Raw genomic sequence first — 57,671 nt, forward strand, 5'->3', positions numbered from 1 at the left:
AGACCTCGGGAAGGAGCGGCTTCCACACCACGTTCAGATGACCGCCGCTGGTCCGCTGCACCCACACCTTGGTGGGCGCCTTCGCGGCCTTGTGGATCGCGAGCGCGTCCTCGTAGCCGTCGCCGGGCTGTCCGGTGAGGAACAGCGAGGTGCGCGGCGGGTGCGCGGCGTGCGTGAGGATCCACAGCGGGTTGGTCTCGCGGCGCAGCAGCTTGTCGTGCGCCGCGATCGAATCGGTCTCGGCGGCCGGGTCGTTGTAGCCGGAGAGTGCGACCCCGGCGCGGTAGCGGTCGGGGTGCTCGATGGCGAGTTTGGCGGCGCAGTGGGCGCCCGCCGAGATCCCCGCGACGGCCCAGCCGTCGGCGCCGGTCTCGGCCCGGAAGTTGTCGGTGACCATCCTGCGCACGTCCACGCTGAGCCAGGTGTCGGCGTTGACGACGCCCGGCACATTGGCGCAGCCGGTGTCCTGCCCGGCCAGCAGCGAGGTGCGCGGCGCGACCAGGATGAACGGCTTGACCTGGCGCTTCTCGATCAGGTGGCGGAGCTGGCCGACCACGTCGAGGTTGGTGAACCAGTCCTTGGCCGATCCGGGGTAGCCGGGCAGCACCTCCACGACGGGGAAGTCCTTGGCCTTGTACGCCGCGTGGGAGTACTGCGGCGGCAGCCAGACGTACACCTCACCCTCCGCGCCGGACACCCGGCCCGTCAGGTGCGTGACCTGGACGCCCGCGCCCATGGCGGGGTCGTCGACCGGCGTGAACGCCTGCTTTATCCGCGGCCCGCCGGCGGTGTTCCGCCCGCCGGTCCCGTCGACGCCGAGGTCGGGGGCGGCGAAGACATGGCTCTCGGTGCCGAGCAGATCACCCCAGTTGTCGTAGAGCCCGTTCGCGTTGTTGACGGCGACGAACACGACGACGACCGCGGCGGCCTGCGCGACGAGCACCATGGCGAGCTGCGCGGCGCCACGCACCACGGCGGGCCCGCGGACCTTGTGCCAGAGGACCAGTGGCACCAGAACGGCGAGCGCGGCCACCAGGATCGCGGTCACGAAGAAGGGGGTTCCGGTCAGGCTCATCACGACAGGCAAGAGTGGCACGAGAGCATCCGGGTTGCCGGTTTTGCCATGGTTTTACACGGGTAAAGCCGTGGCGCCCACCCTCCCCGACCGGGGACACGGCCGGGGACACGGCGCGGCCGGGGAAGTACCGGACAGCCGCCCGCCCCGCCCGCCCGCGCCGCCCGCGCCGCCCGCGCCGCCCGCGCCGCCCGCGCCGCCCGCCGGATCAGAGCACGCGCCGCATCCAGCCGTGCTCGTCCTCCGCGCGGCCGTACTGGATGTCCAGTACGTGCCCCCGCAGGGCCGCCGTCCGCTCGCCGGGCTCTCCGTTGCCGAGGGTGAATTCGTAGCCGTCGCCCTTGAAGCCCACGATCGGTGTGATGACCGCGGCCGTACCGGCGGCGAAGGCCTCGGTGATGCTGCCGTCGGTGGCCCCGGCGCGCAGTTCCTCCAGGCTGACCTGCCGCTCCACCGGGGTCAGGCCGTGGTCGGCGGCCAGGGCGAGGACGGTGGCCCGGGTGACGCCGTCCAGGATGGTCCCGAGCGCGGGTGTGACGAGTTGACCGTCCGAGGTGACCAGGCAGAGGTTCATCGTGCCCGACTCCTCCAGATTGCCCTGACCGGCGCCGTCCAGGTACATCACCTGGTCACAGCCCTGCTCGCGGGCCTCCCGCTGCGCGACGAGGCTCGCCGCGTAGTTGCCGCCGCACTTGGCCGCACCGGTGCCGCCCTCGGCCGCGCGGGTGTACGTACTGCTCACCCACAGCGTGACGCCGGTCATGCCGGAGGCGAAGTACGGGCCCGCGGGGCTCGCGATGACGGAGTAGACGACCTCCGCCGCAGGCCGCACCCCGAGGAACGCCTCGGACGCGAACATGAACGGCCGCAGATAGAGGCTCTCCTCACCGGCCGACGCCGGGACCCACTGCTCGTCGGCGCGGACCAGCGCCTCCACACCGGCCAGGAAGTCCTCCTCCGGCAGCTCCGGCAGCGCCAGCCGCCGGGCCGAGCGGGCGAAGCGCCGGGCGTTGGCCTCCGGGCGGAACAGCCAGACGCTGCCGTCGGCGTGCCGGTACGCCTTGAGGCCCTCGAAGATCTCCTGCCCGTAGTGCAGCACGGCGGAGCTGGGATGCAGCGTGAACGGCTCCAGCGGGCCGACCTTGTGGCCGTGCCAGCCGGCGTCCTCCGTCCACACGGCCGACGCCATGTGATCGGTGAAGTACCGCCCGAATCCTGGCGCGTCGAGTATCGCCCGGCGTTCCTCGTCGGGCAGGGCCTTCGTCGTACGGGTCAGCGGGAAGCCAGCGCTCATGGCCGAATCCTTACGTCAACACGGATGCGGGTGAGAACAGTTGATACCCGCCGGGACACACCCGCCATGTTAACGACCGTTGACCGCACGGGGGTTACCGCGTGCGGTCGGCCCCGAGCACCGGAAAGCGCGGCGATCACTCGATTCCGTGGCCCGCCCCGTACGTGGCGTCGAGGACGAGCGCGAGCAGCCTGCCCGGCTACCCCTCGTCGTGGCCTCCGGCCGGGACACGTCCGACCAGGCATGGCCGCCCGCCACTTCACGGAACCGCCGGCGCCGGAGTGGCCCGACGCCGGGATTCGAAAACCCGTTAGCACGGACCGCCAGGCCGTAAGCGGCTGCTGACTTTCCCTCCCGGCTGGGTAAGTGGAACATCGAGGTCCCCACGAACCACCAGGAGGCGGTGCACATGCTGCACGGCATCGATGTCAGCACGTACCAGTCGTCGTTCAGCACCAGCGGTCTCGACTTCGTGTTCATCAAAGCCACCGAGGGCCATACCTACGTCAACCCCCGGCTGGCATCCCAGACCAAACTCGCACGGGACGCCGGATGCGTCGTCGGCTTCTACCACTTCCTGTGGCCGGGGAACATCACCGCGCAGGCCGAGTACTTCGTGAGCAAAACACCCGAGAAGAGCGGGGATCTGCTCGCGGTGGACTGGGAGACCACCGGCGAGCACACCCGTGCGAGCAACGCGGAGAAGGACAGCTTCATCCGCGCGGTGAAGAAACTGCGGCCCACGTACCGGGTGCTGCTCTACACCAACCGGAACTTCTGGCTGACCGTCGACACCACCTCGTACGCCGGGGACGGACTGTGGATCGCGGACTACACGACTGCGGGAAAGCCCCGGATCAAGGCGAGTTGGACCTTCCACCAGTACACCGACAACCCGCTCGACAAGGACGTGGCCCACTCCAGGTTCGCGAGCAGGAGCGCCCTCAAGGACTGGGCCACGCCGTAGACCTGCCGATCGCAGCCACCCCCACGCCCGCACCCCCGCGCGCGGTTCCCCGGCCGTCCCGGTCCGTCCCGGTCCGGCGCAGGTCAGGCCCGGAACGCCGCCGGGCGCTCGCGCGAGGCCTCGGCGAGCGCCTTGGCGACCCCGTCCGCGTCGGTCGAGAGACCGTAGACAGGGGTGTCGGGCTGCTGGCGCCAGGAGTCGTCGAGCCCGCCCGCGTCGACCGTGTCGAAGCCGATCTCGTCGATCAGGTCCCGTACGACCTGCTTGGCGGCCTCGTCGTCACCGGCGACCGGGAGGGCGAACCGGCCGGCTGCGCCCCGGGGCCGCGCCTCGTCGAGGATGTTGTGGGCGTAGATGCCGTTGAACGCCTTGATCACCGGGTGGCCGATCTGCCGCTCGGTCCAGCGGCTCTCCGTGAGGCCGTCCTCGATGGCGTCGATCCGGCCGTCGCGCTGCTGCGGGTAGTAGTTGCCGGTGTCGATCACCGCGACGCCGTCCGCCGCTCCGTCGAGCAGCCCGGACGGCAGGTTGAGCACGGCGTGGACCGGGATGGCGATCACGAGGACCCGGGCGCCCCGGGCGGCCTCGGCCGCCGTGACGGGGGTCGCGCCGGTCTCCTCGGCGAGCGCGCCCAGCGTCTGCGGTCCGCGTGAGTTGGCCACGGACACGTCGTGCCCGAGGGCCGTGAGCCGCCGGGTGAGATTGCCGCCGATCTGACCTGCGCCGATGATGCCGATCTTCATGACTGACCTCCGGAGTGACGGTGTCGAGCGATGTCGCAGTGCACCAACCCCCGGACCGTCGGGGCTATTCCGGAGTACGGCCGAATGCGTCGCGAAGGACGGAGATTTCCGTCAAGCACCCTTTCCTGTCTTCGAGTTGTGAAGGATAAGAGATAGTGAGAGCGCTCTCAGGCACAGGTCTTGACCTGCCTTCCCGGCTCTCGCAACAGTAGGTCCGTCCACCCCCGAGAGCACCCAGAGCACCCGTCCACCTCCCAGTGCGTCCCTCCACCGCCAAGAGCACCACAGAAGGCGCCTCCACCGCGTGAGCGCCTGCCGCACTCCGCCCCCCACAGACCACAGGAGACCGTGCGTGATTTCCCGCAGACTGTTCCTGACCGGCGCCACCGCCGCCGCCACCGCGCTCACCCGGCCCGCCTGGGCAGGCGCGCCCTCCCCACACGCCTCCGCCGCTGCGGCCACCTGCGAACTGGCCCTGGAGAACACGTCGTTGTCCGGCAGCGTCAACGCGTACGTCACCGGCCACGAACAGGGCACCGGCCAGTGGGTACTGCTGCGCGCCGACGGCAGCGTCTACCATCCGGAGTCCCCCTCGGCCCCGCAGACCCCCCTGCCGGTGGACTGCGCCATCCCGCTCAAGGCCGCGGGAGCCGGTCCCGTCACCCTGACGCTGCCTCAGATGTACGGTGCGCGCGTCTACTTCGTACGCGACGGCAAGCTGGACTTCTTCCTCAACCCGGGGCCCGCCCTGGTCGAACCGGCATTCGCCACCTCCACCGATCCGAACTACGGCCGTACCTGGTCGTTCTGCGAGTTCACCTTCAACCCGGACCAGCTGTACGCGAACATCTCCTACGTCGACCTGGTCACCTCGCTGCCCATCGGGCTCACGCTCGAAGGCGCCACGAAGCACACGGTCGCCCCGCTGCCCGACGGCGCCGTCGACAGGATCGCCGCGGACCTCACCGCGCAGGCCGCCAAGGACGGTCAGCCCTGGGACCAGCTGGTCACCCACGGGTCGGACGGCCGGGTCCTGCGGGTGATCTCGCCGCAGAATCTGATGGCGCCCTTCTTCGACCGGCCGGACCAGATGCCGTTCCGCGATCTGTGGACCGGCTACATCGACCAGGTCTGGGACAAGTACCGCTCCACCGATCTCACCATCGACCTCCAGGGCGGCCGGGGGGTGTTCACCGGGCGGGTCAGTGGCGACACCCTCACGTTCAACGGCGGGCACTCCTTCAGCAAGCCCGACTCGAAGTCCGTGTTCACCTGCAACCACGGCCCCTTCGCCAACAATCCGGGCGACCCCGACGACAAGAAGGGCCTGCTCGCCCGGATCGCCGCCGGATTCAACCGCTCGCTCATGCTCACCCACCCGCAGCAGCCGAACGGCACCACGGCGGCCGACTACTACCAGGGCGATGTGACGAACCACTGGGCGCGGGTGGTGCACGCCAACTCGCCGATCGGATACGCCTTCCCGTACGACGACGTGATCCCCGACGGCCAGCCGGACGTCTCGGGCGCCGCCAACGACGGCAACCCGGTCCGCTTCACGGTGTCCGTCGGATCCTGACCGGCCGGCAGTGGAGTACGGGGTGGGGGTGCGGCGCGAGGGCCCGCATCCCCGGCCCGGATCACCCCGACTCCGTTACGTCCAGCACCAGTTGGCGTTCCACCACGGCCCGCGCCACGTCCGTCAGCTTCAGTCTGTTCGAGCGGGCGTGGCCGCGCAGCACCGCGAAGGCCCCGTCCATGTCCAGCCGCAGCTGTTCCGCGAGCACACCCTTGGCCTGCTCGATGACGATCCGGCTGTCCAGCGCCCGGCTCAGCTGCTCGGCCGTCTCGCGCTGTCTTCGCAGTTCGTCGCCCTGCGTCAGGAGCGCGACGGCCAGATCACCCAGCCACTGGGCGGATTCGACCTCAGTTTCCGACAACTGCCGCTCCTTGCTCAGCAGTTGGAGCACGGCGCAGGGACGGGCGGCGGTGCCGCGCAGCGGCAGCAGGGTCACCGCCGTATGGCCGCCCGCCCGTGCCCGCGCGGTGAACTCCGGCCAGCGCCGGGCTTCTTCCCGCAGGTCGAGGTTGGTCAGCGCGCGGTCGTCGCGGAGGCACTCGGAACCCGGCCCGCCCTCCTGGGAACCGGCCGCCCCTGCCCGTATCACGGCGGCACCCGAGAGGTGCAGCAACTCCACGCAGTAATTGCACAGGTGACGCATGAGCTGAGGCGCACGTGCTTCGTCGGCCGCGACGGCCGCAAGGCCGAAGGCGCTGCGCATCCACTGCTGTTCCTGCTCCATGTCGGGCCAGATTACCCAGCCCGCGGCGTCCTGGGTGCCGTACGCCCGGTAAGCACGAATCGGGTACGGAACCGACGCACGGCTCGGGTACGGAACCGACGGCGGCCGTTCCTGGCCACCGCCGGTCCGCCGCCCCGCTACTTGTCGAGCGAGGCCCAGAACTCGTCGAAGGAGAGCTTTCCGTCGCCGTTGGCGTCCTTGGACCTGATGATGGACTGAGCCACGGTCTCGGTCACGTGGAAGTCACCGAGCTGCGCCATGACGCTCTTGTACTCACTCGCCGTGATCCGGCCGTCGCCGTCCACATCGAGACGCCCGAACGCCTTGCGGGCCTCTTCTATGTCCGCCACTGGGTCCACCCCTTCTTGGTACGTGTCTGACGGAAGTCAGATTAACGGGCAGGGTGCGGGGACTCCGCGGAGGTTCGCCCCTGGCGGGCGGGGACCCGGGCCGGTGCAGGATAGGCGTATGAGAACGGACAGCGCGGCGCCCGCGAGGGGCACACTGGCGGAGATCCTGGCAGCTGCGGCGCGGGGAGTCTTCCCGCCGCCGGACGGCTCCACCACGGTGGTCGCCCAGCCGAACACCCGGGACGCCGGAGTACTGGCCTTCACCGCCCACTCGGTCGTCTTCCTGGACGAGGACCCGGAGTGGATACGGGCCACCCTGGCCGCGACGGACTGCGACCCGCTCGCCGCGACGATGAACCCCGGCTTCCTGGCCGCGCTGATGGCCCGTACCGGACGGCGGATGAACACCATCGACCTGCTGACGGCCGCCCCCGCGCTGCCGGGCCCGCCGCCGCTCGCGCTGCGGGAGATCGAGGACCCGGACCATCCGCGGGTCGTGCGGGCGAGGACGTTCCGGGACGGCGTACGGGTATGGGCGGCGGACGGCGGGGTGCTGATCCTCGGACAGGGCGTCGCGGGGCGCCCGGAGGCCGCTGTCGAGGTGGACGAGGCGGCGCGCGGCCGGGGCCTGGGTCCGCTGCTGGCGGTGGCCGCCCGGCACCTGGTCGACGGCGGGACGGTGTGGGCGCAGCAGTCGCCGGGGAACGCCCGCAGCGTGCGGGCGTTCCGGACGGCGGGGTACCGGCCGGTGGGCTCCGAGGCGCTGCTGGTGGCGGACCGGGCCCGGTAGCGCACTCCGGGGACACGGCCTACCGGAAGATCCCCGTGTGCCCGAGCGAGTACCGCCCCGGCTGCGGATACACCGCGAGTCCGTGCGGGCCGCTGCCCACGGGGATGCGGGCGAGCTGCTTCCCGGTGGTGGTGTCGATCGCGTACACCTCGGCGTTGTAACGGCCGGTCAGCCAGAGCACCTTCCCGTCGGCCGAGACCCCGCCCATGTCGGGGCTGCCGCCGCCGGGCAGGACCCACTTCTTGGTGAGCTTCTTCGCCGGGAAGTCGAAGATCGAGATGGTGCCCTCACCGCGGTTGGAGATGTACATCTCCTTGGAGTCGCGGCTGATGTAGAGACCGTGGCAGCCCTTGCCGGTGTGCAGCAGTTTCGGGGTGGTGAATGTGTCCCCGTCGAGCACCCACATGCCGTCGGCCATCATGTCGGCGATGTAGAAGGTCTTGCCGTCGGGCGAGATCTTGACGTCCTGCGGCATCGCGCCGTGGAAGGGCAGCTTCTGCTGGCCGATGACCTTCATCTTCTCGGTGTCGACCTTGAGCAGTTCGCCGGAGAACTCGCAGGAGACGATGAAGTACCGCCCGTCCGCCGAGAAGTCCGTGTGGTTGACGCCTGAGCAGGTGACGGGGAGGGTCTTGGCGATCTTCATGGTGTGCGGGTCGCGGAAGACCAGCTGGTGGTCCATCGAGGCCATGACGATGGCGTACTTGCCGTTGGGCGTGAAGTAGAGGTTGTACGGGTCGTGGACGCTGACCGGCTTGCCCGGCTTGCCCGTTCGCGGGTCGAGCGGGGTCAGGGTGTTGCCGCGGTCGTTGTTGACCCACAGCGTCTTCAGGTCCCAGGAGGGCACGACGTGCTGGGGCTGCACGCCGACCGGGATGGTCCCGGTGACCTTGTACGTCTTCGGGTCGATCACCGTGACCGTGTTGGAGTTGGTGTTCGGCACGTAGACGCGCGACGGGAAGTCCTTGACGACCGGCGACAGCTTGTTCGGGCGGTCCGCCACGTACAGGTCCTTGGGATCGAGGACCGGCGGCATCCCGGGCAGCCCGGTGGGGTCCGCCTTCTTCGCCGCGACGGCCGGCGGAGCCGCGCCCTCGGTGGTGCCCGTGTGCGGCGAACTCTTCTGTGCGGACGAGGCGCAGCCTGCCACCGCGGCGAGGAGGGCGGCGGTGAGGAGCGTGGCGGTGCGTTGCGTGATCATGAAGTCAGCAGCTCCGTGGTCGTCACCGCGTGCAGGCCGCGGCGGGCGAGTGCGTCGAGGACGGCGGGCAGCGCGGCGACCGTGTCCGCGTAGCCGAAGTGCAGGGACACGACCGATCCGTTGCGGACCGCGTCGGTGACGTTGCGGGTGACCGCCGCGGCACCGGGCGAGGTGTAGTCGCGGGAGTCGGTGTCGTACGAGAGGACGTGCGGATATCCGGCCCGCCCGGCGAGCTTCTGGACGAGCGGGGTCGCGTACGGGGTGCGCGAGGGGCGGAACCAGGTGCCTATGGAGCCGGTGAGCCGGCGCAGCCGGTCCGCGCAGCCGGTGATCTCGGCGAGTGCCTCCTCCTCGCCCATCGACGAGATGGAGGTGTGGTGGAGGGTGTGGTTGCCGAGGTCGTGGCCGCCGTCGAGGATCCGGCGGGCCATCTGCGGATACTCGTCCAGCCAGGTGCCGACGGCGAGGACGGTGACCCGTGCGCCGGCCCGTTCCACCTCGGCGAGCACGGCCTTGGCGACGGCCGGTTCGCCTTGGCCGTGGAAGGTGAGCGCAACGCGGGGGCGGTTGCGGGGGCCGTGCACGATCTGCGCCGGCTGCCCGGAGAAGGCGAGGGGGGCCGGGGCGCGGCGGGGCGCCGGGGAGGCTGCGGCACTGGCCGCGCCGGGCGGCGCGGATCCGGGCGGCGCGGATCCGGACGGCTCGGCTGCGGGTGCGCCGTCGGAACAGCCTGCGGCGAGGGCCCCGGCGACGGCCACGCCCGCTCCTGCGCGCAGTGCGCTGCGGCGGTCTATCTCAGTCACTCGACCAGTTAAAGGCGAAACACGGAGAAGATCCTGATTTGTCACCTCAGAGGCGTGACGACCGTACGACCACAAGGAGTAGCAACCCAGTGACTCGGTCCGCCATCCATGCGGCGCTTCCGGTATTTATTCATCGTTTACCAGGTGGGTGACTCAGTTCACCTACGATTCATTCGCGGAATGTCACAGTGTGGGCGATATACCCGATTGGCGACTTTGGCGGCACGGTCTCCCCTCTGTCATAGTCGGAGACACGATCCCCGTTGACCCGGGCCGGATCGCCGTAAGCCGCCGTGGATTCACCCCCCCTGATCCACGGCGCTCCACAGAAGCCCCCGCAGCGCCGTAACCCGGCTGACCGGGGGCTTCTGCAGTTCAGGACGGCTGACGGTCCGCGACCCGCATCTCGAACCAGGTGGTCTTGCCGCGCGGCAGCAGATCGACGCCCCAGCGGTCGGAGATCTTGTCGACGAGGAAGAGGCCGCGTCCGCTGATGTCCATGGCCTGCACCGGCATCAGACAGGGCAGCCCGCGGGACGGATCGCGGACCTCGATCCGGAGCCAGCCCCGGCGGCGCAGCATCCGCAGCCCGAAGGCGCGGGCGCCCGTGTGGCGCACCGCGTTGCCGACGAGCTCCGACACGAGTAACACCGCGTACTCCGCGGTCTGCGGGGAGAGTCCCCACTGGCGCAGCACCACGCACTGGGTGAGCCGGCGCGCGGTGGCCGCGGACTCGGGGCGGGACGGCAGCCGGACTTCACCCTCCGTGGGATTTCCGAACAACTCCAGCGCTTTCAGGGCCTGTTCGTCCTCGGCCGCAGGCGACCAGCGAACAGCCGTCGCCTCTGCGCGCTGTCGCGGCTGCTCCACACCCTCCAGGCCCGCCATGTCCTCCATCATGGCGGGCCCACGGAGCTTCCGGGGCCGTTCCCGGGGAATCCACAACCAGGAATCCGAGGGGGTGACCCGTCGGATTGGCATATGTCAACGGCATGAAAAGTGTCTCCATACCCCTGTTGACCTGCGAAGACACTCACCTGATGAACGAAAGTCAAGGACGGCGGGGACCGGCGTCAGAGGCCGCCCGCCGTCCCCGTCAATCCACCCAACCGGTGACCTCTCAGCGGAACTTGGCCTTGCCGGGGCCCTCGTCGACGAAGCTGCGCATGCCGATTTCGCGGTCCTCGGTCGCGAACAGACCGGCGAACCAGGTGCGTTCGATGGCGAGACCGGTGTCGATGTCGGTCTCCAGGCCCGCGTCGACGGCCTCCTTGGCGGCGCGCAGTGCGATGGCCGGCCCCTGGGCGAGCCGCGCCGCCCAGGCGTACGCCTGCTCGTACACCTCGGCCGCCGGGACGACCCGGTCGACGAGCCCCAGGGCGAGAGCCTCCGGAGCCTTCACCTGACGGCCGGTGAAGATCAGGTCCTTGGCCTTGGACGGGCCGATCAGCCGGGACAGCCGCTGGGTACCGCCCGCGCCGGGGATCAGCCCGAGCAGGATCTCGGGCTGGCCGAGCTTGGCGTTCTCCCCGGCCACCCGGAAGTCGGCGCAGAGCGCGAGTTCGCAGCCGCCGCCGAGCGCGTAGCCGGTGACCGCGGCGACGACCGGCTTGGGGATGCGGGCCACGGCGGTGAAGGAGTCCTGGAGCGCCCGGGAGCGTACGACCATCGCCGCGTGGTCCATGCCCTGCATCTCTTTGATGTCCGCGCCGGCCGCGAACACCTTCTCGCCGCCGTAGAGCACCACGGCGCGTACGTCGTCGCGCCGGGACGCCTCTTCGGCGAGTTCCCGCAGCCGGTCCTGGATCGCGACGTCCAGGGCGTTCATGGGCGGGCGGTCCAGCCGGATGGTGCCGACGCCTTCGGAGACTTCGAGGGTGACTGTCATGGCAGCAGGTTAGCGCTGGTTAACGGGGTACGGCCCTGGTGCACTTGGTCACAGTGCACCAGGGCCGTACCCCGCAAGCTGCGGCACATTCCGAGCCGGGGTTACTTCTTCCAGTCCGCCCAGGAGAGGTTCCAGCCGTTCAGGCCGTTGTCGGGCTGGATCGTCTTGTCGTGCGAGTTCTTGACGATCAGGACATCGCCGACGATCGACTGGTTGTAGTACCAGGCGGCCGGGGTCTCCTTGCTCCAGCCCCCGCGCACATCGTGCAGGCCGACGCAGCCGTGGCTCGTGTTGGCCGCGCCGAAGATGCTGTTCGCCGCCCAGTAGTTGCCGTGCACGAAGGTGCCCGAGTCGGAGAGGCGCATGGCGTGCGGGACGTCCTTGATGTCGTACTCACCGCCGAAGCCGACCGTGGCACCGTTCATCCGGGTCACCGCGTACTTCTCGCTGATGACCATCTGACCGTTGTACGTGGTGGTCGCCGGGGCGCCCGCGCTGATCGGGATGTTCCTGATCTGCTTGCCGTCCTTGACGACCTTCATGGTGTGCTTCGCGGCGTCCACGGTGGAGACCATGGAGCGTCCGATGGTGAACCGCACGGTCTTGGTCTGCTTGCCGTACACCCCGGGCCGGCCCTCGACCCCGTCGAGCGTCAGCTTCACGGTCACCTTGGTCCCGGCCGCCCAGTACTTCTCGGGGCGGATGTCGAGACGGTCGTTGCCGAACCAGTGGCCCGCGACCGGTACGGCGGGGTCCGCCGTCACCTTGATCGCGTTCGCCACGTCGTCGGGGTGGGTGATGCCACGGGTGAAGTGGATCGAGACCGGCATACCGACGCCGACCGTCGCACCGTCCTCCGGCGTGTACTGGCCGATGAAGGTGTTCTCCGGGACGAGCGTGGTGAACGAGGTGTCCTTCGCGGACTCCCGCCCCTTGGCGTCCTTGGCGACCGCGTGCACCTTGAACCGGGTCGCGGCGGGCAGGTGCTGGAGCGGCTCCCAACTGGCGCCGCCCGCAGCGATGGTGCCCCCGACCTCGTGGCCCTTGGTGTCCTTCACGACGACGGAGGTCAGCTTGCCGTTGTCCGCCGTGACCTTCAGCGCGCCGCTGGTGGCCACGGAGTCCGCGCCGTCCTTCGGTGCGACCGTCACGACGGCCTGGGAGGCGGCGGTGTCGTCGGCAGCCTTGCCGGACCCCAGTTTCGCCTTCCCCTCGCTGCCGCTGTCCGAGCCGCCACCGCAGGCCGTGACCAGCAGCAGCATCGCCCCCAGCAACAGGGCCAGCAGGCCGGGCCCGCCACGCCGCCCACGGCGCGACGGCCGTCTCCCGGTCGATCTGCCGGATATCGGTAGCCCGTTCAAGATGGTGGTCTCCCCTCGCGCACGGCCCGGCCCCGCCGAAGCACGTACCCCCACGCGCTGGTTCCGCGCGTCCGCTAAAGAATAATCACATCCCTGGCGCACGGGGCTCCCCCGTAATGTCACCGTTCCGTCCCAACCGGGCGGCGGCGGTGCAGGTCATACGGGTGGCGGGGCAGAAGCGTCAGCCGAGCGCGGACCCGGCCTTCCACCGGGTCCAGTTGAGGTTCCAGCCGCTGAGTCCGTTGTCCGGGGCGACCTGGCCGTCGTGCGAGTTGACCACCTCGATCACGTCGCCGATGAGCGACCCGTCGAAGAACTGCCCCGCCGGGGAGCGTGCGCTGCCACCGCGTGCGTCCCGCAGGCCGACGCAGCCGTGGCTGGTGTTGACCGCCCCGAACGTGCGGGCCGGGGCCCAGTAGTTGCCGTGCACGAAGGTGCCCGAGTCGGAGAGGCGCATGGCGTGCGGGACGTCCGGGATGTCGTACTCACCGCCGAAGCCGACCGTCCGCCCGTTCATCCGGGTCACGGCGAACTTCTCCATGACGACCATCCTGCCGTTGTACGTCGGGTGGGCGTCGGCGCCCGCGCTGACCGGCAGGGTGGTGACCGGCGCCCCGTCGCGGTGCACGGTGAGGGTGTGCGCCGCCGCGTCCACCACGGACGTCTGGGAGCGGCCCACCGTGAAGCCCACGGTCTTCTGCTGGAACCCGTACACCCCGGGCGCCGCCCGCACCCCGCGCAGCCGCAGCCCGACGGAGACCTGGGTGCCGGGCTTCCAGTACGTGCTCGGGCGGAAGTCGAGGCGGCTGTTGCCGAACCAGTGGCCCGCGACCGGCACCGCGGGCAGGGCGGTGACGTCGATCGCCTGCTCGATCGCCCGGCGGTCCTCGACGGGGCGGCTGAAGCGGAACGACACGATCATTCCGGTGCCGACGGTGGCCCGGTTCTCCGGGGTGAACCAGCCGATGAACCGGTGCTTGGGCACGGCCGTGGTGAAGGTGGTGTGGCGGGCCAGCCGGTGCCCCTGCCCGTCCGAGGCGGTCGCGTCGACCTTGTACGTGGCGGCGGGACCCAGCGGACCGTCCGGTCTCCAGCTCAGCCCGTCGCCCGAAACGCTCCCCGGTACGGCCTCCTCCCGCCCGTCCGCGATCCGCACGACCTTGACCGCTTCGATCCTGCTGCCGCTCGCGACCCGCACCTCGACCTTCTCACCGGCCCCGACGCCCTTCGCCCCGTCGTCGGGCACCACCCGGATCGCCTGTTCGGACGACCCCGCTTTGCCACTGGTTCCGTCGCCCCCGGCGCCGCATCCGGCCAGCCCGGCCATCAGTCCCGCCCATGTCAGCACGGCCATGATGCCCGCACCTGTCCGCTTTGTCAGTTCTCTCACGCCCCGCTCAACGACCACCCCCCTGCGGGGGAAACGTGACATCGACGGTTGTTGCGGGCAGAACAACGAGGAGGACCACGCGAGGGAAGCAACGGCCGGGACGCCGTGCGCCCTCGTGGCGCCGGTCCTGATGAGCCGCGGGAGGCCGACAGGTGTCGAGCGCAGCCGAGCAGGAGACCGTACGGGAAGCCGTGCCGGGAGCGGTGCCCGAGCGGGAGAGCCCTCACCTGCCGAACGGGCACGGGAGCGAGCAGCACAGCGAGCAGGAGGAGGACGCCGCACCACCGCTGACCGTGTGGCCGGGGGCGCCCATGCCGCTGGGGGCGCGCTACCGGGTGGGACCGGACGGGGTCGCGGGCACCAACTTCGCCCTCTGGGCGGGCGGCGCCGAGGCCGTGGAGCTGTGCCTCTTCGACGGGGAGGGCCACGAGGCCCGCTGCGAACTGACCGAGCTGACCCATGAGATCTGGCACGGCTTCCTGCCCGGGGTGCGCCCCGGTCAGCGGTACGGCTACCGCGTCCACGGGCGCTGGGACCCCTGGACGGGCGCCCGCTGGAACGCCTCGAAGCTGCTCCTCGATCCGTACGCGCGCGCCGTGGACGGGGACTTCACGCTGCCGCCCGAGGTGTACGGGCACGTACGCGACTGGCCGCAGCAGGAGATCGCGGACACCGTGCGCGACGAGCGGGACTCGGCGCCGTACGTACCGAAGGGTGTCGTCGTCCACGACGACACCCCCGGCGACGAGTGGGCGGACGACCTCCGGCCCAAGACGCCGTGGGCGGACACCGTGATCTACGAGCTCCATGTGCGCGGCTTCACCCGGCGCCATCCGGGGATCCCGGAGGAGCTGAGGGGCACCTACGCGGGGCTGGCGCATCCCGCGGCGATCGGGCATCTCGTACGGCTGGGCGTGACGGCGGTCGAGCTGCTGCCGGTGCACCAGTTCGCCCACGAGGACCATCTGCTGCGGCGCGGGTTGAAGAACTACTGGGGGTACAACTCCATCGGCTACTTCGCCCCGCACGCCGGCTATGCCGCGTCCGGGACCGGGGGCCAGCAGGTCGGGGAGTTCAAGCGGATGGTGCAGGCGCTGCACGCGGCCGGGATCGAGGTCATCCTGGACGTCGTCTACAACCACACGGCGGAGGCCGGTGAGCTGGGCCCGACGCTGTCGCTGCGCGGTGTCGACAACCGCGGCTACTACCGGCTGCAGGGCGATCCCCGCAGGTACGCGGATTACACGGGCTGCGGCAACACCCTGCACGTGGTGCAGCCGCACGTACTGCGGCTGATCACCGACTCGCTCCGCTACTGGGTCACCGAGATGGGCGTCGACGGGTTCCGCTTCGACCTGGCCGCCGCGCTGGCCCGGTCGTTCCACGACGTCGACATGCTCTCCCCCTTTCTCGCGGTCATCGCCCAGGACCCGGTGCTGCGGCGGGTGAAGCTGATCGCCGAGCCGTGGGACGTGGGCAACGGCGGCTACCAGGTCGGCTCCTTCCCGCCGCTGTGGACGGAGTGGAACGACCGCTACCGGGACGCCGTGCGGGACTTCTGGCGGGGTGCGCTGCCGGACGTACGCGATCTGGGGTACCGGCTCTCCGGTTCGAGCGACCTGTACGCCTGGGGCGGGCGCCGCCCGCAGGCCTCCGTCAACTTCATCACCGCGCACGACGGGCTGACCCTGCGCGACCTGGTCAGTTACGGGCACAAGCACAACGAGGACAACGGCGAGGACAACCGGGACGGCACCGACGACAACCGGTCGTGGAACTGCGGGGCCGAGGGCGAGACGGACGACCCGGACGTCAACGCGCTGCGCCGGCGCCAGCTGCGCTCCCTGCTGACGACGCTGCTGGTGTCGACCGGGGTGCCGATGCTGGTCGCGGGCGACGAGATGGGGCGGACCCAGGGCGGCAACAACAACGCGTACTGCCAGGACAACGAGGTGAGCTGGATCGACTGGTCGCTCCTGGACGAGCCGGGGCCGCGGATGCTGCTCGGTCTCACCTCCCGGCTGCTCGCGCTGCGCCACGCCCACCCGGTGCTGCGCCGCCGCGCCTTCTTCTCCGGGCGGGCACAGGCGACCGACGGGCTGCGGGATCTGGCGTGGTTCACCCCGCACGGCAGCGAGATGACGGAGCAGGACTGGTACGCACCGGCCGCCACGCTCGGTGTCTACCTCTCGGGACGCGACATCCCCGGCCGGGACGCCCGGGGCGCGGCGGTGACCGACGACAGCTTCCTGACGGTGCTCCACTCGGGGGCGCGGCCGGTGAGCTTCCTGCTTCCCGGGGCGCCGTGGGCGGACGGGTACGAACTGCTCGTCGACACCTCACGGGAGGACCAGGGCGCGGCGCCGGGCACCCTGCACCGGGGCGGCACGGCGGTCACCGTGCCCGCGCGGTCGGTGCTGCTGCTGAAGGTGCGGATGTGACGCGGAGCTCAGCCGAGGATCTTGCGGTCGTACGCCACCGCGACCGCGGCTGCCCGGTCCTTCACTTCCAACTTGCCGTAGATGTGGGTGAGATGGGTCTTGACCGTGGCCTCGCTGATGAACAGCTCACGGGCGATCTCCCGGTTGGACGTACCCCTGGCCACCAGCACCAGGACCTCGCGCTCACGGGCGCTCAGCGCGTCGCGGCCCGGCGGGACGGGGGCGCGGACCCGGGAGACCAGCCGGGAGGCGACCGCCGGGGAGAGGACCGTGCGGCCGTCGGCCGCCGCCCGTACCGCGGTGAAGAGTTCGTCGCGCGGGGCGTCCTTGAGCAGGTAGCCGGTGGCGCCCGCCTCGATGGCCGGGAGGGTGTCGGAGTCCGTGTCGTACGTGGTCAGCACCAGCACCTTGGCGCGGCTCCCCCGGCGGGTCAGCTCGGCGATGGCGTCCACACCGTTGCCGCCGGGCATCCGCAGGTCCATCAGGACCACGTCCGGGTCGAGGAGTCCGGCCAGTTCGACCCCGGCGACACCGTCGGCCGCCTCCCCGAGGACCTCGAAGCCGGGGGTGCCGGTGAACATGCCGCGCAGGCCGTCCCGGACGACGGGGTGGTCGTCGACTATCAGCAGGGTGATGACGTCAGATCTCATCGCGGACCAAAGGTACGCGAGCGGAGACCGCGGTCCCGTGTCCCGGTTCGGACTCGACCGTCACCGTGCCCGCGATCCGCTCGGCGCGGGCGCACATCCCGCCGAGTCCGAAGCCCCCGCCGGTGGAGCGCGGCGGAAGGGCGAGCGGGTCGAAGCCCCGGCCGTCGTCGCGTACGTCCAGCGCCATCTCGTCGTCCATGTACGAGAGGGTCACCCCGACCCGGGCGGCCCCGGAATGCCGTGCGGTGTTGGTGAGCGCCTCCTGGGCGATGCGGAGCAGGGTGGCCTCGACCTCGTCGTGCAGCGGCTCGACGGTGCCGGTGACGGTGAACTCGGCCCGTACGCCCGTCGACCGGGACCACTCCCCGACCAGCTTCTCCAGTGCTTCGGGCAGCGAGTCGTCGGCCAGCGCGACCGGGCTGAGGTTCTGCACGGAGCGACGGGCCTCGCCCAGGCTGTGGCGGGCCAGTTGCTGGGCGCGGGCCAGGTGTTCCCGGGCGGTCTCCGGGGTGCCGCCGGTCATGGTGACCACCTGGAGCTGGGTGATGATGCCCGTCAGCCCCTGCGCCAGGGTGTCGTGGATCTCGGCGGCGAGCCGGCGCCGCTCGTCGGCGACGCCCGCTTCCCGTGCCTGGACGAGGAGTTGGGCGTGCAGGGCGGTGTTCTCGTCGAGGGCCTGCTGGAGCCGGATGTTGGTCCGCTCCAGTTCACCGATGGTGACGACCTGGGCCCGCGCCAGCTCCTCCTCCCGGGAGGCGACGCGGCCGAAGACGGTGAGCAGGGTGAGGTTGATCCCGAGTACCACCCCGAAGATGACCCAGCCGACGGAACCGCGGGGCGGCAGCCCACCGGACTGGGATCCGGCGATCGTGACGGCGGAGGCGAACAGACCGGCCCGCAGCAGTCTGCGGGGCAGCACGCGCTCCGCGCCGATGTAGCCGGTGGACGCGTAGAAGGCGAAGAAGGGGTTGATCCAGGTGAGCACGAAGGCGATCGCCCAGCGCAGGAAGTAGTAGAGGGCGCCGAGCGTCCCGGGGCCCTGGCGGCTGGGCAGGGCCCGTCCCCACCAGAGCTGGAGGAGGACAGCGGCGACGATCAGGGTTCCGGCGACGTACAGCTCGCCGGTGGTCGTCCCCAGCGCGCCGATGGTCGCCGAGCCGACCACGGTGGAGAACGCGAGGAGACCGTACGGGCCCCAGCGCTGCAACGTCGCCCAGCGCTGCTCGACCAGCGAGGAGGCTGCCGCCGCCCGGACGGCTGCCTCCCTGACGCGCGCACGGTCCGGGTGAGCGGATACGGCCGGGGCGGTGGAGCCGGTCGGATCGGCCGGGATGACGGTCATCCGACCAGTCTGCCCGGTCCGGTCCGGCTCGGTGCCCGCTCGTGCGGCCATCCCCGTTCCCCTTCCCGCTCTCGTTCCCGCTCTCGTTCCTGCTCTCCTTCCCGCTCCTTTTCCCGCTGCCGCGTCCGCTCCTGTGGTCACTCCCAGCGGAACCAGCGGTTGGCCCCGGCCGACAGCAGGACGGCCCACAGGGCGAGCACACCCAGGTGGGTCCAGCCGGGCCAGTTGCCCGTGGCCGCCTGGCTGAGCGCCTGGGAGGCGGCGCCGAAGGGGGTGAGTTCGACGATGTGGGCGAGGGTGTCCGGCATGGTCTGGACCGGCAGCCAGACGCCCGCGCAGAACATCATCGGGAAGAAGACCGCCGAGCCGATCGCGTTGGCGGCCTTGGAGTTGCGCGACAGCGCGGAGACCAGCGCGCCCAGCGCCAGCGCGGTGAGGATCGCGAGCAGCAGCGCGAGAACGTATCCGAAGGCCTGGCGCGGCAGCGGCACGTCGAAGGCGATCCGGCCGACCGCGAGCGACAGCAGGGTGGAGATCAGCCCGGCAGCACCGTGCAGTCCCATCTGGGCCGCGAGCAGCGCGTGGGGGCGGACCGGGGTGGTGGACATCCGGCGCAGGATGCCGCGCTCCCGGTAGCCGGTGATCACCGGGGGCATGGCCTGGAGGCCGGCCAGGATCATGGCGAGCAGCACGGTGACGGGGACGTACGCGTCGACCAGCCGTCCGCCGCCGAGCGCGTCGGTGGGTTCCCGGAACGAGGGGATGGAGCCGAGGATCACCAGCAGCAGTGTGGGAAACACCATGACCCAGAACAGGGTGGCGGGCTCCCGGCGGAAGAGCCGGGCCTCGGTCCGCAGCACGGTGGCGGAGGCCCCGGCCCGCCGGGTCACCGTCGCGGGCGGGTTCGCGGTCGTGGTGCTCATGCTGCGGCCTCCGTGAGGTCGAGGAACGCGTCGTCCAGCGTGGCGTCGGTGACGCGGAGTTGGTGGGCGGTGATGCGGTTCCTGGCGAGCAGGGTGATGACGGCGTTGACGGTCTCGTCGGTACCGTCGATGACGAGCCCGCCGTCCCGCTCCTGCACGGCCGTGGCGCCGGGCAGACCTTCCAGTTCCCGTACGTCGAGCGGGGACGACGGGGTGAAGGTCATGACCGTCGAGCTGGACGAGCGGCGGATCAGCCCGGCCGGGGTGTCGAGAGCGACGACCCGGCCCTTGTCGATCACGGCGATCCGGTCGCAGAGGCGCTGGGCCTCCTCCATGAAGTGGGTGACGAGCAGAACGGTCACCCCGCTGTCGCGTACGTCCTCGATCAGCTTCCAGGTGTCCCGGCGGGCGCGCGGGTCGAGTCCGGTCGTCAGCTCGTCGAGCACGACCACCCGGGGGTTGCCGATCAGGGCGAGTGCGATGGACAGCCGCTGCTTCTGACCGCCGGAGAGCTTGGCGAAACGGTCGTCGAGCTTGGCTTCGAGGCCGAGGCGCTCGGCGAGCGGGCGCCAGTCGGCGGGGTGCGCGTAGAAGGAGGAGTAGAGCTCCAGTGCCTCACGCACGGTGATCTTCGGCTGGAGTTCGCTCTCCTGGAGCTGGGCGCCGAGGATCTTCGTCACCCGGTCGTGGTCGGCGACCGGATCGAATCCGGCCACCCGGACGGCGCCCGCGTCGGGCACCCTCAGCCCCACGACGCACTCCACCGTCGTGGTCTTGCCCGCGCCGTTCGGTCCCAGGATCCCGAAGATCTCCCCCACCTCGACGGCGAAGGACACCCCGTCCACGGCGGGTTGGGCGCCGTAGGCCTTCCGCAGTCCGTTCACTTCGATGATTGCCATGTTCAGAGGTTCGCCGGAACCGGCGTCCCGCGGCATCCGCCATCACGCTCGAACCGGCATCAGCCGATCGGTTGATACCGGCCTACGACCCGTGGCGGCCTTCCGCGTGAGCGGCCGGGAACGCCGCGAAACTCGGTGGGCACTGTCAGTGGCGAACCGTAGTCTCGCCACTGATGTCCGAACCACATGCAACGCCCCGTCCCCAGTCCGGCGTACGGTCACTCCTGCGGCTCCGGCCGTACGTACGGCCGGTGCGAAGACAGCTGGCCGGGGCGGCGTGCATCGCGATCGTCGCCTCGTGCCTGGGGCTGGTGTTCCCGCTCGTACTGAAGTGGATCGTCGACGGGCCGGTCGCCGGCCGGGACGCCCGCGGGGTCTGGCTCGGCGCTCTGATGCTGTTCGGGCTCGGAGTCGCGGAGGCCGTACTCTTCGGCGTCCGGCGCTGGCTGGTCGCCCGGCCGCTCGCCTCGGTCGAGGCGTCGATGCGGGCCGATCTCTACCGTCATCTGCAGCGGCTCCCGGTGGCCTTCCACGACCGGTGGCCGTCCGGGCAGTTGCTCTCGCGCGGCACGACGGATCTGATGATGGTGCGGATGTTCCTCTCCTTTCCGCTGACGTTCCTGGTGGTCAACGGGGTGACGATCGTGGTCGGGTTCGTCATTCTGCTGGTGCAGCAGTGGACGCTGGGACTGGTGCTGCTGGCCCCGGCGATCCCGCTGATGATCATGTGCAAGGTCTTCGAGACGAAGTACGCGCTGGTCGCCCGGGTCTCCCAGGACCAGGTCGGCGATCTGACGACGGTCGTCGAGGAGAGCGTGCTGGGCATCCGCATCATCAAGGGCTTCGGCAGGCACCGCAGCCAGGCCCTGGCCTTCCGTGAGCTGTCCCAGCGGCTGCGTGCCACGGAACTGGTCAAGGCACGTCTGCTGGCGGCCATCTGGACGCTCATCACCGCGATCCCCGAACTGGCCATCGGAGCCGCCCTGGTGGTCGGAACGGTCCAGGTCGCCGACGGCGGCCTGTCGGCGGGCACCCTGGTCGCGTTCCTCTCCACGGCGCTCGCGCTGCGCTGGCCGGTGGAGTCGATCGGCTTCCTGCTGGCGATCAGCCAGGACGCGGCAACGGCCACCCAGCGCTACTTCGAGGTGCTCGACGTGGCCGAGGAGACGGATGTGGCCGAGGAGGCAGGCCGGGCCGAGGAGGTGGACCGGGTCGAGGAGGTGGACCGGGCGACGTACGCCCCGGACGGCCGTGCCGCCGCCACGGCCGGGGGCGACGGGAGCGGACTGCGCTTCCACGGCGTCGAGTTCCGGTACCCCGACGCAGCCCCGGACGCCCCGCCCGTCCTGGAGCGGATCGATCTGCACATCCGGTCCGGGGAGACCCTGGCCGTCGTCGGCTCCACCGGCTCGGGCAAGACCACGCTCACCTCGCTCGTACCGAGGCTGCACGAGATCACCGGGGGCCGCATCACCCTCGACGGCCGGGACATCACCGCCATGCCGCGGGAGCGGCTGCGGGAGCTGGTCTCGGTGGCCTTCGAGGAGCCGACACTCTTCTCCGCGAGCGTCGGTGAGAACGTCCGGATGGGCCACGCGGAGGCGGACGAGGACGCGCTGCTGCACGCCCTGGACACCGCTCGGGCCGACTTCGTGCACGACCTGCCGCACGGCCCGCGCACCCAGGTCGGCGAGCAGGGCCTGAGCCTCTCCGGCGGGCAGCGCCAACGGCTCGCCCTGGCACGGGCGGTCGTCGGGCAGCCGCGCTTCCTGGTGCTGGACGATCCGCTGTCCGCGCTGGACGTGCACACCGAGGCGCTCGTCGAGGCGGCCCTGCGCCGGGTGCTCGCGGAGACGACGGCGCTCGTCATCGCGCACCGGCCGTCCACCGTGATGCTCGCCGACCGGGTCGCGCTGCTGTCCGAAGGGCGGATCGCGGCCGTCGGCACCCACCACGAACTCCTGCGCAGCAACGCCGAGTACGCCTGGCTGATGTCGGGCGCCGAAGGGGACGAGACCCGATGACCACCAACGTCGACGGCCGACGGGCCGCGGAGCCCGGCGCTGATCCGGACGCGGACGCGGGAACGGCGCCGGGCGCGCCGGAATCACCGGGAGCCGGCGCCGCGCCGCAGAAGGCCGGTGACGACCCGTACGACAAGGACGCGCTGCCCACCCCGCCCGGCGCGACCGGGGCCCTACTGCGCTCGCTCCTCGCACCGCACCGGACGCTCGCGGTGGTCTCCGCGCTGCTGATGCTCGTCCAACAGGCCGCGATCCAGGCGGGCCCGCTGCTCGTCGCGTACGCCATCGACCACGCGGTCCCCGCCTTCCGCGACCACGACCACGGCCCGCTGATCGCCGTCGGTGTCGGCTACCTCGGCTGCGCGCTGCTCTCCGGGGCCCTGCAGTACGCCTTCGTGCTGACGTCCGCGCACGTCAACCAGGGCGCTCTCCTCGATCTCCGCGGGCGGATCTTCCGGCACGCCCAGGCGCTGAGCGTCGACTTCCACGAGCGCTACACCTCGGGGCGTCTGATCGCCCGCTCCACCACCGATGTCGAGTCGCTGCGCGAACTGCTCAGCGACGGCCTCCAGGAGCTCATCGGGGTGGTCCTCTCGGTGGTCTACATCTGCGTGATGCTGCTCTTCCTGGACTGGCAGCTCGGCGCGGTCGCGGTGCTCTCCTTCGTACCGCTGTATCTACTGATCCGTCTCTACCGGCGCCGGGTCTCGGTGGTCTTCGCTCAGCGCTCGACCGCGGTGGCCGCCGTCATCGTGAAGTTCGCGGAGACCATGAACGGCATCCGCCCGGTGCAGGCGTTCCGCCGCGAGCGGGCCAACGACGCGGAGTTCGACGAGCTCAACCGGCGCCACGAGCGGGTCAACGGCGATGCGCTGCTGGAGATGGCCCGCTATGTGGCCGGCTCCCGGCTGATCGCCAACACCGCCGTGGCGGGCATCGTCCTGTGGGGCGCCTACCGGGTCACCGAAGGGGGACTCGCCCTCGGTGTGCTGGCCGCGTCCGTGCTGTACCTGCGCAGGCTGTACGACCCGATCGACCGGCTCGGCATGTTCCTCAACTCCTACCAGTCGGCGGCGGCCTCACTGGAGAAGATCGCGGGCCTGCTGGCCCAGGAGCCGACCGTCCCCGCGCCCCGGACCTCCCGGCCGCTGCCCGCGCTCACCTCCGGACACCCGGGCCGCGAGGTCGTCTTCGACGGCGTCCGCTTCGCCTACCGCACCGGCGGCGAGGTACTGCCCCGCTTCGACCTCACCATCCCGGCGGGCCAGACGGTCGCGGTCGTCGGCTCGACGGGCGCGGGCAAGTCGACGCTCGCCAAACTCCTGGCCCGTTTCTACGATCCGACCGACGGCCGGGTCCGCCTGGACGGGGTCGATCTCGCCGATCTGGACGTGCCCGAACTGCGGCGCGGCGTCGTCATGGTGACGCAGGAGGCGTTCCTCTTCTCCGGCACGATCGCCGAGAACATCGCCATCGGCAGCCCCGGGGCGACGCCCGAGGACATCGAACGGGCCGCGAAGGCCATCGGCGCGCACGACTTCATCGCCTCGCTGCCGGAGGGGTACGACACGGACGTACGCAAGCGTGGCGGCCGGATCTCCGCGGGCCAGCGCCAGTTGGTGTCCTTCGCCCGCGCGTTGCTCGCCGACCCCGCGGTGCTGATCCTCGACGAGGCGACGAGTTCGCTCGACATCCCGGGCGAACGGGCGGTGCAGCGCGCGATGGACACGGTGCTGCGCGGCCGTACGGCGGTGGTCATCGCCCACCGGCTCTCCACCGTGGAGATCGCGGACCGGGTCCTGGTGATGGAGAACGGCAGGATCGTCGAGGACGGGACCCCGGACGAACTCATCGCGGGGACGGGGCGGTTCGCGGGTCTGCACCGGGCGTGGCGGGAGAGCCTGGTGGGGTGAGCGCGGTTGTAGGTTCCGCGATTCGGTGCGCACTGGACCCGTGAAATGCGCACTGAATGCGCAATCCCAAGGAGCTGTGCGCACTGACTCCGCACGGTAACCAACGGCTGAAGGGGTTGGACTATCCGTTGTGTGCTTCGAGCTCGGTCGCCAGCGTCTGTTGGGTGGCCGCCCACGACGCCAGGAGCGCCAAATTGTCAGCGGTCGGTGTGCCCGCGGGTGCGGTGTAGACGTTGAGGCGCAGGCCGGGTTCGGCGGGCAGTTCCAGGGACTCGACGTCCAAATCGAGCCGGCCCACGATCGGATGGCGCACACGCTTGCGGCCGGACCGGTGCAGCCGCACGTCCTGGGATGCCCACCGCTGCCGAAATAGCTCACTGCACGTTGACAGTTCGCCGACCAGGGCGATCAGCTCCTCGTCGTGCGGATTGCGGCCGGCTTCCATGCGTAGCTTCGCGGCCACGTCACCGGCAATTTGGTCGTGGTCGACAAAGAAATCTCCGGCCGCCTCGGGGCTCAGATAGACGAACCGCGCTGTGTTCGCGGGCCGTCGCGGGTCGGCCAGCACCGGTGAATACAGCGCGCGAGCGAGTTGGTTCATGGCGAGCACGTCATAACGGCCGTTACCGATCCAGGCCGGCGCATCGGAGATCGCGCCGAGCACCTGCTGCAGGGTCGAGCGCACCGTCACGGCAGGCCTACGCCGGCGTGGGCCACCGGGCGCCCTGGATTGGCGCGCGAGGTGGAACAGGTGGTCGCGCTCGGCCTCGTCGAGTTGCAAGGCAGAGGCCAACGCGTCGAGCACGCCATCGGAGGCACCGGCGAGGCTGCCGCGCTCCATGCGCACGTAGTAGTCGACGGATACCCCCGCCAGTAGCGCTACCTCCTCGCGGCGCAGACCTTTGACCCGACGGTTGCCGCCGTAAGCGGGCAGGCCCGCCTGCTCCGGTGCGATGCGGGCGCGACGCGAGCTGAGAAACTCCCGTATCTCGGTGCGTGGATCCATCGTGGCCATCCCCTCACCGTAAGCCCGTCCCGCAGCCTAAGGGGTACCCGATGCGGTCGTCGCGATGCCGCCGTCCACCGGGATGATGGTGCCCGTGAGGTAGGACCCGGCCCGGCTGGCGAGAAACACGGCGATACCCGCCATGTCGTCGTCGCGGCCGAGCCGGCGCAGAGGGGCCGCCGCCGCGATCGTGTCGCCGATGGCATCGAGCGTGGACGCCATCATCCGCGACGGGAACACTCCCGGTGCTACCGCGTTCACCGTGACGTGCTGTGGGCCCAGCTCTCTGGCCAGCACTCTGGTGAGTTGATGGAGTGCCGCTTTGCTGCTGGCGTACGAGTAGTTGGGCGACTGGGCGACGTGGATGGCGGCGATACTGCCGATGTTGATGATCCGCGCGGGATCATCGGCGGTGCCTGCCCTGCGAAGTGCGGGGAGCAGCGCCTGCACCAGCCAGAACGGCGACTTGAGGTTGAGGTCGATCACTGTGTCCCAGGCCTCGTCCGGGAACGTCGCCAGCGGCTCGCGCCACATCGCTCCCGCGTTGTTGACAAGGATGTCCAGGCGTTCCGAGTCGGCCTTGACAAGATCAGCGAGGCGCTGGCACTCGTCGTGCCTGGACAGGTCGGCGGGGACTGCTTGAACGTCGCCGAATTCGGACAGTAGACGCTGTGCCTCCGCGCACGCGTCTGCCTTGCGTGAGCTGATGACGACGCGGGCGCCCGCCTGGAGAAGGCCGCGCGCCACCATCATCCCAATTCCCCTGGTGCCGCCAGTGACGAGGGCGTACTTCCCACTCAGATCGAAAAGTTCTGTGTGAGTGGTGAATTGGTTGTCCGCCATTGGTCTCCGTCCCTTCTGCCGTGGAAGAATGCGCCGACACGGTCGCGCATTCGGGGCAGCTGAATTGAACTGATGGGGTAAAGCCGCAGTGCGCGTCCATGGAGCGTTGTCGGCGCTTTCGACTCAACCAGGTTGACAGGCGTTCGGGACGGCTGGGAGACCCTGGTGATACAGGTACTGGGAGAGCCCCCCTTGCCTGGTGCGCTGACTCACCCCGGATCCACCGGCTTGATTCCCGGTTGATCGTTTCGGGGTCGTGCAGGCCGTGTTGGGGCTGAGTTGCGGATTCGGGCATGGGATGGCCGCCGGTCCACCCAGCTCTTCCTTAACTCAGTTTCGCCGCAGGGAAGTCGCCGGTGCCGACCGCCACTGGTCATATGCGCCCAGGGGGTTTTCGTCTTGAACGAGACGGACGGACCGAGCGCCGCTGTCTCGGCGCGGCGTTTCGGAGTCGATCTCGACAGGTAGGCAGGCTACGGCCCGCGAGAAGTCGTCACTGACTGTGACAGGCGGCCTGCCCAGCTGGGCGCCTACTGCGCATGGAGGACCGGCACCCGCAGTGCTCACTTCGCGCGGAATCCGGTATCTCCGCTGGAGTCAGCGCGCACGAGAAGGTGGAACCTACAGCGGTGGGGTGAGCGCGGCCTCAGGTGTCGCCCGGCGCCCGGCAGGTCAGGTCCTCGGCCGGGAGGCTGCCGGTGGTCAGATAGGCCGTGGCGCTCCGGTCCGCGCAGGAGTCGGCCAGGCCGTAGACGCCGTGCCCCTCCCCTCCGGCGACAGTGACCATCCGGGAGCCGTGCAGGGCCCGGTGCAGGCCCCGGGCGCCGGGCAGGGGAGTCTGGGGGTCCCACTCGTTCTGCAGGATCAGTGCGCTGACGTCGTTGTTCACCGTCGTCCCCGGCTCGCTGCCCTGTTTCCAGAAGGCGCACGGCTTGATGGTGGAGGCGATGTCGCCGTACAGCGGGTACCGGGCCTTGTCGCGGATCGCGTCGCGGCGGTACTGCTCGGGGTCGCTCGGCCACGAGGTGCGGGTGTCGGCGCAGACGACGGCCCAGGCGATCGCGGCGTCGTTGTCCGGGGGGACGGTACGGCCGAACGCTGCCGGGGCGGGGCCCGACGCCTGCTCGGGTGTACCGGGCGGTGCGGCCGGCTGCTCGCCCCCGGCCGCCTTCTTCAGCTCGGCGACCCGTTCGGCGGCGGCCCGGACGTGGAAGAAGACGGGGCGCAGTTCGGAGCGGATGCCGTCCCCGGTGAGGAGCGTCCCGCCGGAGTCGACCGGCTCGCGGTCGGCCCGGCCGATCAGGTCCCAGAAGCTCTCGCGGACCTGGGCGGGGGTGTCACCCAGGTGGTACGTGGTGTGCCGCTGGGCGGTCCACTCGGTCCATCGCGTGAAGGCCGCCTCGGCCCCCTTCGCCATCTCCTGGAACGTGGCCCGCCAGATCTGTGCGGGATCGGCCGGGCTGTCCAGCACGAACCGGTCGGTCCGCCGGGGGAACATCTGCGCGTAGACGGCTCCGAGGTAGGTGCCGTACGAGTAGCCCAGGTAGGAGATCTTCTTCTCCCCCAGCACGGCGCGGACGACGTCCATGTCGCGGGCGGTGTTGCGGGTGGTGAGGTGCGGCAGCTCGTCACCCGCCGCGGCCCGGCACTTGTCGGCCACCGTACGGGCCCACGCCACGTCCTTCGTGAACGTACCGGCCTTGTACGGGCGTTCGTCGTTCTCCTCGTCAGCGGTCAGTCCGCAGCCGAGGGGAGAACTCTGCCCGACACCTCTCGGGTCGAACCCGATGAGGTCGTACTGCCTCTTCACCGCCCCGGGGAGGTTCAGCTCCGGTGCGACGGGCAGGTCCAGGCCCGGCCCGCCGGGGCCGCCGGGGTTGAGCAGCAGAACACCGCGGCGTTCCTTCGCGCTGCTCGCCTTCAGCCGGGATATCGCGATGTCGATCTGTTTGCCGCCGGGATCGCCGTAGTCCAGCGGCACCTTGACGGTCGCGCACCGAAACGTGGTGGGGCTCTGCGCGTCGCAGCGCTGCCACCGGAGTTTCTGCTGTGTGTACGGGCGCGGCGAGGCCGTGGCCACGGATGCCCGGGGTGCGGCGAAGGCCGTCGCGGGCGTCAGTGCGGAAACGAGAGTCACCGCGGCTCCGGCGGCCAGAAGAGATGCCGTTCGTCTGTTGCGCGTCATCGTGTTCGTCCTTGCCGGGCAGAGGTGGCCGGTCGGCCCTTCCGCCCTCGGGTGCGTGCGGGGGGGGCGGATCCACCGCTCAGGGGCGGCGGATCCGCGGTGCTGCCGGGCACCGGTCAGTGCCCGCCGAGCTGCTGGTGGACGCAGTGCGTGTACTGCCGGAAACTGTCGGGCCGGTAGCACTCCTGGGTGTGGTCGGCGTACCAGGCGACGGAGACGGCGACCAGGACGGACACCACGATGGCGATCGACGACGTCACCAGACCGGTGACGGCCATGCCACGCCCGACGCCGGTCCGCTTCGTCGTCCTCAGGGCGGCGGCGCCCAGGATCAGGCCGATGACGCCGAGCGGGCCGCCGATCAACACGATCGAGGTGGCCAGACCGGTGACGCCCAGCACCATCGCGGTCACGGTCAGGCCGTTCCGGCCGGCCTCGGGCGGTGTGGCGTGGCCGGTGCCCCGGGGGTGGGGCAGCGTCCTCGTCCCTTGTGTGTTCATCAACCGTCCTCCGGTCAACTGGTCGGGGCACGATCCTGGCTCGCGGGGTCCTGGACGCACATCGCGGGAAAGCGGGAGAAAGCGCTCCCCCGATCGGGGGAGGCCGTCGGTGGGCTCGCCGGTCATACTGGCCGCATCATGATCAGGGGAATCCGGCCGCTGCTGCGCGGCTCCACGTACACGGGTGTGCTGTACGCCTGGTGCGGCGCGTTGGCGAGCATCGCTCTGCTGCCTTTCGTGGCGCTGCCCGCACTGGCATGGCGGTCCGCCCCCTACGGGGTGCAGGTCGTTCTGGACCTGCTGGCGTGGGCGGCGCTGATCGGCGCGGTCGGGCTGGCCCGCACCACACGGCGGGGGCTGATCGTCTCCGCCCGCCGGCTGCTGAGGGTGCCGTTGCCGGATCCGCTGACCGGTCGGCGGCCGGCGGGTTCGCCCGGCACCGGCCGGGCTCCCACCGCGCCGGCGTCCGCTGCCGGCCGTTGGCGGACTCCGGTCTGGCTGCTGCTGCACGTGGCACTGGGGTGGACGGGGGCGCTGGTGAGCGGTGTGCTGATGATCGCGGGCCTGGTCCTGCCGGGGAACTGGCTCGGCGCCGAGGGAGAGCTGAGCCTGTTCGGCCGGTCGGTCCGGCTGGAGGGTGGCTGGGGCAGCTGGGCGGCGGCGCTCGGCTGCGTGCTGCTGGCGGCGGCTGTCTGTGCGGTGGTGACGGGCACTCTGCGGTGGCTGGCGCCACGGCTGTTGGGGCCGTCGTCGGCCGAGCGGCTCGCGCTGGCGGCCGAGCGGGAGCTGCTGATGGCCGAACGGAACCGGCTGGCCCACGAGTTGCACGACTCGATCGGGCACACGCTGACGGCGGCCACGATCCAGGCGGCGGTGGCGGGCGAGGTGCTGTCCGCCGACCCGGTGGCGGCGCGGGCCGCGCTGCGCAGCATCGAGGAGTCGACCCGGGCCGCACTGGAGGACCTGGACTACGTGCTGGGCGTGCTGCGCGAGGAGGAGTCGGGGACAGCCCCGACCCGCACCCTGGCCGACCTGCCCGAACTGCTGGACCGGTTGCGGCACGCGGGGGCGGTGGTGGAGCCGGAGCTGACGGGCGGGCTGGCGCAGGTGCAGGGGACGCTCTCCCGGGCGGCGTACCGGATCCTGCAGGAGGGATTGACCAACGCGTTGCGGCACGGGGCGGGCGGCCCGATCGAGGTCCGGGTGGCAGCCGCGCCGGACGGACTGGAGCTCGGTGTGGTCAACCGGACCGGGCCGCGTACGAGTACGAGTACGGGCGGGGGCCCGGGTGCCTTCCCGACGTCCGGGCACGGCCTGCCCGGACTGGCCGAGCGCGTACGCCTGTTGCACGGTGAGATCGAGGCAGGCCCGGACGGTCCGCAGCACTGGCGGTTGGCGGTCCGGCTGCCGGCCCGGTTGCGCGCGTGACGGGCTCCGACGCGAGCGCAGCCGTCACGGCCGGCGCCGCCGGAACCGGCCCCGTCACCACCAACCCCACCAGCTCCCCCGCCAACTCCCCCGTCACACTCCTGATCGCGGACGACGACGAGGTGACCCGCAGCGGTCTGCGCACCCTGCTCGCGGTGCAGCCGGGGATCACGGTGATCGGCGAGGCCGCCGACGGCGTCGAGGCGGTCGAACAGGCGCGGCGGCTGCGGCCGGACGTGGTGCTGATGGATGTACGGATGCCGCGCCGCAACGGGATAGACGCCACCCGGCAGTTGCTGGCCGGGTCGGCCGCTCCGCCGAAGGTCGTGGTGATCACCACCTTCGAGAACGACGGCTACGTCACCGCCGCGCTCAGCGCGGGGGCCAGTGGCTTCGTACTCAAGCGGCTTCCGGTCCGGCAGATCGCGGAAGCGGTACGGGTGGTGGCGGCGGGAGAGGCGATCCTCTTCCCGGCGGCGCTGCGCCGGATGGTCGCCGCCCGCCCGCTGGACTCCGCCGAGGCGCTGCCGAGGGCGGCACTGACGGGGCGGGAGGAGGAGGTGCTGAGGCTGATGGCCACCGGCCTGTCCAACCCGGAGATCGCGGAGTCGCTCACGGTGAGCCTGGAGACGGTGAAGACCCATGTCGGGAACGTGCTGACCAAACTCGGCGCGCAGAACCGGACCCACGCGGTGGTGATCGCGTACGAGTCCGGTCTGGTGGTGCCGGGGGTCGCGGGCCGACACGCCTGAACGGGCCTCCGGTGCGGGAATTCACCGACGTCGAAGAAGATCCGGTTCTCCACTTCGACACAGCCGGCCGGCCCTTTTCGACCACGGCCGACCGGCCCTTCATCCGCCGGGCCGTAGAACAGATGTGATGCCGCTCATTCTTGAGGGTGAACCCTCCAAGTGATCGCACTTGTTCGCCCGATCGGCCTCATAGCCTTGTGCGGTCGGCCCTCGGCTCGTGATGTCGAGTGGCCGTATCTGTTTCTCCGGCTTGTCATCGAAGGGCGTTCGCAGATGATTCCCGCTCAGCAGAGTGCGTTGCTCGACCGGAAGTTCGACATGTGTTTCGGGCATGCCGATCAGAACAAGGACGGGGTGGTCGACGCCGCCGACATTCTGACCTTCGCCGCGCGGATCATCGCGGCCGTGGGCGAGCCTTTCGGCTCTCCGAAATCCGTAACGATGCTGAACGTCTGCCAGGACTGGTGGCACGGCCTCGTGACCGAACTGGACACCAACGGCGACGGGAAGATCGACCCGACCGAGTACCGGGTCGGGATGCGGAAGCTCGTCGGCTCGGCCGAGAGCTTCAACGCAGCGAGCCGCCCGGTGGCGAACGCCATCTGGAGTCTCTGCGACCGTGACGACGACGGCCGGGTCACCGCCACCGAATTCAGCGCCGTGCAGCTCGCGTTCGGGACCTCGCCCGAGAACGCACGCATCGCGTTCGAGCGGCTCGACCTCAACAGCGACGGGTCACTGTCGGTGGACGAACTGATGGTCGCCTTCCGGGACTTCTACACGAGCACCGACGCCGAGACCAACGGCAACTGGCTCTTCGGAGCCGCCTTCCAGACCGCCGCGGTCTGAACAGTGCGGTCAGGGGTGACCGCCGGCCTGCCGAAGCCGCCCCCGACGGAAATTCCGACGCCCCCCCCTGCCCGCTGGGTACGCCCTGGGTTAGTTCCGCGGGCGGGGTGGGATGCCGTACTGGTCAGCCGCCGAGAAGGTCGAATGAACATCGCCGTTGTGGACGTGGACGGAACGCTCTATCAGGGGACGCTGGGTTTCGCTCTCCTGGACGAGCTGAACTCCGCGGATCTCGTCAGCGCATCAGCTGTGCACCGGGTGCGGAACGCCATGCGACAGCACCGCGGCGCGGGGAAAGCATTCCGTACCACGCTGGAGTCCACCAGCGACTGCTACGCCCGCGCCGTGGAAGGCGTCCCGCAGGAACGTATCCTCGCCGCCTCGCACGCGGCATGGCAGCGTGTTCGGCACCGATTGCTCGACAGCGCGGGCCCGTTGATCGAAATCCTGGAAAAGGGCGGGTTCGTTCCGGTGCTGATATCGGGCAGCCCGCAGGAGATGATCGACCGAATAGCCGACGAGCTGGGCATCAGCCACCGGTTCGGTATGCGGCTCGCCGTCGACAACGGCGTTTGCACACACCGATTCCTGAGCCTCCCGGCAATCCCTGAAGTGAAGGTCGGCCTGCTGCGTGAGCTGGCTTCCCAGCTGAACGCAGATATGACCGAAGCACTGGCGATCGGTAACGGGGCCTCGGACTACGCCCTGTTGCACGCCGTCGGGCATCCCATCGCCTTCGAACCGGACGAAACCCTGCGGTGCATGGCCCGGCACGGAGCCTGGACCGTCGCCGACCGCCGCACCCTCGTTCCGCAGGTATCGGCTCTCGTCTCCCCCTCACGCCCTTCCCGGCGCACAGCCACTGCGCCAGGGGTCGTTGCCGTCTCCACTGTCTCCCCCGTCTCCCCCGTCTCCACCGTCCCCTCGGAGAGGAACCTCGATGCGTACTCCGCATGACCTTGCGTCCCGGCTGATCGAGCGGAAGGTCGACGTGTGTTTCGCCCAAGCCGATCACGACCGTGACGCCCGGATCGAACTCGCCGACGTGTCGCTCCTCTTCGTCCGGATCCTGGTCTACCTGGGTGAGCCCCTGGGCAGCCGTAAGGCGCAGGCCGTCCTCGCCGCGTCACAAGGCTTCTGCGACCACATCGCGGCGGTCACCGGATGGCGGCCCGACCGGGCTATCACTCCGGAGGAATGGCGGGAGGCCATGGCGAAGGCGCTGATCGGCGGCGCCGCCGACTACGACGCCTATTTCAAGCCGGTCGGCGAAGCCGTCTGGTCCGCGGTGGACCGCGACGACGACGGGCAGATCCGGCTGACGGAATTCACCGCCTTCCAGCAGGGCATGGGAACCCCGGCCCCGAACATCGCTCTCGCGGCAGCACGGATGGGTCTGCCCACCGGGACCTCCGAGGTTCCGCTGGGAGACATCCTCCGGACGCACCGCGAGTTCTACACCAGTGACGATCCGGAAGCCGCCGGGAACTGGCTCTACGGGGACGTCTGGGCGGACGAATTCTGGGACGGCACGAAGGCCGGACTGTGAAGGTCCGGGCCGCGGTCCTGCGCCATCCGGCGCTCCCCTTCACGGTCGAGGACGTGAACCTGGCGGAGCCCGGCCCCGACGAGGTGCTCGTCCGCATCGCCGGGGTCGGCTTCTGCCACACCGATCTGCTGCCCCGCACTCCACGGACGGGCATCGCGCTGCCCCTCGTTCCGGGGCACGAGGGCTCCGGGGTCGTGGAAGCGGTCGGACAGCACGTGACCGATGTGGCCCCGGGTGACCGGGTGGTCATGTCGTTCGACTCGTGCGGCAACTGCCGCGCCTGTCTGGGAGGACGGCCGGCCAACTGCGCGACGTTCTTCCCCCGCAATCTCACCGGCCGCCGCCCCGACGGCTCCGGAACGGCCCGCGGTCAGGCAGGCGAGGAGATCTCCGCGCGGTGGTTCGCCCAGTCCTCCTTCGCCACGCACGCCGTGGTCCCGGCCCGCAGCCTCGTCCCGGTTCCGCCGTCCGCACCACGCCTGGAGCTGCTCGGCACACTCGGCTGCGGCTTCCAGACCGGGGCGGGCGCCGTCCTCAACTCCCTTCGCGTCCACGCCGGATCAAGCATCGTGGTGTCCGGAACGGGAGCCGTGGGACTCGCCGCCGTGATGGCCGCGTACGCGGCCGGAGCGACGGTGGTCGTCGCGGTGGATATCCACCCCCTGCGCCGGAAACTGGCCGAGGAGTACGGCGCGACCCACACCCTCGACGGACACAGCCGGGACCTCACCGAGGAGATCAGGGAAATCACCGATGGCGCCGACTACGCCCTCGACACCACCGGCGTGCCCTCGGTCATCACCTCGCTCATCCGCGCCCTGCACAGCCACGGCACCTGCGGCCTCATCGGTGTACAGGACGGGGACCTCACCGTGGACCCGCTGCTCCTCGCCGCCGGCCGGACCGTCAAGGGCATCATCGAGGGTGACGCCGTCCCCCGGCTGTTCGTCCCACAGCTCATCGGCCTGTGGCAGCAGGGCCGCTTCCCCTTCGACCGCCTGATCCGGACGTACCCGCTCGATGCGATCAACCAGGCGGAACGCGACGTGGCGAGCGGCGAAGTCGTCAAGGCCGTCCTCCTGCCCGTCTGACCTCCTGCCTGCCTGTCTGATCTCCTGCCCGTCTGCCCTCCTGCCCGTCTGGCTTCCCTCCCGTCCGAACAACTCACCGATCGGAAGGCTTCACCGTGCCGGCCCGCATCGCACTCGACCCTCACGCAGACATGCAGGAGCAGTCCCGGACACTGCGCGCGCAGGGAACCGTCGTCCCGGCTCAGTGGCCGGGCGGTGTCGACTGCTGGGCCGTCGTGGGCTTCGACGAGTTGGAAGCGGTTCTGACCCGGCCTCTGTACTCCCGCTCGCCCCAGCACTTCAGAGCCCTGCAGAACGGCGAGGTCCCCGCGGACTGGCCGATGATCGACCACCTGAACCGGCAGTGGATGCTGACAGCCGACGGGGCGGACCACACCCGGCTCCGCCGCATCGCCGCCACCGCCTTCACCCCCCGCCGCATCAGGAGCCTCCAGCCCGCGGTCGACCGGACCGTCACTCGTCTCCTCTCCGGCCTCGATCCCGTGCAGCGGCCGGTCGACCTGCGGACGGAGTTCGCCCTCCCGCTGGCCCTCGACGTGCTCTGCTCGCTCCTCGCTGTCCCGGAAGCCGAGCGCCCGCAGGCAACCTCCCTGGTCTTCCGGGCTCTCTCGCGCGCCGCACTCACGCCACAGGAATCCCAGCAGCTGAGCAGCGAGATCCGCACCTACCTCGGCCACCTCCTGGAGCGCCCGGCCGGGCGGGACGAGGACGGCGGTTTCGTCACCGACCTCCAACAGTCCGTCGAGAGCGGCTCCCTGACCCGGCGGGAGGCCCAGGACACTCTCTGGCTCTTCCTGGCCGCCGGCTTCGACACCACCGTGGCAGCCCTCGTCAACGCCGCCCGCGCCCTCCTCGAGAACCCGGCGCAACTGCGACGCGTCCTCGACGGCGAGGTGACCTGGGACCACGTGGTGGAGGAAGCCCTGCGCTACGACTCCAGCGTCTTCGCGCTGCCCTTCGCCTTCCCCCGCGAAGATGTCGTGCTGGGCGGGCAGCACCTCAGCAAGGGCGACGCCCTCCTGCTCTGCTACACCGCGGCCAACCGGGACACCCGGCGCACCTCCGGCGGTCGGTTCGACATCGCCGCCCCCCGGCAGCACCACCTCGCGTTCGGCCGCGGCCCGCATTTCTGCCTCGGCGCTCCACTCGCCCGGCTCCAGCTCCGTACCGCCCTGTCCGGCCTGTTCACCGCACTCCCGCCCTTGCAGCTCACCGGCCCGCCCGGTCCGCCCACCACCTCGCTGACCATCAACAGCGTCAGCGCACTCCTGGTGTCGGGCGCATCCGCACACACCCTGCACACCGAAGCGGCGGGCACCGGGCAGCCCTGAGGGCCATGGGGGAGCGCCCCCCTGTGCGCGCTCCCCCATGGCTCTTCCCCTCAGACCAGCAGCGCGGGCTCGGTGGTCCGTACTGCTGCCGGGCTCGTGCCCCGCAGCAGGACGACCGACAGCACCGCCGCGCCCGCCATGGCCACCGCCGCCCCGATCGCCGCGCAGTCCAGGGCGTGGACGAACGCGTGGTGCGCGGAGGCGAGGAGTTCGCCGTGGGCCACCGCGGTCGCGCCGCCCAGCGTCTCGCGTACGGCATCGGGCGCGCCCGCCATGTCGGCGCGGTACACCGCGGCGCCGACGGAGCCCAGGATGGCCATGCCCAGTGCCCCGCCCAGCTCCTGACCGGATTCCAGGACCGCGGCGGCCGAGCCCGCGCGCTCCGGCGGGGCCGCGCCGAGGGCGAGTTCGTTGGCAAGTGTCATGGCGGCTACCAGACCGCCCGCGTACACCGCGGCGCCGGCCACCGTGACCCAGAGCGCCGAGCCACTGTGCACCCGGCTGAGCCAGAGGAACCCGCACGCGGAGACGGCGAAGCCCGCGCCCATGACGTACGCGCGGTCGAAGCGCTTCGCCGCCAGCGCGGCGGTCGGCGCCAGTACCGCCACTCCCGCCATCGGGGCCAGCGACCAGAGCGCCGCCCTGAGCGCGCTCATGCCCAGCACGGACTGGAGGTACTGGCTGAGGAAGACGGCGAAGCCGACCGTCGCGAACATCGCCAGGAGGTTGGCGAGCAGCGATCCGCCGAAGGCGCGGTGGCGCAGCAGGGACAGGTCGATCATGGGGTGTTCGACGCGCTGCTGACGCAGGACGAAGACGACGCCGACGGCGAGGCCGGCCGTGACGGAGAGAGCGGGCAGCGGGGCGTAGCCGTGCGCCGCCAGTTCCTTGATGCCGTAGATGACCGGGAGCAGGGTGGCGAGCGAGAGCGCCGCGCTGAACAGGTCGAACGTTCCCCTGACGGGCGCCCTGAACTCCGGGAGCAGCAGCGGCCCGAGGATCAGCAGGAGCGCCATCGCGGGCAGGTTGACGAGGAAGACCGAGCCCCACCAGAAGTGTGCGAGGAGCAGTCCGCTGACGACCGGGCCGAGTGAGATGCCGGTGGTCATCACCCCGGTCCACAGGGCGATGGCCCGACCGCGCTGCTTCTCGTCGAGGAAGAGGTTGCGGATGATGGCGAGGGTCGAGGGCATCAGCGCCGCGCCACCGACGCCGAGCAGCGCCCGGACCGCGATGAGCATCTCGGCGCTGTGGGCGTACGCGGCCACGACCGACGCGGCACCGAAGAGCGCGGCCCCGCCGAGCACCATCCTGCGCCGCCCGACGCGGTCACCGAGCGCGCCCATCGTGATCAGCAGCCCGGCGAGCACGAAGCCGTACATGTCGAGGATCCAGAGCTGCTGGGTGGCGCTGGGCTCCAGGTCCTGGCTGATGGACGGGATGGCGAAGTAGAGGATGGAGACGTCCATCGACACGAGCAGCAGGGGCAGCATCAGCACCGCGAGCGCGGTCCATTCGCGGCGGCCCGCGGTGGGTGGTCCGGCGGAGTGTCCGGTGGATTCAGTGGTCATGCCGGGAGCGAAGCAGCCGGTCGCGTACACCGCAAACAGCGGCCTAGTGCACCTCCACAACGACCAGCTCCCAGCAGGCATTTGACGCTCAGGTGCACTAGTACACTCACGGAGTGGACACCGAACCGCCCTACCGACGCATCGCCGCCGAGATCCGCCGCCGGATCGATGCCGGCGAACTTTCGCCGGGCGCGCGCGTCCCGTCGACGAGGGCCATCACCGAGGAGTGGGGCGTGGCGATGGCGACGGCCACCAAGGCGCTGGCCGCACTGCGCCAGGAGGGGCTGGTGCGGGCGGTGCCCGGCGTCGGGACGGTCGTCACCGCACCGGCCGCGCCCGCCCCACCGGGCCGTGGCCCCGCCGGGGCGGGCGCGGGGCTGAGCCGCGACCGCGTCGTGCGTACGGCGGTCGCGCTCGCCGACAGCGAGGGTCTGCCCGCGCTGTCGATGCGGCGGGTGGCGACCGAACTCGGCCTCTCCACCATGGCGCTGTACCGGCACGTCCAGGGCAAGGGCGAGCTGGTGCAGCTGATGGCGGACGCCGTCTGCGCCGAACAGCCGCTGCCCGCACGGCAGCCCGACGACTGGCGCGAGCGCTTCGTGTGCGGCGCCCGGTGGATGTGGGCGGTGTACAACCGGCACCCGTGGATGGTCCACGCCATGGCCTCCCTCACCCGGCCCACGCCCGTCCCGAACGCCATGGCGTACACCGAGTGGATGCTGCGCGCGGGCGCGGACACAGGGCTCTCGAAGAGCCGGCTGATGCACCTCCATCTCACGCTCTTCGCCTACATCCAGGGGCTGGCGATGGCCACCGACCTGGAGGCGCAGGCGCTCCAGGACACCGGACTGTCCACCGACGAGTGGATGGCACGGAACGAGACACAGTTCGAGGTTCTCGCCGCGACCGGCGCCTACCCGCATCTGAATTCGCTGGATGAACACGGTGGCTTCGAACTGGACCTCACCACCCTCTTCGAATTCGGGCTGCACCGGATTCTGGACGGCACCGCGGCACTCATCAGCAAAGTTCCCGAATAGCGAACACGACCATGTGGACAACGGACGATTTTCGGCCAACCTTTTGACGCGCTCCTGACAGCGGCACTTCACAGATGACACTCTCTCCCCGTTCTGCGCACTGCTTGCTCTGCCAGGGCGGCTCACCAGGTCGCTCTGTCCCCCTCGCAGAAGGAGATCGCGTGAGACCCACGCACCGTCGTGCCACCGCCACCGGCGCCCTCGTCGCCGCTGCGGCCCTGCTCGCCGTAGGCGTTCAGACCGGCACAGCCTCCGCGTCACCCGAGAACAGCAGCGCTTCCGCCGCTGTCACCGCCAAGGCCCGCCCCGGCGCGGCCCCCGCCGCTCTCTCGCCCGCCCAGCGGGCCGAGTTGATCCGCGAGGCCAACGCCACCAAGGCGGCCACCGCGAAGGACCTCGGTCTCGGGGCACATGAACAGCTCCAGGTCCGCGACGTCACCCAGGACCGGGACGGCACCACGCACACCCGGTACGAGCGCACCTACGACGGACTGCCGGTACTCGGCGGCGACCTGGTCGTCGACCAGTCGAAGGCGGGGCAGACCGAGGGCGTCACCAAGGCGTCCCGCGCAGAACTGAAGAACATCAGCACCGGTGCGACCGTCGCGCCGGCCGCCGCCGAGAAGTCGGCGCTGAAGGCCGCGGCGGTGCAGGGCTCGGCGAAGACCAAGGCCGACAAGGCGCCCCGCAAGGTGATCTGGCTGGCGCAGGGCACGCCGACACTCGCCTACGAGACGGTCGTCGGCGGCTTCCAGGACGACGGCACCCCGAGCGAACTGCACGTCATCACCGACGCCACCACCGGCAAGAAGCTCTTCGAGCGCCAGGCGATCGAGACCGGCGTCGGCAACACCGAGTACAGCGGCCAGGTCACCCTCGGCACGACGCAGTCGGGGTCCACCTACACGCTGAACGACGCGAGCCGCGGTGGCCAGCTGACGTACAACCTGAACCACGGTTCGTCCGGCAAGGGCACCCTGTACTCGAACACCACGGACACCTGGGGCAACGGCCTCGCCTCCAACTCGGAGACGGCCGCCGCCGACGCGCACTACGGCGCCGCCGAGACCTGGGACTTCTACAAGAACGTTTTCGGCCGCAATGGCATCGCGGGTGACGGCGTCGCCGCCTACTCCCGTGTCCACTACGGCAATTCGTATGTGAACGCCTTCTGGGACGACAGCTGCTTCTGCATGACGTACGGCGACGGCTCGGGCAACGCCGCCCCGCTGACCGCCATCGACGTCGCCGGCCACGAGATGTCGCACGGCGTCACCGCCGCCACCGCGGGTCTCAACTACAGCGGTGAGTCCGGCGGCCTCAACGAGGCCACCTCGGACATCTTCGGCACCGCCGTCGAGTTCTACGCCAACAACGCCTCCGACCCGGGCGACTACCTCATCGGCGAGAAGATCGACATCAACGGCGACGGCTCCCCGCTGCGCTACATGGACAAGCCCAGCAAGGACGGCGCTTCGGCCGACAACTGGTCGTCCAGCCTCGGCGGCCTCGACGTCCACTACTCGTCGGGCCCCGCGAACCACTTCTTCTACCTGCTCAGCGAGGGCAGCGGCAAGAAGACCGTCAACGGCGTCAACTACGACTCGCCCACGTCCGACGGCCTGCCGGTCACCGGCATCGGCCGGGACAAGGCCGAGCTGATCTGGTACAAGGCGCTCACCGAGAAGTTCACCTCGACGACCAACTACGCGGCGGCCCGCACCGGGACGCTCGCGGTCGCCAGTGAGCTGTACGGCGCGACCAGCGCCGAATACAAGTCCGTCGCCGACGCGTGGGCCGGCATCAATGTCGGCACGCGCCCCGGCGGTGGCGGTGACCCGGGAACGGGCACCGTCTTCCAGTCCACCACGAAGGTGTCGATCCCGGACGGCGGTGCGGCGATCAACTCGCCGATCGCGGTCACGGGTGTGACGGGCAAGGCTCCGGCCACGCTCAAGGTGGACGTCGACATCAGCCACACGTGGCGGGGTGACCTGGTCATCGACCTGGTCGGCCCGAGTGGCAAGACGTACCGGCTGAAGAACTCCAGCTCGTCCGACTCGGCGGACAACGTGGTGGCCACCTACACGGTCAACGCGTCCAGCGAGACGGCCAACGGCACCTGGAAGCTCAAGGTCCAGGACGTCGCACGGCAGGACACCGGAACGCTCAACAGCTGGAAGCTCACCTTCTGATTCCAGCGCTCCACGGCAGCAACCGCTGCACGCACCAAGGACAGTGCTGCCCGGGGTGACCCCAATCTCCCCCGGGCAGCACCACCACCCGCACGTCACCCGCATATCCCCAACCCCCCACCTCTGAAAGGGAAAATCGAGTGACTTCTCACATATCCCGCTCGCAGCGCATCGCCGGTTCGATCGCCGTCGCGGCGCTTCTGGCCACCGGCCTCACCACCCTCGCCTCCGGCTCCGCGGGCGCCACACCCGCCCCCGCCGCACCCGGAGCGCAGGCGCTCTCCCTCTCCACCACCCAGCACGCCGACCTGCTCCGCGCGGCGAGCGCCGACGCGTCGAGCACGGCCGGGAAGCTCGGCCTGGGCAGCCAGGAGAAGCTCATCGCCCGGGACGTCATCAAGGACGCCGACGGCGCCACGCACACCCGGTACGAGCGCACCTACGCCGGACTTCCGGTCCTCGGCGGCGACCTGGTCGTCCACACCGCGAAGAGCGGCGCGACCAGTGTCACCAAGGCCACCAAGTCGACCATCAAGGTCGCGGGCACCACGGCGACCGTGAAGCCCGCCACCGCGCAGCAGAAGGCGCTCGTCGCGGCCAAGTCCGCAGGCTCCGCCAAGACTTCGGCCGACCAGGCCCCGCGCAAGGTCATCTGGGCGGCCAGCGGCAAGCCGGCCCTCGCCTACGAGACGGTCGTCGGCGGCTTCCAGGACGACGGCACCCCCAGCCAGCTGCACGTCGTCACCGACGCCACCACCGGCAAGAAGCTCGCCGAGTGGCAGGCCGTCAAGACCGGCACCGGAACCAGCGAGTACAGCGGGAAGGTCACCCTCGGCACGACGAAGTCGGGGTCCAACTACACGCTGAATGACGCGGGCCGCGGCGGCCACATGACGTACAACCTGAACCACGGCAGCTCGGGCAAGGGCACGCTGTACTCGAACACCACCGACACCTGGGGCAACGGCCTCGCCTCCAACTCGGAGACGGCGGCGGTCGACGCGCACTACGGCGCCGCCGAGACCTGGGACTTCTACAAGGACGTCCTGAAGCGCAACGGCATCGCGGGCGACGGCGTCGCCTCGTACAGCCGGGTCCACTACGGCCAGAGCTACGTGAACGCGTTCTGGGACGACAGCTGCTTCTGCATGACGTACGGCGACGGCGAGGGCAACGCCGCCCCGCTGACCGCCATCGACGTCGCCGGCCACGAGATGTCGCACGGTCTGACGGCGGCCACCGCCAACCTCGACTACTACGGTGAGTCGGGCGGCCTGAACGAGGCCACCTCGGACATCTTCGGTACGTCCGTCGAGTTCTACGCCAACAACACCTCGGACCCGGGCGACTACCTCATCGGCGAGAAGATCGACATCAACGGCGACGGCTCCCCGCTGCGCTACATGGACAAGCCCAGCAAGGACGGCGGCTCGGCCGACTACTGGTCGTCCAGCCTCGGCAACCTGGACGTCCACTACTCGTCGGGCCCCGCGAACCACTTCTTCTACCTGCTCAGCGAGGGCAGCGGCAAGAAGACCATCAACGGCGTCAACTACGACTCGCCCACCTCGGACGGCTCCACGGTCACCGGCATCGGCCGGGACAAGGCCATCCAGATCTGGTACAAGGCGCTGTCTACGTACATGACGTCCACGACCAACTACTCGGCAGCCCGCGTGGCGACGCTCAAGGCCGCGAGCGACCTGTACGGCGCGACCAGCGCCGAGTACAAGGCGGTCGGCGCCGCCTGGACCGGCATCAACGTGAAGTAACAACACCGCACCACGAAGGCCCCGCCCGCACCGGACCACGGTGCGCGGGCGGGGCCTTCCGCTGTCCGGGGCGCGGGCTGTGCCTGCCGGGCTCTCGTGCGATTCCCGTGCGATTCCGTGAAGTTCTAGGCTGGCCGAATGACCGAACCACGGGTACGTGTCCTGCTCGCCGACGACGAGAAGATGATTCGCGCGGGGATTCGCGCCGTGCTCGGCGCTGCCCCGTCCATCGAGGTCGTCGCGGAGGCGGGGGACGGACGCGAGGCCGTCGAACTGACCCTGAAACACCGCCCGGACGTAGCCCTGCTCGACATCCGCATGCCACGTCTCGACGGCCTGCAGGCAGCGGAGGAGCTGCGGACGGCCGCTCCCGGAACCGCTCTGGTCATGCTCACCACCTTCTCCGAGGACGAGTACATCGTGCGGGCCCTCGGTGCGGGCGTCAGCGGCTTTCTGCTGAAGTCCGGGGACCCGCGCGAGCTGATCGCCGGGGTACAGGCCGTCGCCGAGGGTGCCGCGTTCCTCTCCCCCGAGGTGGCACGGCGCGTCCTCGCCCACCTCGGCACGGCCCGGTTGTCCCGGGCCGCCGACGCGCGCGGCAAGCTGGACCAGCTCACCGGACGGGAGCGCGAGGTGGTGGCGCTGGTCGCTGCGGGGCTCTCCAATGCGGAGATCGCGGCGAAACTGTACGTGGTGGAGGGCACCGTGAAGGCCCATGTGAGCGCCGTCCTGAGTCGGCTGGAACTCAAGAACCGCGTACAACTGGCGATTCTGGCGTACGAGGCGGGTCTGGTGGACGGCACCGTCTGACCCGGGCCCGGTCACCGCAGCCCCGGCAGGACGCCAAGTTCGCTGATCCGCAGCGCACGGGCGAGCAGCAGGAACAGAACGAGCATCGCGGCGCCTCCGGCGACCAGCGCGAGGGCGGCTGCCCCGGTGGGCGAGGCCAGTGCGGTGGAGCAGCGGTCGGCCACGAGCCAGCCGCACGCTCCGGCAACGAGGGCCGCCAGCATCAGCCTTCCGTACGTGCCCAACAGCCTTCTGCCGTCGATCCGGCCTGCTAGGTGGCGTCGCAGCAGCCGCGCCGTGACCAGGAGGCCGACGCCATAGGACAGGGCATAGGCGGCTGCCATTCCGGTGACCGCCCAGCGCGCCGGCATCAGCAGGTGGCAGCCGGTGGCCAGGACGACGTCGACCGCACCGATCCAGACCGCGGCCAGCCACGGGGTCCGCGTGTCGTCGAAGGCATAGAAGCCGCGCAGGAGCACGTACTGCGCGGAGAAGGGGATCAGACCCGGGCCGAACGCCTGGAGCATGTACCCCAGCGGCCGGGTGGAGGCGGAATCGGCAGCGCCGTGGGCGAAGAGCAGTTGTGCCACCTGCGGTCCGAGAGCGAGAAAGAAGAAGGCAGCCGGGACGATGACGACACCGCTGGTCCGCAACGTGTGGGAGAGGTCCTTCCGCATGTCGTCCGGGCGGTTCTCGGCGACGGCCCGGCTCATCCGCGGTAACAGCACGGTCACCAGCGAGACCGTCACGACGGACTGCGGCAGCATCCAGATCGTCTGCGCATAGGTATAGGCGGAGAAGCCCACACCGCCCCGGGGCAGCGCCTTATCGGCGGCGGAGGCATAGCGGGTCACCACCGTGCCGGCCGCCAGATTGGTCGCGACGAACAGAAGTGTCCAGCGAGCAGCGCCGATACTTCTGCGGAGTCCGGTGCCGCGCCAGTCGAAACGCGGGCGGAAGCGGAAGCCGGCGGCCCGGACGAAGGGGATCAGGGCGAGCGCCTGGACAGCGAGGGCGAGCGTCGTGCCGACCCCGAGCAGCGTCACCTGCGTCCGGGTGATGTCCTGTACCCGGTCCGGCGCCGTCATCATGCCGACGTACCCACCGAACACGGCGACGAGGACCACGTTGTTGAGGACCGGGGTCCACATCATCGCGCCGAACTTGTTCCGGGCGTTGAGTACTTGCCCCAGGATGCTGAACAGTCCGTAGAAGAAGACCTGTGGCAGCAGGAACCGGGCGAAGACCACGGTCAGTCGGAACGCTGCGTGGTTCTCCGGCGAATCGGTCTGATAGAGCCCGACGATCCGAGGCGCGGCCCACACCGCCAGCAGAGTGCCGGCTCCGAGCACGGACATCGTGAGAGTGACCAGCCGCTGCTCGAAGGCCCGACCGCCGTCCGGCTGCTCGATACGGGCCCGCACCAGCTGGGGGACCAGCACGGAGTTGAGTGCGCCGCCGATGAGCAGGAAGTACAGACTCGCGGGTACGGCATTGGCCTCGTTGTACGTGGTGGCGAGGAGCCCCGTTCCGAGCGCTCCGGCCTGGAGCACTTGTCTGATCAGTCCAGTCGCACGGGACACCACGGTGCCCACCGCCATCAGCGCGGAGGAGCGGAGCAGTCCACGCTGTGCCGCAACCGGCCTCGCTGCGGCATGCCGCCCGCGGGCGGGCTTCCTCCGTGACCGTGTACCGGCCGTGGGCTCGGTCCCCTCCACCATGTCCCCCTCTGTGCTTCCGCCGGTTCGGTCTCCGCCGGACTCGACGCTAGGGGGAACCGCCGGCCCTTCCACGGGGCGAAAGACAACAGCCGTCCCCCACTTTCGTCAGGGGCCAGGGAGCCTGTGGTCCGGCAAGCTGGGGCCATGCGGAGAGAACGGATCGTCGTCGACCTGGCGCTCTGGGCACTGGTCAGCGCGCCCGTGGTGCTGTGGGCCGTCGTGCGCGACGGCGGCCCGTGGTGGCGGGCGGTGTCCGGCGTCGCTGTCCTCGCGGCCGGTATCGCGCTCTCCCGATTCCTGCCGCTGACCGCTCTCCTGCTCACCGTCGTGCTCGCCCTCACCACCACGCTGGAGTTGTGGACTCCGGCCTACGCGATCGCCTTGGCGACCTTCGGCTGTCTGGCGGGCCGCCGGACCGCACTCGCCCGGCCTGCCCTGCACGCCTTCGCCGGGACGGCGGCGGTCGGACTTCTCCTCACCCGGATCGCTCACCGTGACCTCTGGACCTGGCTCACCCAGCTGACCACCCTGGCCTTCGCGGTCATGGTCCCTTGGCTGGTCGGACGGTACGCCCGGCAGTACGCCCAACTCATCGACACAGGCTGGCTGCTGGCCGATCGTCTGGAGCGCGAGCAGCGCGGCGCGGCCGACCGGGCGAGGCTGCGCGAACGGTCCCGGATCGCGGGCGACATGCACGATTCGCTCGGACACGAACTCTCGCTGATCGCGGTGCGGGCGGCGGCCCTGGAGGTCGATCCCTCGCTCGGAGCGAAGCAGCAGAGCGCCGCGGGCGAACTACGGGCCGCCGCCGGTGACGCGACAGCCCGGCTGCGGGACATCATCGGAGTGCTCCGGGAGAACGACGAGGCTGCTCCCGTCGCACCGACCGGGGAGTCGGTCACCGATCAGGTGAAGCGGGCACAGGAGTCCGGTATGGAAGTGGAGTTGCGTGGCGAAGTACCGGCGGGCGATCTTGCCCCGATGACCCGTCGTGCGGTCCACCGGACCGTCCAGGAGTCGCTCACCAATGCGGCGAAGCACGCGCCGGGGGCACGGGTCACGGTCGTACTCACCCGATCCGACAGCGCACTGAAGGTGACCGTCACCAGTACGGCGCGCTCGGCAGGCCCCGCACCGGACCCGCCGGGCAGCGGCACCGGTCTGGTCGGGCTGGACGAGCGCATTCGCCTGGCCGGTGGGGTCCTCACCCATGGCCCTCTGCCCGCCGGCGGCTTCGAGGTGACCGCGACCCTGCCGCCGGCACCCGGACCGCCTCCGTTGCGCACTCCCGAAACCTCACCCCTGGCAAGGGAGTTGGCGCGGGCGCGGCAACAGGTGCGGCGGCGACTGAAGCAGGCGATCTGGGTTCCGCTCGCGGCGACAGCCGCCATCGGGGCGCTGATCGGCGCCGTCGGCCTCTTCACCCGGTACGAGACGGTCCTCGGCCGCTCGCAGTACGAACTGATCCGGGTGGGCGATGCCAGAGCCGATGTCCGCCCCAGGCTCCCTCCGCACAGCATGGAGAACGCCCCGGACGGCGCTCCGCAGCAGTCGGCCGGTCCGGAGTGTACGTACTACCGCACCAGCATCTTCGCCTCGCTGCCCGCGTACCGGCTGTGCTTCGCCGACGGAAAGCTGGTCTCCAAAGCAGTGGTCGCCGAAACAGTCGTCTCCAGAGCGATTGCCTCCAGAGCGATTGCCTCCTGAGCAGTGGCCTGCGAGAAGGTGATCTCCGATGCGGGCAACCGGGGTGTTTGCCGGGCCGGGCAGCGCCGGCAATCACCCTGCATCCCATTTTCCCTCCGCCGAGACGCCCCGGCTCATCCCCCACGGGCCCGGCACCGAAGCAGGCGCCGGCCCGTGGGGGATGACGTTTCCGTCACCTCAGCAGTACGCCCGCGCCCTCCCCCGTGGCAACCGTCGGCAGGGCGAGCAGCCCCATCTCCGCTCCGGTCGCGAGGAGTTGGTGGGCCGGCAGAATACGGACCGTATAGCCGTAGGGACCCGTGCGGTCGAGGGCCAATGGGCCCTCGTACAGCCAGTGGCCCTCCAGGTCCGGGCCGCCGGCCGGCTTGAGGGCCACGGTCCGTGCCTGGGCGATGCGGTCCTGTGCGTCGACCCGGCCGGACACCGCCTGCACCTCCACGTCGTCCGGCCGCAGGGCCCCGAGTGCCACCTGTACTCGCAGTTCAAGGGTGGAACCGAGCTCGGCGGTGCCGTTGGGCGTGGTCGCTGCGACGGCCTCCACATGGTCGACGTGGACGTCCGGCCAGGCGGCCCGCACCCTCGCCTTCCAGTCCGCCAACTCCCGTGCCGGGCCGGGCCCGAGAGCCCGGTGGGCGAGCGCGGCGGGCGCGTAGAGCCGCTCCACGTACTCACGCACCATCCGCCCCGCCAGCACCTTCGGGCCCAGCGTGGCCAGGGTGGAGCGGACCATTCCCACCCAGCGTTCGGGCAGCCCGGCGGAGTCGCGGTCGTAGAAGCGCGGCACCACCCGGTCCTCGATCAGTTCGTACAGCGCGGCGGACTCCAGCTCGTCGCGCCGGTCCTCGTCCGTCCCGGACCCGTCGGCCGTGGGGATCGCCCAGCCGAAGTCGGGCTCGAACCACTCGTCCCACCAGCCGTCGAGCACCGAGAGGTTGAGGCAGCCGTTGAGTGCCGCCTTCATCCCGGACGTCCCGCACGCCTCCAGCGGGCGGAGCGGGTTGTTCAGCCACACGTCGCAGCCCGGGTAGAGCCGCTCGGCCATCGCCATCCCGTAGTCCGGCAGGAAGACGATGCGGTGGCGCACCCGGGGATCGTCCGCGAAGCGCACCAGCTCCTGCACCAGCCGTTTCCCGCCGTCGTCGGCCGGATGGGCCTTGCCCGCGACAACGATCTGGATCGGCCTGGTGGGGTGCAGCAGCAGCTCCGTCAGCCGTTCGCGGTCGCGCAGCATCAGGGTGAGGCGCTTGTACGAGGGGACACGCCGGGCGAATCCGATGGTCAGGACCGAGGGGTCCAACACGCCCTCGATCCATCCGAGTTCGGCCTCGGAGGCCCCGCGTCCACGCCAGGAGGCGTGCAGCCGGGTCCGTACTTCGCCGACCAACTGCTCACGCAGGGTCCGGCGCAGTTCCCAGACGTCGGCGTCCGTGATCCGGGCGGCATCGTCCCAGGCCTCCGGCCCGTCCAGCGGGCCCGCCTGGCCGATGTCGCCCGCCTGGCCGATGTCGCCAGTGTCACCGGTGTGGCCGGTGTGGCCGGTGTGGCTCACGCCCCGGACCTGTCCGGTCGGTCCGCCGGGCCCGGCAGAGGCCCCGCCGGTTCCGGCAGCGGCCGGCCGGGCGGATCCCAGCCGGGTGACCTCGGGCGCCACCCAGGTCGGGGCGTGCACCCCGTTGGTGATCGAGGTGATCGGCACCTCGTCGGGGTCGAATCCCGGCCACAGTCCGGCGAACATGTCCCGGCTGACGGCGCCGTGCAGGGTGGAGACCCCGTTGGCACGCTGGGCCAGCCGCAGTCCCATCACCGCCATGTTGAAGAGATTCGGTTCGCCGCCCGGGTAGCTCTCCGTGCCGAGTTGCAGGACGCGCACCGGGTCGACGCCCGGCAGTTCGCCGTCGTCCCCGAAGTGCCGGGCGACGAGCTCGCGGTCGAACCGGTCGATTCCGGCCGGTACGGGGGTGTGGGTGGTGAAGACGGTCCCGGCGCGCACGGCTTCCAGTCCCGCGTCGAAGTCCAGTCCCGCACCCGCGAGTTCACGGATGCGCTCCAGACCGAGGAACCCGGCGTGCCCCTCGTTGGTGTGGAACACCTCGGGGTCGGGGTGCCCGGTGAGACGGCAGTACGTGCGCAGCGCCCGCACCCCGCCGATACCCAGCAGCATCTCCTGGAGCAGCCGGTGCTCGCTGCCGCCGCCGTACAGCCGGTCGGTGACACCGCGCTCTCCCGGCTCGTTCTCCTCGACGTCGGAGTCGAGCATCAGCAGCGGGACCCGGCCGACCCGCGCCTGCCAGATGTGCGCCCTGAGCGAGCGTCCGCCGGGAAGCGTGAGGGAGATCTGGCAGGGTGAGCCGTCGCGCTCACGCAGCAGGCTCACCGGCAGTTCGTCCGGGTCGAGCACCGGATAGTGCTCCTGCTGCCAGCCGTCGCGCGAGAGGGACTGGCGGAAGTAGCCGTGCCGGTAGAGCAGACCGACCGCGATGAGTGGTACGCCCAGGTCGCTTGCGGCCTTCAGATGGTCACCGGCGAGGATGCCGAGGCCGCCGGAGTACTGCGGGAGCGCAGCGGTCACACCGAACTCGGGTGAGAAGTAGCCGATGGCAGCGGGCAGCCCGGCGGGCTGTTCCTGGTACCAGCGCGGTCCGTGCAGATAGGTGTCGAGGTCGGCGGCGGCTTCGGTCAGTGCGTGCAGGAAGTCCGGATCGGCGGCCAGTTCGGCGAGCCGTGCGGCGGACACCGATCCGAGCACCTGCACGGGGTCACCACCGGTCGGCAGCCGGCCGTCGGGGTCGACTCTTCTGAACAGGTCCCGGGTCCCGGCATGCCAGGACCAGCGGAGATTGCGGGCGAGCTCACCCAGCGGGAGCAGCGGCTCGGGGAGGACGGGGCGGACGGTGAATCGACGAATGGCCTTCACGTGCTCCACCTTCGCAGGGGATGTGCGCATCCGAGGGGACGCACAGCGGTGTGCGTCCGCGCTTCACCCCCGAAGGTAGCCGCGGTCACCACCCGCAACCACGGCGCGCAGGCGCGGGCGGCGAGCGCCACGCGTGCGCCGGTCTGACCCGCCCACCGGCCGGCCGCCGTTCCCCGGCGGGACGACATGGCCGATTTCACCCCCTCCGGCGGGCTTGTGCGTCTTCGCCCGGCGGAGAAGGCTGCACCGTGACAGGCGTCCCCGCGGCGGGCCCACCCGGTCCTCCGTACTGCCCCGGGCCGCACCGCCGTCCGTGGTACCCGGGCGGCCCGGACCCGCCGCGACGCGCGACAGACCCGGTCCTTGCCCTGCACATTACGCACGAGTACTTAACTCAGGAGCCGGATTGCCCGCCCGCGATGCGGGGGAAGGCTCCACCGGCACCTACCTGAGCACACCCCCAGTGAACGCGGACAGGAGCAGCCATGCCCGCAGCCCGCCGGCCATCATCGGACAAGCCGACCAAGGGAGAACTCCCGAAGGTCCTGAAGCCCCCGAAGCGGCCCCCCACCGATACGCTGATCGGCCGTATCCCGGTACTCGATGTGCAGCCGCGCGTCGAGGGCGGGCGGTGGCCCGCGAAGGCGGTGACCGGTGAGACCTTCCAGGTCACGGCCACCGTCTTCCGCGAGGGCCATGACGCGGTGGCGGCCGGTGTGGTGCTGCGCGGTCCGCGCGGCCGTACGGGTCCGTGGACGCCGATGCGCGAGCTGGCCCCGGGCACCGACCGCTGGGGCGCCGACGTCACGCCGGACGCCGAGGGCCGGTGGACCTACGCCGTCGAGGCGTGGAGCGACCCCGTCGCGACCTGGCTGCACACCGCGCACATCAAGATTCCCGCGGGCATCGACGAGGAACTGGTGCTGGCCGAGGGCGCCGAGCTGTACGCGCGAGCGGCGGCCGGGGTACCGAGGGGCAGGGGGCGCACCGCGGTACTCGCGGTGGCGGCCGCGCTGCGCGACGCCGAGGCGCCCGCCGCGGAACGCCTCGCCGCCGCCGAAGCGCCCGACGCCGTGGCGGCCCTGGCCCGGCATCCGCTGCGTGAGCTGGTCAGCTCCTCGGAGCCGCTGCCGCTGCTCGTCGAGCGGGAACGGGCGCTCTACGGCTCCTGGTACGAGCTGTTCCCGCGCTCCGAGGGCGCCGTGGTCGAGGAGGGGAAGCCCGCGGTCAGCGGTACTTTCCGGACAGCGGCGAAACGTCTCTCCGCGGTGGCGGCCATGGGTTTCGACGTGGTCTATCTGCCGCCCGTCCACCCCATCGGTACCACCCACCGCAAGGGCCCCAACAACGCGCTGACCGCGGGCCCCGACGATGTCGGCGTGCCGTGGGCCATCGGCTCACCGGCGGGTGGCCACGACGCCGTCCACCCGGACCTCGGCACCCTGGAGGACTTCGACGACTTCGTGGGACGCGCCCGTGAGCTGGGGCTGGAGATCGCGCTGGATTTCGCGCTCCAGTGCTCGCCCGACCACCCCTGGGTGCGGCAGCACCCGGAGTGGTTCCACCACCGGGCGGACGGCACCATCGCGTACGCGGAGAACCCGCCGAAGAAGTACCAGGACATCTACCCGATCGCCTTCGACCGGGACATGGACGGCCTGGTGATGGAGACCGTGCGCGTCCTGCGCTTCTGGATGGAGCACGGCGTACGCATCTTCCGGGTGGACAATCCGCACACCAAGCCGGTGGTCTTCTGGGAGCGGGTCATCGCCGCCGTCAACGGCCCGGACCCGGACGTGGTCTTCCTGGCCGAGGCGTTCACCCGGCCCGCGATGATGCGGACCCTGGGCGCCATCGGTTTCCAGCAGTCCTACACGTACTTCACCTGGCGCACCACCAAGCAGGAACTCACCGACTACGTCACCGAGCTGGCCGGGGAGTCCGCCGCGTACATGCGGCCCAACTTCTTCGTGAACACGCCGGACATCCTGCACGGCTACCTCCAGGACGGCGGCCGGCCGGCCTTCGAGGTGCGTGCGGTGCTCGCCGCGACGACGGCTCCGTCCTGGGGTGTGTACGCCGGGTACGAGCTGTGCGAGAACGCCACGGCCAGGCCGGGCAGCGAGGACTACCTCGACTCGGAGAAGTACCAACTGCGGCCCCGCGACTGGGACTCCGCCGAGCGGGAGGGCCGGTCCATCGCCCCCCTGATCACCACGCTCAACGAGGCGCGGCGGCGTCATCCGGCGCTGCGGCAACTGCGCTCGGTGCACTTCCACCACACCGACAACGACGCGGTGCTCGCCTACTCCAAAACGGCCGACGGCGAGACCGGTTCGAACACGATTCTCGTTGTCGTCAACCTTGACCCGCACCACACCCAGGAGGCCACGGTCTCGTTGGACATGCCGGATCTCGGCCTGGAATGGCACGAATCCGTCCCGGTGCGCGACGAGCTCACCGGTGAGACCTATCACTGGGGCAGGGCCAACTATGTGCGTCTGGAGCCGGGCAGCACGCCCGCGCACCTTCTGGTCCTGCGACCGTCCCCGCCGATCGGAGGGTCACCCACATCATGATCGTCAACGATCCCGTCCATGACAAATTCGCGGACACGCCTGCCAAGGACCGCGACCCCGACTGGTTCAAACGCGCGGTCTTCTACGAGGTCCTGGTCCGTTCGTTCCAGGACAGCAACGGAGACGGCGTAGGCGACCTCAAGGGCATCACCGCCAAGCTGGACTATCTCCAATGGCTGGGCGTCGACTGCCTCTGGCTGCCACCGTTCTTCAAGTCACCGCTGCGCGACGGGGGTTACGACGTCGCGGACTACACGTCCGTGCTGCCGGAGTTCGGCGACCTCGCCGACTTCGTCGAGTTCGTGGACGCCGCGCATCAGCGCGGTATGCGCGTGATCATCGACTTCGTGATGAACCACACGAGCGATCAGCACGAGTGGTTCCAGGAGTCGCGCAAGGACCCGGAGGGGCCGTACGGCGACTACTACGTCTGGGCCGACGACGACAAACAGTTCCCGGACGCCCGGATCATCTTCGTCGACACGGAGACGTCCAACTGGACCTTCGACCCGGTGCGCAAGCAGTACTACTGGCACCGGTTCTTCTCCCACCAGCCGGATCTCAACTACGAGAACCCGGTGGTGCAGGAGGAGATCATCTCGGCGCTGCGCTTCTGGCTCGACCTGGGCATCGACGGCTTCCGCCTCGACGCGGTCCCGTACCTCTACCAGGTCGAGGGCACCAACTGCGAGAACCTGCCGCAGACCCACGCGTTCATGAAGCGGGTCCGGGCCGAGATCGACGCCGACTACCCGGACACGGTGCTGCTCGCCGAGGCCAACCAGTGGCCGGAGGACGTCGTCGACTACTTCGGCGACTTCAAGAAGGGCGGCGACGAGTGCCACATGGCATTCCACTTCCCGGTGATGCCGCGCATCTTCATGGCCGTACGGCGGGAGTCCCGCTACCCCGTCTCGGAGATCCTGGCCAAGACCCCGGCCATCCCGGAGAACGCCCAGTGGGGCATCTTCCTGCGCAACCACGACGAGCTGACGCTGGAAATGGTCACGGACGAAGAGCGCGACTACATGTACGCGGAGTACGCCAAGGATCCACGGATGCGGGCCAACATCGGCATCCGGCGGCGGCTCGCGCCGCTGCTGGACAACGACCGCAACCAGATCGAGCTGTTCACCGCGCTGCTGCTCTCGCTGCCGGGCTCCCCGATCCTCTATTACGGGGACGAGATCGGGATGGGCGACAACATCTGGCTCGGTGACCGGGACGCGGTCCGTACGCCCATGCAGTGGACACCGGACCGCAACGCGGGCTTCTCGTCCTGCGACCCCGGGCGGCTCTACCTCCCGACGATCATGGATCCGGTCTACGGCTACCAGGTGACGAACGTCGAGGCCTCGATGGCCTCGCCCGCCTCGCTGCTGCACTGGACCCGCCGGATGATCGAGATCCGCAAGCAGAATCCGGCCTTCGGCCTCGGCTCGTACACCGAGCTGTCCTCGTCCAACCCCGCCGTGCTCGCCTTCCTGCGCGAGTACAAGGACGACCTGGTGCTGTGCGTGCACAACTTCTCGCGGTTCGCGCAGCCGACGGAGCTGGATCTGCACTCCTTCACCGGACGCCGTCCGGTGGAGCTGATCGGTGGTGTGCGCTTCCCCGCCATCGGTGAACTGCCGTATCTGCTCACCCTCGCAGGGCACGGCTTCTACTGGTTCCGGCTGCGCAAGGACGCCCTCCTGAAGTGACGGCCGGCCCGGCGCGGGGCGGTTTCCGCCGTCCCGCGCCGGGCACCCTCCCTCTCACCACCCGGCCCAATCGGCTCGTAGTCCATTTGGACCATCCTCACCCGCACCGTCCCGCACAGCCGGATTCCCGCCCTCCTAGCGTTCAGCATGGGGGGCTGACCCACGCAATCCGGGACACTCTGCGCATAGTGTGGTGTGCCCGGGAAAGGACGCGATGCCATGTCCAAGGCTGCATCCACCCGGAACACCTCGCGCTCCGCCGGGGCGTCCGGCCCGCTCGGCCTCCTCGCCTCGCTCACCCCACTGCTGCACGAGTGGCTGCCCCGGCAGCGCTGGTTCGCGGGCAAGGGCCGTCCTGTCAGCGCCTTCAGCCTGGTCTCCGCCACCGAACTGCTGCCGGTGGGCGCGGCCCCGGGGCTGCTGCACCTGCTCGTCCGGGCCCAGCAGGAGCCGTCCGCCGGCTCCGGGCCCACCGGTGACTGCTACCAGTTACTGCTCGGCGTACGGACCTCGCTGCCGCCCCGGCTCGCCGCCGCGCTGGTCGGCCGCGCCGCCGCCGGACCGCTGGCCGGACTCGTCGTGTACGACGCGCTGCTCGACCCGCGGCTGACCGCGCTGCTGCTGGAGCGGCTGCGCGCGCCCGGCCGCCTCGGGGCGCTGCGCTTCGACCGTGATCCGGCGGTGGTGATCCCCGCCGGACTGGTCGCGCGCCCGCTCGGCGCCGAGCAGTCCAACACCTCTCTGGTCTACGGCGATACGTTCATCCTGAAGGTCTTCCGCCGGGTCCACCCGGGCTCCAACCCGGACCTGGAGCTGCCGCTCGCGCTGGCCCAGGCAGGCTGCGCCCGGGTGCCCGCGCCGGTCGCCTGGTACGAGACCACCGAGCCCGAACCCGCCACGCTCGGGGTGCTCCAGCCGTTCCTGTTCGGCTCCGAGGACGGCTGGCAGCTGGCCCTGCACGCGCTCGCCGACGGGCACGACTTCACCGCGGGCGCCCACGCGCTGGGCCGGGCCACCGCCGAGGTGCACGGCACGCTGGCGTCCGCGCTGCCCACCGCCGTACTGCGCAAGCGGCAGATACAGCACCTCGCCGCCGAGATGACGGAGCGTCTGGAGACGACGGCCCGAGCGGTGCCCGCGCTCGCTCCCTACGCCGCCGGGCTGCGCACCGCCTTCGACGCCCTCGCCGACCTGGGGCACGCGGGCCGCGTCTGGGCCGCCCAGCGGATCCACGGCGATCTGCATCTCGGCCAGAGCCTGCGGGCCAGGGACGGCGAGTGGTCGGTCATCGACTTCGAGGGTGAACCGGCCCGCCCGCTCGCCGAACGCACCCGCCCGCAGCCGGTGGTCCGCGACGTCGCGGGGATGCTCCGCTCGTTCGACTACGCGGCCCGCTCGCACCGCCCCTGGTCCCCGCAGTGGGCCACCGGCTGCCGGGACGCGTACTGCGAGGGGTACGCCGCCGTCTCCGGCGCCGATCCGCGTGCCGAGCCGGAGCTGCTGCGCGCGTACGAGACCGACAAGGCGGTGTACGAGGTCCTCTACGAGGCCAGGAACCGCCCCGACTGGCTGCCCGTCCCGATGGCCGCGATCAAGCGGCTCTCCACCCCCTTCCCCACCCGTGCGCCGAAGCTGCCGAGGAGGCCGCCCCAGTGACCGCCCGTCCCCCGTCCCGCACCCCGTCGCCCGCCGAACCCGAACCCGGCTCCCCCGCTCCCGCCGCCGTCCTGCCCTCCCAGCCGAGCGGCGGGGTGCGTCCCGCCGGGGCGCTGGGCGCCGACGACCGGGAGCGGCTGCTCGGCGGCGGCCACCACGACCCGCACTCCCTGCTCGGCGCCCATCCGGTGGCCGGCGGGATCGCGGTCCGGGTCCTGCGGCCGTACGCGCAGTCCGTGACCGTCCTCGCCAAGGGGCTGCGGGCCGAACTGCACGACGACGGCCAGGGATTCTTCTCCGGTCTGCTGCCGCTGCGGGCCGTCCCCGCGTACTCGCTGCTGCTCACGTACGACAACGACGAGACCGAGGTCCACGACCCCTACCGCTTCCTGCCCACCCTCGGTGAGCTGGATCTGCACCTGATCGGCGAGGGCCGTCACGAGGAGCTGTGGAAGGCGCTCGGCGCCCGGCCGATGACCGTCCAGGGGGTGACGGGCACCCGCTTCACCGTGTGGGCGCCGAACGCACGGGGGGTGCGGGTCAGCGGTGACTTCAACTACTGGGACGGCACGGCGTATCCGATGCGTTCGCTCGGTTCGTCCGGGATCTGGGAGCTGTTCCTGCCCGGCGTGGGCGAGGGCGCGCTGTACAAGTTCGACCTGATGCGCCCGGACGGCAGCCACACCCTGCGCGCCGACCCGATGGCCCGGCGCACCGAGGTGCCGCCCGCCACCGCTTCGATCGTGACGGACGCGCACCATGTCTGGCAGGACGGCGCGTGGATGGCCCACCGCGCGGACCGCCCGGTGCACGCGGCGCCCTTCTCGGTGTACGAGGTCCATCTGCCGTCCTGGCGACCGGGCCTGACGTACCGTCAACTGGCCACGCAGCTTCCGGCGTACGTGCAGGACCTGGGCTTCACCCATGTGGAGCTGATGCCGGTCTCCGAGCATCCGTTCGGCGGCTCCTGGGGATACCAGGTCACCGGTTTCTACGCGCCGACGGCCCGGATGGGCACGCCCGACGACTTCCGGTACCTGGTGGACGCGCTGCACCGGGCGGGCATCGGCGTCCTGATGGACTGGGTCCCCGCGCACTTCCCGAAGGACGACTGGGCGCTGGCGCAGTTCGACGGCCGGCCGCTGTACGAGCACCCGGACCCGGCCCGCGCCGAGCACCCCGACTGGGGCACCCTGGAATTCGACTACGGGCGCACCGAGGTCCGTAACTTCCTTGTCGCCAACGCTACTTACTGGTGCGAGGAGTTCCACATCGACGGGCTGCGGGTGGATGCCGTCGCCTCGATGCTCTACCTCGACTACTCCCGCGAGTACGGCCAGTGGTCGCCGAACGAGCACGGCGGCCGGGAGAACCTGGACGCGGTGGCCTTCCTCCAGGAGATGAACGCGACGGTCTACCGGCGCAACCCCGGTGTCGTCACGGTGGCCGAGGAGTCGACGGCCTGGGACGGCGTCACCCGCGCCACCGACCTGGTCGGCCCGGGGGGCTTCGGCGGGCTCGGCTTCGGGCTGAAGTGGAACATGGGGTGGATGCACGACTCCCTGGAGTACGTCGCCAAGGAGCCGGTGCACCGCAAGTACCACCACAACGAGATGACGTTCTCGATGGTGTACGCGTTCAGCGAGAACTACGTGCTGCCCATCTCGCACGACGAGGTGGTGCACGGCAAACAGGCGCTGGTCTCGAAGATGCCGGGCGACTGGTGGCAGCAGCGGGCCACGCACCGTGCGTACCTGGGCTTCATGTGGGCCCACCCCGGCAAGCAACTCCTCTTCATGGGACAGGAGTTCGCCCAGGGCGCGGAGTGGTCGGAGGCGCACGGGCCGGACTGGTGGCTGCTCGACCCCTCGTACCCGGCGGCGCACGACCACCGCGGGGTACGGGACCTGGTCCGTGATCTGAACGCGGTGTACGCGGCGGCCCCGGCGCTGTGGCAGCGGGACACCGACCCGGGCGGCTTCGACTGGGTGGCGGGTGACGCGGCGGAGGACAACGTCTTCGCCTTCCTGCGCTACGACGCGCACGGCGCCCCGCTGCTCTCCGTCTCCAACTTCTCGCCGGTGGTACGGCACGAGTACCGCCTGGGCGTGCCGGATGCGGTGCCGGAGTGGC

General features: G+C 70.5%; 44 protein-coding genes (2 of these 44 cut by a window edge). 22 read left to right on the plus strand and 22 right to left on the minus strand.

The window, feature by feature from the left end:
• On the minus strand, nt 1-1,075 hold the 5' portion of the coding sequence (locus NBY69_RS01270) for an esterase family protein (protein WP_250297703.1). It extends 146 nt beyond the left edge of the window; 1,075 of the gene's 1,221 nt are visible here — the first part of the coding sequence; it begins with the start codon at nt 1,073-1,075; its stop codon lies beyond the left edge, outside the window.
• 208 nt (nt 1,076-1,283) lie between these two features.
• Nucleotides 1,284-2,369 carry a branched-chain amino acid aminotransferase gene (locus NBY69_RS01275; RefSeq protein ID WP_250297704.1) on the minus strand — a complete coding sequence of 362 codons (1,086 nt, stop codon included), beginning with the start codon at nt 2,367-2,369 and terminating at the stop codon, nt 1,284-1,286.
• 409 nt (nt 2,370-2,778) lie between these two features.
• Between NBY69_RS01275 and NBY69_RS01280 the strand changes: the two genes are divergently transcribed.
• Nucleotides 2,779-3,336: a glycoside hydrolase family 25 protein gene (locus NBY69_RS01280; protein WP_250297705.1), complete on the plus strand. Its 558-nt coding sequence runs from the start codon at nt 2,779-2,781 to the stop codon at nt 3,334-3,336.
• Nucleotides 3,337-3,419: 83 nt separating this feature from the next.
• Here NBY69_RS01280 and NBY69_RS01285 read toward each other — a convergent pair whose 3' ends face one another.
• The gene (locus tag NBY69_RS01285) at nt 3,420-4,118 is read right to left on the minus strand and encodes an NADPH-dependent F420 reductase (protein ID WP_266644870.1); all 699 of its coding nucleotides are present in this window, start codon (nt 4,116-4,118) and stop codon (nt 3,420-3,422) included.
• A 313-nt stretch (nt 4,119-4,431) separates the two neighbouring features.
• Between NBY69_RS01285 and NBY69_RS01290 the strand changes: the two genes are divergently transcribed.
• Complete coding sequence (locus NBY69_RS01290; RefSeq protein WP_250297707.1) at nt 4,432-5,658, plus strand: glycoside hydrolase family 64 protein; 1,227 nt, start codon at nt 4,432-4,434, stop codon at nt 5,656-5,658.
• A gap of 61 nt (nt 5,659-5,719) precedes the next feature.
• On the opposite strand, the gene NBY69_RS01295 is transcribed toward NBY69_RS01290, so the two are convergent.
• Both NBY69_RS01295 and NBY69_RS01300 read right to left on the minus strand, forming a co-directional pair.
• A complete protein-coding gene (locus NBY69_RS01295; protein WP_250297708.1) occupies nt 5,720-6,382 on the minus strand; it encodes an ANTAR domain-containing response regulator in 663 nt (220 codons plus the stop codon).
• Nucleotides 6,383-6,519: 137 nt separating this feature from the next.
• A complete protein-coding gene (locus NBY69_RS01300) occupies nt 6,520-6,732 on the minus strand; it encodes an EF-hand domain-containing protein (RefSeq protein ID WP_250297709.1) in 213 nt (70 codons plus the stop codon).
• A gap of 118 nt (nt 6,733-6,850) precedes the next feature.
• Between NBY69_RS01300 and NBY69_RS01305 the strand changes: the two genes are divergently transcribed.
• On the plus strand, nt 6,851-7,522 hold the full coding sequence (locus NBY69_RS01305) for a GNAT family N-acetyltransferase (RefSeq protein WP_250297710.1): 672 nt from the start codon (nt 6,851-6,853) through the stop codon (nt 7,520-7,522).
• 19 nt (nt 7,523-7,541) lie between these two features.
• On the opposite strand, the gene NBY69_RS01310 is transcribed toward NBY69_RS01305, so the two are convergent.
• The 6 genes from NBY69_RS01310 to NBY69_RS01335 all read right to left on the minus strand — a co-directional run bounded on the left by NBY69_RS01310 (nt 7,542) and on the right by NBY69_RS01335 (nt 14,129).
• The gene (locus tag NBY69_RS01310; protein ID WP_250297711.1) at nt 7,542-8,723 is read right to left on the minus strand and encodes a YncE family protein; all 1,182 of its coding nucleotides are present in this window, start codon (nt 8,721-8,723) and stop codon (nt 7,542-7,544) included.
• A complete protein-coding gene (locus tag NBY69_RS01315) occupies nt 8,720-9,526 on the minus strand; it encodes a polysaccharide deacetylase family protein (protein WP_250297712.1) in 807 nt (268 codons plus the stop codon). Before NBY69_RS01315 ends, NBY69_RS01310 begins: the two co-directional genes overlap by 4 nt.
• A 375-nt stretch (nt 9,527-9,901) precedes the next feature.
• Complete coding sequence (locus NBY69_RS01320) at nt 9,902-10,426, minus strand: ATP-binding protein (protein ID WP_250298007.1); 525 nt, start codon at nt 10,424-10,426, stop codon at nt 9,902-9,904.
• Nucleotides 10,427-10,646: 220 nt separating this feature from the next.
• Entirely contained in the window at nt 10,647-11,414 is a 768-nt protein-coding gene (locus NBY69_RS01325; RefSeq protein WP_250297713.1) for an enoyl-CoA hydratase/isomerase family protein, read from the minus strand.
• 101 nt (nt 11,415-11,515) lie between these two features.
• Nucleotides 11,516-12,775 (minus strand): Ig-like domain-containing protein, encoded by a 1,260-nt coding sequence (locus tag NBY69_RS01330; protein WP_250297714.1) that lies wholly within the window; start codon nt 12,773-12,775, stop codon nt 11,516-11,518.
• Between the two features lie 181 nt (nt 12,776-12,956).
• The gene (locus tag NBY69_RS01335; protein WP_250297715.1) at nt 12,957-14,129 is read right to left on the minus strand and encodes an Ig-like domain-containing protein; all 1,173 of its coding nucleotides are present in this window, start codon (nt 14,127-14,129) and stop codon (nt 12,957-12,959) included.
• A gap of 188 nt (nt 14,130-14,317) precedes the next feature.
• Between NBY69_RS01335 and glgX the strand changes: the two genes are divergently transcribed.
• Nucleotides 14,318-16,606, plus strand: coding sequence for a glycogen debranching protein GlgX (gene glgX, locus NBY69_RS01340; protein ID WP_250297716.1), 2,289 nt, complete (start codon nt 14,318-14,320; stop codon nt 16,604-16,606).
• 8 nt (nt 16,607-16,614) lie between these two features.
• Here glgX and NBY69_RS01345 read toward each other — a convergent pair whose 3' ends face one another.
• From NBY69_RS01345 to NBY69_RS01360, 4 genes are all read right to left on the minus strand, one after another.
• Entirely contained in the window at nt 16,615-17,256 is a 642-nt protein-coding gene (locus NBY69_RS01345) for a response regulator transcription factor (RefSeq protein WP_250297717.1), read from the minus strand.
• Nucleotides 17,246-18,598, minus strand: coding sequence for a sensor histidine kinase (locus NBY69_RS01350; protein WP_250297718.1), 1,353 nt, complete (start codon nt 18,596-18,598; stop codon nt 17,246-17,248). Before NBY69_RS01350 ends, NBY69_RS01345 begins: the two co-directional genes overlap by 11 nt.
• A gap of 137 nt (nt 18,599-18,735) precedes the next feature.
• Complete coding sequence (locus NBY69_RS01355) at nt 18,736-19,521, minus strand: ABC transporter permease (RefSeq protein ID WP_250297719.1); 786 nt, start codon at nt 19,519-19,521, stop codon at nt 18,736-18,738.
• Nucleotides 19,518-20,420 (minus strand): ABC transporter ATP-binding protein, encoded by a 903-nt coding sequence (locus NBY69_RS01360; protein ID WP_250297720.1) that lies wholly within the window; start codon nt 20,418-20,420, stop codon nt 19,518-19,520. Before NBY69_RS01360 ends, NBY69_RS01355 begins: the two co-directional genes overlap by 4 nt.
• A gap of 173 nt (nt 20,421-20,593) precedes the next feature.
• Here NBY69_RS01360 and NBY69_RS01365 point away from each other — a divergent pair, with 173 nt between their 5' ends.
• Both NBY69_RS01365 and NBY69_RS01370 read left to right on the plus strand, forming a co-directional pair.
• The gene (locus tag NBY69_RS01365) at nt 20,594-22,444 is read left to right on the plus strand and encodes an ABC transporter ATP-binding protein (protein ID WP_250297721.1); all 1,851 of its coding nucleotides are present in this window, start codon (nt 20,594-20,596) and stop codon (nt 22,442-22,444) included.
• Nucleotides 22,441-24,357, plus strand: coding sequence for an ABC transporter ATP-binding protein (locus NBY69_RS01370; protein ID WP_250297722.1), 1,917 nt, complete (start codon nt 22,441-22,443; stop codon nt 24,355-24,357). The genes NBY69_RS01365 and NBY69_RS01370 overlap by 4 nt, the downstream gene beginning before the upstream one ends.
• A gap of 121 nt (nt 24,358-24,478) precedes the next feature.
• Here NBY69_RS01370 and NBY69_RS01375 read toward each other — a convergent pair whose 3' ends face one another.
• The 4 genes from NBY69_RS01375 to NBY69_RS01390 all read right to left on the minus strand — a co-directional run bounded on the left by NBY69_RS01375 (nt 24,479) and on the right by NBY69_RS01390 (nt 28,891).
• Nucleotides 24,479-25,363: a helix-turn-helix transcriptional regulator gene (locus tag NBY69_RS01375; RefSeq protein WP_250298008.1), complete on the minus strand. Its 885-nt coding sequence runs from the start codon at nt 25,361-25,363 to the stop codon at nt 24,479-24,481.
• Between the two features lie 36 nt (nt 25,364-25,399).
• Nucleotides 25,400-26,206 (minus strand): SDR family oxidoreductase, encoded by an 807-nt coding sequence (locus NBY69_RS01380; RefSeq protein WP_250297723.1) that lies wholly within the window; start codon nt 26,204-26,206, stop codon nt 25,400-25,402.
• 646 nt (nt 26,207-26,852) lie between these two features.
• Nucleotides 26,853-28,391, minus strand: a complete 1,539-nt coding sequence (locus NBY69_RS01385; protein ID WP_250297724.1) for an alpha/beta hydrolase — start codon at nt 28,389-28,391, stop codon at nt 26,853-26,855.
• Between the two features lie 116 nt (nt 28,392-28,507).
• Complete coding sequence (locus tag NBY69_RS01390; RefSeq protein WP_250297725.1) at nt 28,508-28,891, minus strand: DUF4190 domain-containing protein; 384 nt, start codon at nt 28,889-28,891, stop codon at nt 28,508-28,510.
• Between the two features lie 138 nt (nt 28,892-29,029).
• On the opposite strand from NBY69_RS01390, the gene NBY69_RS01395 reads away from it, so the two are divergent.
• From NBY69_RS01395 to NBY69_RS01425, 7 genes are all read left to right on the plus strand, one after another.
• Nucleotides 29,030-30,319, plus strand: a complete 1,290-nt coding sequence (locus NBY69_RS01395) for a histidine kinase (RefSeq protein WP_250297726.1) — start codon at nt 29,030-29,032, stop codon at nt 30,317-30,319.
• A gap of 101 nt (nt 30,320-30,420) precedes the next feature.
• Nucleotides 30,421-31,071, plus strand: a complete 651-nt coding sequence (locus NBY69_RS01400) for a response regulator transcription factor (RefSeq protein WP_284347826.1) — start codon at nt 30,421-30,423, stop codon at nt 31,069-31,071.
• 273 nt (nt 31,072-31,344) lie between these two features.
• Complete coding sequence (locus tag NBY69_RS01405) at nt 31,345-31,920, plus strand: EF-hand domain-containing protein (protein ID WP_250297727.1); 576 nt, start codon at nt 31,345-31,347, stop codon at nt 31,918-31,920.
• A 144-nt stretch (nt 31,921-32,064) separates the two neighbouring features.
• Nucleotides 32,065-32,877: an HAD family phosphatase gene (locus NBY69_RS01410; protein ID WP_250297728.1), complete on the plus strand. Its 813-nt coding sequence runs from the start codon at nt 32,065-32,067 to the stop codon at nt 32,875-32,877.
• Nucleotides 32,861-33,469: a hypothetical protein gene (locus NBY69_RS01415; protein ID WP_250297729.1), complete on the plus strand. Its 609-nt coding sequence runs from the start codon at nt 32,861-32,863 to the stop codon at nt 33,467-33,469. The genes NBY69_RS01410 and NBY69_RS01415 overlap by 17 nt, the downstream gene beginning before the upstream one ends.
• A complete protein-coding gene (locus NBY69_RS01420) occupies nt 33,466-34,560 on the plus strand; it encodes an NAD(P)-dependent alcohol dehydrogenase (protein WP_250297730.1) in 1,095 nt (364 codons plus the stop codon). The genes NBY69_RS01415 and NBY69_RS01420 overlap by 4 nt, the downstream gene beginning before the upstream one ends.
• Before the next feature lie 131 nt (nt 34,561-34,691).
• Entirely contained in the window at nt 34,692-35,891 is a 1,200-nt protein-coding gene (locus NBY69_RS01425; RefSeq protein ID WP_250297731.1) for a cytochrome P450, read from the plus strand.
• Nucleotides 35,892-35,941: 50 nt separating this feature from the next.
• Here NBY69_RS01425 and NBY69_RS01430 read toward each other — a convergent pair whose 3' ends face one another.
• Entirely contained in the window at nt 35,942-37,462 is a 1,521-nt protein-coding gene (locus tag NBY69_RS01430; RefSeq protein ID WP_250297732.1) for an MFS transporter, read from the minus strand.
• A gap of 113 nt (nt 37,463-37,575) precedes the next feature.
• Here NBY69_RS01430 and NBY69_RS01435 point away from each other — a divergent pair, with 113 nt between their 5' ends.
• The 4 genes from NBY69_RS01435 (at nt 37,576) to NBY69_RS01450 (ending at nt 43,279) form a co-directional block, all read left to right on the plus strand.
• Nucleotides 37,576-38,502, plus strand: a complete 927-nt coding sequence (locus NBY69_RS01435) for a TetR/AcrR family transcriptional regulator C-terminal domain-containing protein (protein ID WP_250297733.1) — start codon at nt 37,576-37,578, stop codon at nt 38,500-38,502.
• A gap of 161 nt (nt 38,503-38,663) precedes the next feature.
• A complete protein-coding gene (locus NBY69_RS01440; RefSeq protein ID WP_250297734.1) occupies nt 38,664-40,697 on the plus strand; it encodes a M4 family metallopeptidase in 2,034 nt (677 codons plus the stop codon).
• A 140-nt stretch (nt 40,698-40,837) separates the two neighbouring features.
• The gene (locus NBY69_RS01445) at nt 40,838-42,469 is read left to right on the plus strand and encodes a M4 family metallopeptidase (RefSeq protein WP_250297735.1); all 1,632 of its coding nucleotides are present in this window, start codon (nt 40,838-40,840) and stop codon (nt 42,467-42,469) included.
• Nucleotides 42,470-42,607: 138 nt separating this feature from the next.
• Nucleotides 42,608-43,279: a response regulator transcription factor gene (locus tag NBY69_RS01450; protein ID WP_250297736.1), complete on the plus strand. Its 672-nt coding sequence runs from the start codon at nt 42,608-42,610 to the stop codon at nt 43,277-43,279.
• A gap of 11 nt (nt 43,280-43,290) precedes the next feature.
• Here NBY69_RS01450 and murJ read toward each other — a convergent pair whose 3' ends face one another.
• Complete coding sequence (murJ, locus tag NBY69_RS01455; RefSeq protein WP_266640687.1) at nt 43,291-44,979, minus strand: murein biosynthesis integral membrane protein MurJ; 1,689 nt, start codon at nt 44,977-44,979, stop codon at nt 43,291-43,293.
• A gap of 144 nt (nt 44,980-45,123) precedes the next feature.
• On the opposite strand from murJ, the gene NBY69_RS01460 reads away from it, so the two are divergent.
• Nucleotides 45,124-46,686 (plus strand): sensor histidine kinase, encoded by a 1,563-nt coding sequence (locus NBY69_RS01460; RefSeq protein WP_250297738.1) that lies wholly within the window; start codon nt 45,124-45,126, stop codon nt 46,684-46,686.
• 172 nt (nt 46,687-46,858) lie between these two features.
• Here the strand turns inward: NBY69_RS01460 and glgP are convergent, their stop codons facing one another.
• A complete protein-coding gene (glgP, locus tag NBY69_RS01465; RefSeq protein ID WP_250297739.1) occupies nt 46,859-49,600 on the minus strand; it encodes an alpha-glucan family phosphorylase in 2,742 nt (913 codons plus the stop codon).
• 578 nt (nt 49,601-50,178) lie between these two features.
• Between glgP and NBY69_RS01470 the strand changes: the two genes are divergently transcribed.
• The 4 genes from NBY69_RS01470 to glgB all read left to right on the plus strand — a co-directional run.
• On the plus strand, nt 50,179-52,179 hold the full coding sequence (locus tag NBY69_RS01470; RefSeq protein WP_250298010.1) for an alpha-1,4-glucan--maltose-1-phosphate maltosyltransferase: 2,001 nt from the start codon (nt 50,179-50,181) through the stop codon (nt 52,177-52,179).
• Entirely contained in the window at nt 52,176-53,882 is a 1,707-nt protein-coding gene (gene treS, locus NBY69_RS01475) for a maltose alpha-D-glucosyltransferase (RefSeq protein ID WP_250297740.1), read from the plus strand. The genes NBY69_RS01470 and treS overlap by 4 nt, the downstream gene beginning before the upstream one ends.
• Nucleotides 53,883-54,101: 219 nt before the next feature.
• Nucleotides 54,102-55,538: a maltokinase N-terminal cap-like domain-containing protein gene (locus tag NBY69_RS01480; protein WP_250297741.1), complete on the plus strand. Its 1,437-nt coding sequence runs from the start codon at nt 54,102-54,104 to the stop codon at nt 55,536-55,538.
• 71 nt (nt 55,539-55,609) lie between these two features.
• A protein-coding gene (gene glgB, locus NBY69_RS01485) for a 1,4-alpha-glucan branching enzyme (protein WP_250298011.1) crosses the window boundary here: on the plus strand, nt 55,610-57,671 show its 5' portion. The gene runs 155 nt beyond the window's last position; 2,062 of the gene's 2,217 nt are visible here — the first part of the coding sequence; its start codon is at nt 55,610-55,612; its stop codon lies beyond the right edge, outside the window.

It is taken from the genome of Streptomyces sp. A 4/2, from assembly GCF_940670765.1.
Classification (GTDB): Bacteria; Actinomycetota; Actinomycetes; order Streptomycetales; family Streptomycetaceae; genus Streptomyces.

Coding starts and splice junctions, on each gene's coding strand:
- NBY69_RS01480 (WP_250297741.1), top strand. CDS start 54,102: ATGTCCAAGGCTGCATCCACCCGGAACACCTCGCGCTCCGCCGGGGCG.
- NBY69_RS01460 (WP_250297738.1), top strand. CDS start 45,124: ATGCGGAGAGAACGGATCGTCGTCGACCTGGCGCTCTGGGCACTGGTC.
- NBY69_RS01385 (WP_250297724.1), bottom strand. CDS start 28,391: ATGACGCGCAACAGACGAACGGCATCTCTTCTGGCCGCCGGAGCCGCG.
- NBY69_RS01335 (WP_250297715.1), bottom strand. CDS start 14,129: ATGGCCGTGCTGACATGGGCGGGACTGATGGCCGGGCTGGCCGGATGC.
- NBY69_RS01310 (WP_250297711.1), bottom strand. CDS start 8,723: ATGATCACGCAACGCACCGCCACGCTCCTCACCGCCGCCCTCCTCGCC.
- NBY69_RS01415 (WP_250297729.1), top strand. CDS start 32,861: ATGCGTACTCCGCATGACCTTGCGTCCCGGCTGATCGAGCGGAAGGTC.
- NBY69_RS01275 (WP_250297704.1), bottom strand. CDS start 2,369: ATGAGCGCTGGCTTCCCGCTGACCCGTACGACGAAGGCCCTGCCCGAC.
- NBY69_RS01360 (WP_250297720.1), bottom strand. CDS start 20,420: ATGGCAATCATCGAAGTGAACGGACTGCGGAAGGCCTACGGCGCCCAA.
- NBY69_RS01345 (WP_250297717.1), bottom strand. CDS start 17,256: ATGAGATCTGACGTCATCACCCTGCTGATAGTCGACGACCACCCCGTC.
- NBY69_RS01325 (WP_250297713.1), bottom strand. CDS start 11,414: ATGACAGTCACCCTCGAAGTCTCCGAAGGCGTCGGCACCATCCGGCTG.
- treS (WP_250297740.1), top strand. CDS start 52,176: ATGATCGTCAACGATCCCGTCCATGACAAATTCGCGGACACGCCTGCC.
- NBY69_RS01280 (WP_250297705.1), top strand. CDS start 2,779: ATGCTGCACGGCATCGATGTCAGCACGTACCAGTCGTCGTTCAGCACC.
- NBY69_RS01395 (WP_250297726.1), top strand. CDS start 29,030: ATGATCAGGGGAATCCGGCCGCTGCTGCGCGGCTCCACGTACACGGGT.
- NBY69_RS01295 (WP_250297708.1), bottom strand. CDS start 6,382: ATGGAGCAGGAACAGCAGTGGATGCGCAGCGCCTTCGGCCTTGCGGCC.
- NBY69_RS01375 (WP_250298008.1), bottom strand. CDS start 25,363: ATGGATCCACGCACCGAGATACGGGAGTTTCTCAGCTCGCGTCGCGCC.
- NBY69_RS01305 (WP_250297710.1), top strand. CDS start 6,851: ATGAGAACGGACAGCGCGGCGCCCGCGAGGGGCACACTGGCGGAGATC.
- NBY69_RS01370 (WP_250297722.1), top strand. CDS start 22,441: ATGACCACCAACGTCGACGGCCGACGGGCCGCGGAGCCCGGCGCTGAT.
- NBY69_RS01430 (WP_250297732.1), bottom strand. CDS start 37,462: ATGACCACTGAATCCACCGGACACTCCGCCGGACCACCCACCGCGGGC.
- NBY69_RS01365 (WP_250297721.1), top strand. CDS start 20,594: ATGTCCGAACCACATGCAACGCCCCGTCCCCAGTCCGGCGTACGGTCA.
- NBY69_RS01380 (WP_250297723.1), bottom strand. CDS start 26,206: ATGGCGGACAACCAATTCACCACTCACACAGAACTTTTCGATCTGAGT.
- NBY69_RS01425 (WP_250297731.1), top strand. CDS start 34,692: ATGCAGGAGCAGTCCCGGACACTGCGCGCGCAGGGAACCGTCGTCCCG.
- NBY69_RS01410 (WP_250297728.1), top strand. CDS start 32,065: ATGAACATCGCCGTTGTGGACGTGGACGGAACGCTCTATCAGGGGACG.
- NBY69_RS01405 (WP_250297727.1), top strand. CDS start 31,345: ATGATTCCCGCTCAGCAGAGTGCGTTGCTCGACCGGAAGTTCGACATG.
- murJ (WP_266640687.1), bottom strand. CDS start 44,979: ATGGTGGAGGGGACCGAGCCCACGGCCGGTACACGGTCACGGAGGAAG.
- NBY69_RS01350 (WP_250297718.1), bottom strand. CDS start 18,598: ATGACCGTCATCCCGGCCGATCCGACCGGCTCCACCGCCCCGGCCGTA.
- NBY69_RS01320 (WP_250298007.1), bottom strand. CDS start 10,426: ATGATGGAGGACATGGCGGGCCTGGAGGGTGTGGAGCAGCCGCGACAG.
- NBY69_RS01450 (WP_250297736.1), top strand. CDS start 42,608: ATGACCGAACCACGGGTACGTGTCCTGCTCGCCGACGACGAGAAGATG.
- NBY69_RS01355 (WP_250297719.1), bottom strand. CDS start 19,521: ATGAGCACCACGACCGCGAACCCGCCCGCGACGGTGACCCGGCGGGCC.
- NBY69_RS01390 (WP_250297725.1), bottom strand. CDS start 28,891: ATGAACACACAAGGGACGAGGACGCTGCCCCACCCCCGGGGCACCGGC.